Below are 56916 nucleotides of genomic sequence, written 5' to 3'. Positions count from 1 at the left end.
AGTCGAGAAGGTCGGCGCCCTCTCCTTCTGAGGCCCACCTTCGACGCAGTGCAGTACAGGGCGTCCGCCATGCGGGCGCCCTTTTGCTTGTCCGGGCCTCGCCGGACCGGGGCGGCATCCCCCTGAAGCCGATCCAGACGAAACATCCATTGTTCGTTGACGAGTTGTCGAGATGACTTAACATCCCTGCGCGGGCGACCCGCCGCCTGCATCGAGGCCGCTCCTGAAGGCGCCGCCGCCGGGGATGAGGAGAACCATGGGCACTCTCTCGGGCTCTGCGTGCGCCGCCGCCCTCGCCCGAACACCCTTGGGCCTGACGCCATGACCGACGCCACGAGCGAAAAGGGCCGCCCCTGCCCCGCCATCGTCTCCTCGGCCCATCTCGCGGACGGCGCGCTCCCGGCCCTGTCCGAGTTCGAGTTCGGCCTCAACATGCTCATCCATGCCTATGGCCGCTGGATGGTGCGCTGCATGGCGGCGGCGGGCGTGCCGGACCTGTCGCCCCTCGACGTGCAGGTGCTGCACCACGTGGTGCATCGCGACCGGCCGAAGACCATCGCCGACCTGTGCCTCGTGCTGGACGTGGAGGATACCCACCTCGTCACCTATGCGGCCAAGAAGCTCCAGGCCCTGGGCCTTGTCGTCTCCGGGCGGCGCGGCAAGGAGAAGACCCTCGTCGCCTCGCAGCAGGGCCGCGCCACCTGCGCGCGCTACCGCGAGGTGCGCGAGGCCCTGCTCACCAGCGCCGTGGTGGCCACCGGCATCGCCCCCGAGAAGTTCTCGGAGATCGCCGCCCTCATGCGCGCCCTCTCCGGCCACTATGACCAGTCCGCCCGCGCCGCCGCCTCGCTCTGAACGATTGAATTGACCCCTCGTCCCGCGCACCGGGGTAGGGAGTTTTCGCCTGTCCCGTCAGGGGCATGGCGCGGTGGGGACAACTGGCTCTATGATGCCCACTGACCATGCGGGAGGATCAACCGGCGCCATGTGGCTTGACGATCTGCGCCCCCTTCAATTCGGGGCAGCCACCGAAAGCGAGCGCCTGAACGAAGCGGCCTACCAGGCCTTCGGCATCGCGCAGCCCGGCGCGGGCATGGTGGATGTGGTGGGGGCCCGCCTGCCGTTCGGCCAGATGCGGATGTTCTCGCGCAGCCCGCAGCCGCGCCGCCGGGTGCTGGTGGTGGCGCCCATGGCCGGGGCCTATCCCTTCCTCATGCGCGATCTGGTGATGGCGCTGCTCGGCGTCGCCGACGCGGTGGCGGTCACCGAATGGCCCAATGCCCGCTATGTGCCGGTCTCGGCCGGGCGCTTCGGCTTTGCCGAGAATTGCATGGAGACCGCCCAGATGGCGCGCGCGCTGGCCGGCGACGCTCGGGCTGGCGAGGAAGGCGGCATCCACATCGTCGGGGTGTGCCAGGGGGCGCTGCCGGCCTTCGCCGCCGCCTGCCTCCTCGCCGAGGCCGGCGCAGCGCCGGCAAGCCTCAGCCTGATCGGCGGCCCCATCGATCCCTCGCGCAACCCCACCCGCCTGTGGCGCGTGCTGCAGGAGCGCTCGCTGGAAGCGCTGGAGCGGCAGGTGATCGAGACCGTCTCCTCCGCCTTTCCCGGCGCCGGGCGACGCATCTTCCCCGCCTGGCGGCAGATCGACGCCTTCGCCCTCTATCTGTGGCGCCAGAGCCTTTCGGGGGGCGACCTGCCGTTCCGCCTCGCCTTCGACGACGGCGAAGACCCCGTGCGCTTTCCCCTCGCCCGGCTGTGCTGGAGCATGATGGACGTGGCGGGGGAGTTCTTCATGGAGAATGTGGAAACCGTGTTCCGTGAGAACGCCCTGGCCCGCGACCGCCTCACCGTCGCCGGGCATGCGGTGCGGGCGCAGGCCCTCTCCACCACCGCCCTCCTCACCGTGGAAGGGGAAGTGGACGACATCTCGGCCCGGACCCAGACCGAAGCCGCCCACGACCTGTGCGTGAACGTTCCAGCCCACCTGAAGCGGCAGGTCGTGGTGCCCAATGCGGGACATTTCGCGCTGTTCTACGGCCGCCGCATGCGCGAAACGGTGCTGCCCGCCCTCGCCGAGGTGATGCAGGCCGCTGAGAGTGCCGTCCGGCCCGCGGCCTGACGGGCTGAGGTCTCAATGCCCGCCGCGGGAGCCGCGGCTGGCGAGATGGCGATGCAGGGTGCTGCGGTGGATGCCGAGCCGGCGCGCCGCCTGCGAGACATTCCCGCCGCTGGCGGCCAGCGCCGCATCCATGGCCGCGCGCGTTACCGCCCCAAGATCACAGGCGCCAAGATCGCGGGCGCCAACATCACCGGCTCCAAAATCACGAGTACCAAGATCGCGAGCTCCAAGATCGCGAGCACCGAAATCGCGGGCACCGAACTCCTGCGACGGGGCAGTGTCCGCCTGCGCACCGGGGGGCATGATCTCCGCGGGCCGGCCTGCGCCGCGCCATTCCAGCGGCGCGCTGCGCACGTCCGCCGGCAGGGCCTCGACCCCCACGCTCTCGCCCGGCTCGGCCAGGGCCTGGAGCACCCGCAGGACGCCCACCAGCTGGCGGAAATTGCCCGGCCAGCCATAACCCGCGAGGGCGGCCCGGCATTCGACCGAAAGGGTCGGCGCGCCGGGGCTGGCACCGGCCATCTCCGCCCACAGGCGATCCACCAGCGCCTCGCGATCGGCGAGGGTGCGCAGCGCCGGAAGCGTCACCGTATATTGGGCGATGCGGAAATAAAGATCGGCGCGGAAGCTGCCCTCCTCCACCCGCTGCTTCAGGTCGCGATGGGAGGCGCAGACCAGAGCGAAATCCACCGCCACCGGCCGCCCGCCACCGAGCGGCGTCACCTCCCGCTCCTGCAGCACGCGCAAGAGGCGGCTCTGGAGCGAAAGCGGCATGTCGCCGATCTCGTCAAGGAACAGCACCCCGCCGTCCGCCTCGCGGAACAGGCCCTTGAAGCCGGCGCGGCGGGCGCCGGTGAAGGCGCCTTCCTCATAGCCGAACAGCTCGGATTCGATGAGGCCCTCGGGCAAGGCCGCGCAATTGACCGCCGCGAACGCCCTGGCGCTCCGGTTGCCGCGCCGGTGGATCTGGCGGGCGAACACTTCCTTGCCGACGCCGGTCTCGCCCTGGATCAGCACCGGCACGCCGGCCTCCATGAGGCGCACGGCGCGGCCGAGGTCACGCTCCGTAGCGGCATCGAAGCGCGGGCCCGTCTGGGCGGGAGCCTGGGCAGGCACGGGCGCGGGCTGGCGCTCCGCTGACGGGGTGGCGCGCGGCGCAACGGTCCGCACCGGCATGCCCTGCCGTTCGAGGCGCATGGCCACGTCGCCGCGACGGGTGCGGACCCGCCGCTCCTCCCCCGCCTTGCCGAGGCTGCCCTCGAACAGGTCGCCGAAACGCTTGGCGCCCAGCGCATCCCAGCCAAGGCCAAGCAGGGCGAGGCCCGGCCGGTTGGCGGCGATGAGGCGATAATCCTCGAAGACAAGGATGCCCTCCCGCGCCGTGCCGAGAAAGCTCGGGTCGGCGTGGAAGCGCACGAGGCTGTGGTCGGGGAAGGCGCCCTCGAACATGCGGTGCTCCACCTGGCCGGCGGCCAGCTCAACCAGAGCCAGCGCGTGCAGGTGCGGCACCGAGGCCGGCCCCGACAGGTCGAGCAGGCCCACCAGTTCCCCGAACGGGTCGTGGATGGGGGCGGCGGCACAGCTGAGGATGCCGTTGGCCTCGGCATAATGCTCCGCGCCGCGCACCTCCACCGGACGGCGCTCCACCAGGGCGGTGCCGATGGCGTTGGTGCCGGTCTCGGCCTCGCTCCAGCTCACGCCGGGGCGCAGCGCCACCTTGGCGGCGCGATCGGCGAAATCGGCGCTGCCCACGGTGTCGAGCACCAGCCCCGACGGGTCGGTGAGGATGACGATGCTGTCCGCCGCGCGGGCGGCGGCGTGCAGCGCCTCCAACTCCGGGCGGCAGCGGCGGCGCAGGGTCTCGTGGCGCTCGCGCCGGGCGGTGAACTCGCCGTCGGTCAGCGGTTCCATCCGCGAACGGGACTGCGGCCCCAGTCCGCGCGCGGCGCAGCGGGTCCAGGAACGCAGGATGGGCTGCGCCAGCGCGTCCTCGGGCACCGGCGCGCCGGAGAAGAAGCGGCGACGGGCGGCGAGGACGGCATCGGTCGCGGCGCAGGACGACAGTGCAGAGGTCGACACGGCGGGCGTCGGCACAGCAGGCATCTTGGTCCCTCGCTTGGCATCTCTCCCTGAAACACCTGTCGCAAATCGCGACAGGTGTCGCAGCTCTTGTTCTTATGTGCGCCAGTCTGGCACGACTATTCCCGTCGCGTCCAGCGGACGTTCCGGCAAGGCTTGGCCGCCGTTGGCAAAATCAAGACAGGCCAGCATCTTCCCGCAGTGCAAATAAAGCCGTTGGCCGCCCTGCCGAGATCTGGCACGGCCGCTGCAAACCATCTGCTGCACCAACTCTCGGGAGGGAATAATGAACATACCCGCATTCCTCGCCAGCCAGCACGCCTCGCCCTTCAAGCCGCGCTACGGCAACTTCATCGGCGGCGCCTTCGTGGAGCCGGTGAACGGGCGCTATTTCGAGAACATCTCGCCCATCACCGGCAAGGTGGTCTGCGAAGTGCCGCGCTCGGATGAAGCCGACATCGAGCGGGCACTGGACGCCGCCCACGCCGCCAAGAAGGCCTGGGGCCGTACCCCTGCCGCCGACCGCGCCCTGGTGCTGCTCAAGATCGCCGACCGGCTGGAAGCCAACCTGGACCTGCTCGCCCGCGCCGAGACCTGGGACAACGGCAAGCCGATCCGCGAGACGACCGCCGCCGACATCCCGCTCGCCATCGATCATTTCCGCTACTTCGCCGCCTGCGTGCGGGCGCAGGAAGGCGCGCTCTCCGAGATCGACCACGACACCGTCGCCTACCACTATCACGAGCCCCTCGGCGTGGTCGGCCAGATCATTCCCTGGAACTTCCCCATCCTGATGGCGGCGTGGAAGCTCGCCCCGGCACTCGCCGCCGGCAATTGCGTGGTGCTGAAGCCCGCCGAGCAGACCCCCGCCTCGATCCTGGTGCTCGCCGAGCTGATCGCCGACATCCTGCCCCCCGGCACGCTCAACATCGTCAACGGCTTCGGCCTCGAGGCCGGCAAGCCGCTGGCTTCCTCCACCCGCATCTCCAAGATCGCCTTCACCGGCGAGACCGGCACCGGCCGCCTCATCATGGGCTATGCCAGCCAGAACCTGATCCCGGTGACGCTGGAGCTGGGCGGCAAGTCGCCGAACATCTTCTTCGACGACGTGGCGGCCAAGGACGACGACTTCCTCGACAAGGCGGTGGAAGGCTTCGTCATGTTCGCCCTCAACCAGGGCGAGGTCTGCACTTGCCCCAGCCGCGCGCTGGTTCAGGAAAGCATCTTCGAGAAGTTCATGGAGAAGGCGCTGGCCCGCGTCGCCGCCATCAAGCAGGGCTCGCCGCTTGATCCCGCGACCATGATCGGCGCGCAGGCCTCCTCGGAGCAGATGCACAAGATCCTCTCCTACATCGACATCGGCCGGGCGGAAGGTGCCCAGGTGCTGGCCGGTGGCGAGCGCAGCCTGCTCGACGGCGACCTCTCCGAAGGCTTCTACGTGAAGCCCACCGTGTTCTTCGGCACCAACAACATGCGGGTGTTCCAGGAAGAGATCTTCGGCCCGGTGGTGTCGGTGGCGACCTTCAAGGACGAGGAAGAAGCCCTCTCCATCGCCAATGACACGCTGTTCGGCCTCGGCGCCGGCGTGTGGACCCGCGACGGCTCGCGCGCCTATCGCATGGGCCGCGAGATCCAGGCCGGCCGGGTGTGGACCAATTGCTACCACGCCTATCCCGCCCATGCGGCGTTCGGCGGCTACAAGCAGTCCGGCATCGGTCGCGAGACCCACAAGATGATGCTCGACCATTACCAGCAGACCAAGAACCTGCTGGTGAGCTACAGCCCCAAGAAGCTCGGGTTCTTCTGAGCCTGGCTTCTTCTAAGCCCGGCTTCGTCTGAAGCCTGTTCCGGGTTCGGCGCGGTCCGAACCCGGTAGCTCCCAAGTTTGCCCCCCTCCCGGGGCATCTTGCCGGGGGTGGCCTGGAGCCGGACCCGTTCAGCTTGGACCAGCCCGAACGGTGAACGCGCCTCCAGCCCAGCAAAAGGGAGGCTTCTGTCGAAGCTTTCCTTGGTCTCGCGCTCAAATGTCCTGCGTTCAACTGCGCGCGACCTCGGCGCGGGGGCCGGTTGCGGCCACCCCCGGCTTTTTCTTCTCGCCTCTTGTACCACCTTCTAAATGGAGGGCCGACAGCCATGCGCCTGGACCGGAGACCCGATTCCCCCGGGTCTCCGGTGTCGGCGCGCGTCGATGCCCGATCACGCAATCGCCAAGGACGTGAACGGAACGCAAGCTCCGGCACCGGCGTTGATTCCGAGCTGCGGATGGGTTGTTTCCGCACCTTGGAGGATGTCGCCGTGAACAGCAGGCCATCTGTGTCGCCGGATCGCTCCGCCCAGACCGAAGCCCGGCTGGATGAGGCGCTGGAGGAGAGCTTCCCGGCCAGCGATCCCCCCGCCGTTTCGCGCCCCGACCCGGCGCCCGCTTCCCGTCCCTCGGCGCAGGAGGAAGCCGCCCGCATCGCAGGCTGCGAGCACAAGGCGCACGATTCCAGCACCCTCGACGAGGCCCTGGACGAGACCTTTCCGGCCAGCGATCCCCCGGCCATCGTCCAGCCCCACGGCTCGGACGAAAACGAAGAGGCGGCCACGAACTGCCCGATGCCGTGATTTTTGACCGCCCTCCTTGGGGCGTTACGTGCGCGGGGCTTGGGGCCTCGGGCGGCCGGAGCCGTCCTCAGGGGCCGGGATGAACTCGTCGTGATCCATGGGGATGAGGTCGAACCGCCCCTCCCGCCATGCGGCCTTCGCGGCGTCGAGCCGCTCCAGGTCGGACGAGACGAAATTCCACCAGATGTAGCGCGGGCCTTCCAGCGGCTCGCCGCCCATCAGCATCAGCCGGGCCGTCGTGATCGCCCGCGCGCTGGTGGCAAGGCCCCGGCGGATCACCAGCATGCGCCCCGGCTCGAAGCGGGTGCCATCCACCTCCACCTCGCCTTCCAGCGTGAACACGGCCCGGTCCTCATGGGTGGGATCGATGGGCAGGCGCGCGCCGGGCGCCAGGGTGATCTCGGCATAGGTGGCCGGCGAGGCCAGCGCCACGGGAGACGCGGCACCGAACGCACTGCCGAGGATGATGCGCGCCGTCAGCCCGCTGTCGGACACCACGGGCAGGTCCTCCGCGCCGGTGTGGAGGAAGTCCGGGGCGTCCTCCTCCCGCGCCTTGGGCAAGGCGATCCAGCTCTGGATGCCGAACAGCGGGCCGCCGCGCGCCTTCACCGTGGCGTCGTGCCGCTCGGAATGGACGATGCCGCGCCCAGCGGTCATCAAATTCACCGCGCCGGGGGCGATCACCCGCTCGTTGCCCAGGCTGTCGCGGTGAACCATGGTGCCGTCGAACAGATAGGTGACGGTGGCGAGGCCGATATGGGGATGCGGGCGCACATCCTGCGCCTGATGAGCGGTGAACCGCACCGGCCCCATGCGGTCGAAGAAGATGAACGGCCCGATCATCTGCCCCTGGGCCGAGGGCAGCACGCGGGCCACCTCCATGCCGCCGATGTCGTGGGCGCGGGGGATGATTACCGTCTCCACCGCGTCGCAGCTGCCGGCATCTCCGGGGGTGGGGTCGGGGCAAGGGGCAAAGCTCACGGCAGGCACTCCTCGGCGGGCAGGTCGTCCGCGCACCATCCTTGCCGGAGCTTGCCCCCATCGCGCGGCGCGGTCAAAAGCAGCCGGAGCCAGACCCTGCCCTTTCCCTCTCCCGCCCGCTGCTCCAAACCCTGTCGCGCGGCCCATCAAACGGCCTATCTTGCCGCCGATCATGAGGCTGACGCAGGGAGATGATGATGCGCGGCGGGACGCGGAGAGGAGTGCTGGCCGCTCTGATGGCAAGCCTGGCGGTGGGCGGAACCGGAACCGCCGGCGCTCAGGTCGGCACCCCCCTGCGCCCGGCACCGCTCACCCCGGCGGCGCCCGTAGTGCGGCCCGCCCCGAAGCCGGTGGCGCCTCTGGCGCGCCCTCCCTCTGTTGCCCCGCTGAAGCCGGTGGGCGCACCCACGGGCACCGGACGCCTGCCCCCACCCGCGCCCCCTGCCGCCCTCGGCCCGACGACTCGCCCGCCCCCGCTGGTGCCGCCCCAGCGCGGCCCGGTGATGAGCGCGCCCCTCGCCGCGCCGCTGGCCGCACCGCCCCAACCGACCCCGGCGCCGCTGGCCGCGCCTTTGACCAACCAGGTGCCGCCGGTGATCCTCCCCGCGCCCACGCAGAGCTGGGGTCCCGGCGGCCCGGTGGCGAACGGCGGAGCGCTGGGCATGCTCCAGCCGGGCATGGCGGCGGGGCTGGTGGGCCCGCCCCCCGCCAATGGCATGTGCTGGTACTACCGCACGCCCGACCGGCGCACCGGCTTCTGGGACCGGTGCCGGCAGGGTCCCCTCGGCGGTCCTTAACGGGTCCTTATGCCGCTGCCGTTAGGGTGCCTTCCGCTGCGCTGCGCTTCCGCCCCATTTTGGTGCTGCAAGGGGTATGGCTCCCGCAGTGCGGCGGACGGGGGCATAAGCGACGGGATCATTCATGACGGCACGCGGACGAGGCGAGGCAACGAGGCGGGAACCGGTGCTGGAGCGCCCCGAGAGCCTGTTCGACATCCGTCTCGATGCCCGCGACCGTTCCGCCCCGCCCCCAGTCGATGCACCGCGCCGGGCCGCGCGCGCCAAGACCGCCAAGCCGGCGCCCGACCCGAAGCCCGCCGAGCCGCGCCGTGGCCGGGCCGATCCGCCCCAGAAGTCCAGAGAGAGCAGCAGGCCAGCCCGCCGCCGGCGGCGCGGGTCGCTCGTGTTCGGGCTGATCAAATGGGGCCTCATCCTCGGCGTGTGGGCGGTGCTGGCACTGGCCGGCGTCATCGCTTGGGAAGCCTCCAAGCTGCCGCCCATGCAGACGCTGATGATCCCCAAGCGTCCGCCCACGGTGACGGTGCAGGCCGCAGACGGCAAGACGCTCGCCACCCGTGGCGACATGGGCGGGGTCGCCGTGCCCATCGGCGAGCTGCCGCCCTATCTGCCCAAGGCGTTCGTGGCCATCGAGGACCAGCGCTTCTTCAGCCATTTCGGCCTTGATCCGGAGGGCCTCGCCCGCGCGCTGGTCACCAACCTCACCTCGCGGCGGCTGCGGCAGGGCGGCTCGACCCTGACCCAGCAGCTCGCCAAGAACCTGTTCCTGACCCAGGAGCGCACCGCCTCCCGCAAGGTCCAGGAACTGGTGCTCGCCTTGTGGCTGGAGCACAAGTTCACCAAGGCGGAGATCCTCGACCTCTATCTCAACCGGGTCTATTTCGGCGCCGGCGCCTATGGGGTGGAGGCCGCCGCCCAGCGCTATTTCGGCAAGTCCGCCCGGCAGGTGACGCTTGCGGAAGCGGCCATGCTGGCCGGCCTCGTCAATTCCCCCTCCCGCCTTGCCCCCACCCGCAACCTGAAGGGCGCGCAGGCCCGCGCCGCCCTGGTGCTCGCCGCCATGCGCCAGCAGGGCCTCATCACCCCGGAGATGGCGAGCACGGCTCTCGCCCGTCCGGCCCAGCTCTCGCGCGCCGGCATGCCGGACAGTTCGGGCTATGTGGCCGACTGGGTCATGGACCAGCTCGACTCCTTCGTGGGCGAGGAGCTGCCCGGTGATGTCACCGTGCGCACCACGGTGGATGCCGGCCTCCAGCAGGCGGCGGAAAAGGCGCTGGACGACACGCTGGCGAAGTCCGGCGGCAAGTTCGGCGTCGGCCAGGGCGCGCTGGTGGTGCTCGATACCGACGGGGGGGTCAAAGCCCTCATCGGCGGGCGCAATTATGCCGACAGCCAGTACAACCGGGCAGTGACCGCGCGCCGGCAGCCCGGCTCCGCCTTCAAGCCCTTCATCTATCTCACCGCCATCGAGCACGGCCTGACACCCGAGACGGTGCGCGAGGACGGGCCGATCCAGCTCAAGGGCTGGCGGCCGGAAAACTCCACCCACGAATATCGCGGCCCGGTGACGCTGACGCAGGCGCTGGCCCTGTCGCTGAACACGGTCTCGGTGCGCCTCACGCTGGAGGTCGGCCCCAAGGCGGTGGTGGCGACGGCGAAGCGGCTGGGCATCACCTCCCCGCTGGATCCCAACCCGTCCATCGCGCTCGGCACCTCGGAAGTCTCAGTGCTGGAGCTGGCCGGTGCCTATGTGCCGTTCGCCACCGGCGGCATCGGCGTCATCCCCCACGTCATCGACGTGGTGAAGGGCGCCGATGGCAAAGTGCTGTACCAGCGCAACATTTCCGGTCCCGGCCGGGTCATGGACCCGGCCTATGCGGCCATGATGAACCACATGATGATGGAGACGCTGGCGAGCGGCACCGCCCGGCGCGCCGACCTTCCCGGCTGGGAGGCGGCGGGCAAGACCGGCACCTCGCAGGATTATCGCGACGCCTGGTTCGTGGGCTACACCGCCCGCTACGTCACCGCCGTATGGCTCGGCAACGACGACAGTTCCCCCACCAAGAAGGCGTCCGGCGCCAATCTGCCGGTGGAGATCTGGAGCCGGGTGATGAAGACCGCGCACCAGGGCGTGCCGGTGGCCGAGCTGCCAGGGGGCCTGCGCTCCTACGGCTTCGGCGGCGCCGGCTATGGCGCGCCGGGGGGCAGCCTGCTGCCGCCCGAAAGCCTGCCGGATGATCGCCCGCCCGCCGTGGTGGGCCAGATCCCGCCGCCGCCCCAGCAGCAACAGCCCATGACCATCGACCGCTGGTTCGCCGAAACCTTCCTGGGCGCCAAGCGGCAGTAATGCCAACGGCTCCGGTCTTCGACCGGTGCCGAGAGGGCGACGCTCAGCAACTCGGGTGTTCCCGAGTTGCTGATCTCAAGACCGGTTCCGGCAATAGCCAGAACCGGGCGCCGCGCGAGCTTCTTACCAACCGCTTGCGCCGGGCGCATTGCTCCCCGATAACGCCCTCATGACCGATACCGCTTCCGACGCGCCCGACCCTTTTCTCGAAACCGGCCGCCTGCTGTTCGCCGGCGACTGGCAGTTCGTGACGGCCGCCCCCACCGTGGAGGTGCTGCCGCCCATGGTCGGCATGGAGATCGCCCTGGCCGGCCGCTCCAACGTGGGCAAGTCCTCCCTCGTCAACGCGCTGACCGGCCGCAAGGCGCTGGCCCGCACCTCGGTGACGCCGGGGCGCACGCAGGAGCTGATCTTCTTCCGGGTGGGGCCTGAACTGTCGCTGGTGGACATGCCCGGCTACGGCTTCGCCAAGGCGCCGAAGGAGAAAGTGGAGGCCTGGACCCACACCATCAAGGCCTATCTGCGCGGCCGGGTGAACCTTGCGCGCGTGTTCGTGCTCATCGACAGCCGCCACGGCATCAAGCCGGTGGACGAGGAGATCCTCGACCTGCTGGACAAGGCGGCGGTGTCCTACGCCATCATCCTCACCAAGTCCGACCAGGTGAAGCCCAGCGCCCTGCCGCACGTCATCGCGGGCGTGCAGGAGAAGATCAAGCGGCGGCCGGCGGCCTATCCGGTGGTGTTCCCCACCTCCAGCCAGACCGGCGCCGGCTTCCCCGAGCTGCGCGCCGCCGTGGCCCGCCTGCTCCACGAGCAGGGGTAGGGTTCAGAACTGACAGGCGTGAAATAGAAATGGCCGGTGAGCAATGCTCACCGGCCATTTCGTTCTGCGTTTGCGTCACGCCACCAGGTCGCGCTTCTCCGCCACGGTGGAATCCGCCGCCAGCTTGTAGACGATGGGCGCGCCGGTGTTCAGCTCGCGCTTCATGATGCCCTCGGGGGAGAGCTTCTCCAGCGTCATGATGAGGGCGCGCAGCGAGTTGCCGTGGGCGGCCACCAGCGTCGTCTGGCCGCGCAGCACGCACGGCAGGATCTCCTGCACATAATAGGGCAGCGTGCGGGCCACCGTGTCGCGCAGGCTCTCGCCGCCGGGCGGGGCGATGTCGTAGGAGCGGCGCCAGATGTGCACCTGGTCGTCACCCCACTTGGCGCGGGCGTCGTCCTTGTTCAGGCCGGCGAGGTCGCCGTAGTCCCGCTCGTTCAGGGCCACGTTGCGGGTGGTGGGCACGCCCTCCTGGCCCATCTCGCCGAGGATGAGGCCCAGCGTCTTCTGGGCGCGGGTGAGATCGGAGGTGAAGGCCACGTCGAACTTCAGCCCCTCGGCCTTCAGCAGCGCGCCGGCGCGCTTGGCCTCGGAGACGCCCTGCTCGGTGAGGTCGGGGTCGCGCCACCCGGTGAACAGGTTCTTCAGGTTCCACTCGCTCTGCCCGTGACGGACGAGGACGAGGATGCGGTCGGACATGGAAAGCTCCTGGGTAGTCTCCGGGCGTGGCTCCCGGCTCGAAAATCTGCGGACAAGGAATCGGCGGTCAGAATTCGGCGCTCAGAAATCGCCGAGGCCGAGCACGTCGGCCATGGAATAAAGGCCCGGCTCGCGGCCCTTCAGCCAACGCGCCGCCGTCAACGCGCCGCGGGCGAAGATCATGCGGTCCTCGGCCTTGTGCACCAGCTCGATGCGCTCGGCCTGGCCGGCGAAGATCACCATATGCTCGCCCACCACCGAGCCGCCACGCAGGCTGGCAAAGCCGATGGCGCCAGGCTTGCGCGCGCCGGTGACCCCGTCGCGGCCGCGCTCGGAGCATTCGTCGAGATGGCGCCCGCGGCCCTGGGCGGCGGCCTCGCCCAAAAGCAGCGCCGTGCCGGAGGGCGCATCCACCTTCTTGTTGTGGTGCATCTCCACGATCTCGATGTCGAAGCTGTCGTCCAGCGTCGCCGCCACCCGGCGGGTGAGGGCGGCCAGCAGATTGACCCCGAGGCTCATGTTGCCGGACTTCATGATGGGCGTGCGACGGGCGGCGGCGGCAATGGCCGCGTTGTCCTCGTTGGAGAAGCCCGTGGTGCCGATGACATGGGCGATGCCCGCCCCCGCCAGGGTCTCCGCCAGCCGCACCGAGGCGGAGGGGGTGGAGAAATCCACCACCACGTCAGCGCCGTTGAGGGTCGGGGCCGCATCGCTTTCCACCGTGACGCCGTTGGGCTTCAGGCCGCTCATGGCCCCGGCATCCTCGCCGAGAAAGGACGAGCCGGAATATTCCAGCGCCCCCACCAGGACGAGGCCCTCGGTTTCCGAGATGGCCTTGATGAGGGCGCGGCCCATGCGGCCGCCGGCTCCGGAGATGACGATGCGCAGCTGAGACACGATTTTTCTGGTCCTTCGCGTGGCCGGGCGGCGCTTCACGGCGCCGCGGCAAAGACGGTGGCACTGCCCTGGCGAGAACGGCCCCAAGGGCCGGGGGCGGGGGTCCGTCAGGAGGGGGGCGCCTCGCGCCCCGTATAGCCGGAGATGAGGACAAGGTCTGCCACCGACGCCGACTGGCGGATGGCGCGTGCCCGCTGGTAGCCGGGCGAGAAGTAGCAAGCCCGCGCCGTCTCCACGTCGCGGAAGGCGATCACCACATAGCGCTGGCGCCCACGGCCATCCAGCAGCTGGTGCCGGCCGCCCCGCACCAGGAACCAGGCGCCGTATTCGGCGAACGGCTCGGCGTTGGCGGCGATATAATTCTTGTAGCGCTCCGGGTCGGTGACATCGACCTTGGCCATCCAGTAGCCGCGGGGCTTGTCCGGCGTGCCCTCGGGCGGCGGCGCCGCCGAGGGCTGGGGACCCTCATAGCCCTCGACCGCCGCAAGGTCGGCGATGGCGGTGGCCTGCCGCAGGGCCTTCACCGGCTGGTAGTCGGGGGCCTCGTAGGTGGCCACCGCCACGTCGAAGGAGGGCAGCTCCACCAGCACGTTGCGGTGGCGCTTGATGCCTTCCAGATGCTCGAAATCGCCGCCGCGCACGATGAAGCGCAGGTCGTGCTCCGCCGCATAGCGGGCGTTGGCTTCCCGGTAGGTGATGTAGTCCACCGGGTTGACCACATCGAGATTGAGGAACCAGTAGCCCTTCGCCATCGCCCCCTCCATTGCCCTGTTGCCGGCCGTCAGGCCCCCGCCAGTTCCGCCAGGATGGCCTCGGCCGCCGCCACCGGGTCCGCGGCCGCCGTCACCGGGCGGCCCACTACGATGCGGTCGGCGCCCGCGGCGATGGCTTCAGCCGGGGTGGCGATGCGCTTCTGGTCGCCCACGTCCGCCCCCTTCGGCCGCACCCCGGGCGTCACCACCCGGCGGTCCGGCCCCAGGATGGCGCGCACCATGGCCGCGTCCGTGGGCGCGCAGATGACCCCCGCGATCCCTGCCTCCAGAGCCTGCCCGGCGCGCAGGCGGACCGTGTCGGTCACCCCCATGCGATAGCCGGCGGTGGCGAGGTCCGCGTCGTCATAGGAGGTGAGCACGGTCACGCCCAGCACTTCGAGCGGGCTGCCCTTGGCCCCCCGCGCCGCCGCCGCCATGGTCTGCGGATAGGCATGGACGGTGAGGATGTGCACCCCGCGCGCCGCCGCCGCCTCGGTCGCCCGCTCCACCGTATTGCCGATGTCGTGCAGCTTGAGGTCGAGGAACACCTTCTTGCCGGCGCCGATGAGGTCGGCGGCAAGGTCGAGCCCCCCCGCGATGGAGAGCTCCAGGCCGATCTTGTAGAAGGTCACCACGTCGCCGAGCTGCCAGACCAGGGCCTCGGCCGCGCTCACGTTGGGATAGTCGAGCGCCACGATCATGCGGTCGCGGACTTTCGCATCGACAAGGCTCATGGGCCCTCCTCCGGGGCGCATGCCAGCGCTGCGCCCTGTTCCCGCGCGCCGGCTGGCGCTGTGCTGTCGTCACGGACGCCGGCCTGGGCCGCGCCCTCTTCCCCGGCGCAGGCTCGTCCTGCGGCGTCTTCCCGGGCGCAGGCCGTGCCTGCATCCTCTTCCATGGCGCGCCAGCGGTCCGGGCGCGCGTCCGCTCCGGCGCGGAACCAGCAGCCGCCGCCCACCGGCGGCTGGTCATGGATGCGGGAGATGGGGTAGCCCGCCAGATGGCACAGAAGCAAGGTGCCGACCCCGCCATGGCCCACAAACAGAACTGGAACCTGCCGATGGTCTTGAAGTTCGGCGAGGGTTCGGGTGACGGCGGCGACGATTCGCGCCTGCGCGTCCTGCGCCCGCTCCCAGCCGGCGACGCTCTCCTGCGGGCGGGCAAAGAAGGCATCGGCCATCTGCTGGAATTGGGCTTCCGGCAGGTAACCTGTTGCGGAACGGTCGTTTTCCTCCATCCCCTCCGCCACCTCGACGGCAAGGCCAAGGGCCTCGGCGAGGAGCGCGGCCGTCTCCATCGCCTTCACCTCGGTGGAGGACACGATGCGCCGGTAGGGAGAGAGATCCGCGCGTGCGGCAAAGGCGCGCGTGCGCGCCCGCCCCACCTCGGACAGGCCCCAGCGGGGCACCGGCACGACCGGGTCCACCGCGACCTGAGGGTGGGTTAGATAAAGGAAATCCGTCACTTAAGGGCCCCGGCGGTGTGGCCGTCCGGGCGCCGGGCGGCGCCGGCGGCACGGAAACCTCAGGGCCGGCGATAGGCCCAGACACGGGCGGGGGGAATATTTCTCCACACCCGCGGCGAACGCTCGCCCTCGATGGCACCCGGCACCAGCGGCACCGGCGTCACCACCGCATAAGTGAACTGCACGAACGGCGAGCCGGGGATGGACATGTCGAACGCCTCGTTCACCATACGGTGCCGCTCGCTCTCCGGCATGGTGAAGAGCGGCAGCGACGAGATGGTGCCCACCGCCTTGCCCGGCAGGCGGCCCGTCAGCGTCTTGGCGAGGGTATAGGCGTCGCCGTTGATCACCGTGGCGCCGGGATAGCGCAAGCGCAGCAGGGCGCAGAATTCCGGGTTGTACTCGATGAGGAACAGGCGCTCCGGCGCGAAGCCGCGCTGGATCAGGGCCTTGGTCACCGGACCCGTGCCCGGTCCCAGCTCGATGACAGGACCGTCCTGCTTCGGGTCGAGGTAGCTCGCCATCATCTTGGCCAGAGCCGGGCTGGACGGCGCCACGGCGCCGGTCTTGAGCGGATTCTGGAACCACGACTGCAGAAAGCGGACCTCGTCCTTGAGATTCGGCTTCGGAAGCAAGGGCTTGTGAACCGGCCGGCGCTGGTCGTGGGAGTGAAGCATCAACGGCACCTCGGGCGCCCGAGAGGATCGGATATCAGGCGCTTAGACGGGAAAGCAGGCGGGGTCAAGGTTCGTGCCACTCGGCCAGGGGAGGCGTCGTCCGATCAGCTTGCGATGCCAACCGATGGGACAGGGCGCTCCCCGCCCCAGGGGTTTCAGCGACGGATTGACCGCCCAGGCGGGTTCTGCCCGGTCGGATCCGGCTCCAGCACCCCGTTGAGAAGGGCGTCGAGGGCGGCGGCGAGAAGGTCCTCTTCCGATGGCGAAAGAAAGGCAGAGCAGGTGAGTTTCAGGCTCGCCGTACCGTGGACCAGGATCCAGAAGGTGAGCGCGAGCGCGGCCGGATCCTGCCCCGGCCTGAGCCGGCCGGCCCTGTGGAGGTCCTCGAAGCCGCCGGCGAGAAGTTGAAATGCCGCAGCCCCCGCCTCGTCCTTGCCGCCAAGGGCGCTGGCGGCGAAGCCGGGCTCCATGAAGATCAGGCGGTAGGTTTCCGGATCACTCCGGGCAAAAGCGACATAGGCCAAAGCCAGCGCCCCGAGGCGCGCCACCGGATCGGGATCCGCGGCAGCCTGGGTCAAGGCGACAAGCAGGCTGCGCATGCCGCTCTCCCCGAGCTCGCGGGCGATGGCGTCCCGATTCGCGAAATGGAGATAGAGGGCGGCGGGTGAATAGCCTGCCGCTTCGGCGATGCGGCGCATCGTGAGGGCCTCGAAGCCGTGCTCCAGCACGATGCGCCGTGCCTCGTCGAGGATGCGGGCGCGGGCGTCTTCCTTGCGGCGGGCACGGGGCGCGGACGGCAAACCATCGTCTCCGGAGTTGACATGAACGTCGTTCAGTTTATGAACAATGTTCAGTGAACATTGTTCAGGAGCACTCTAATGCCCGTCCCCTTCGCCTCGCAAGCCTCGCCCCGCATCGGTCTCGTCGGCGCGACAGGATCCATCGGCGCCAGCATCGCCGCAGCGCTCGGTGACGCCGGCACGCCCTTTGCCGCCATCGGCCGCTCGCTTGCCGGCCTCACCCGCGCCTTCGCCGCCCAGCCCGAAGCCACGCTGCGCACCTGCGATCCCGAGCTGCGCTCCTGCTCCGAGCTGCGGACCTGGAACCCGGACGATCCCGCCACCATCCGGGGCGCGTTCCGGGGCCTTGATACCCTCGTCTACATGGTGGGCGTGCCCTATGACGCCTTCCACCTCCACCCCCAGCTCATGGCGCGCACGGTCGAGGCCGCGGCGGCGGAGGGGGTGTCGCGCCTGCTGCTCATCGGCACCGCCTACCCCTTCGGACGGCCGCAGGCCGCGCTGGTGGACGAGAGCCACCCGCGCACACCGCATACGTTCAAGGGCCAGATGCGCAAGGCGCAGGAAGACGTGCTGATGGAAGCGGACGCGGCGGGCGTCATCCGCGCCACCATCCTGCGCCTGCCGGATTTCTATGGGCCGGGCGTGGAACGCAGCTTTCTCGCCGACATCTTCGCCGCCGCGGCGGAGGGCCGGCGGGCGAAGGTGGTTGGCCCCATCGACCGGCCGCACCAGTTCGTCTTCGTGCCGGACGTGGGGCCGGTGGTGCGCACCCTGCTTGCGACCGACGCCGCCTTCGGCAGCACCTTCAACCTGGGCGGCGCCGGCACCATCAGCGTGCGGGAGGTGGCAGAGCGCGCCTTTGCCCTGGCGAACGCCAAGTCAAATGCCAAGCCGCGCCTTATGGTGGCGAACAAGACGATGCTGCGCCTCGTCGGCCTGTTCGACCCGGTGATGCGCGAGCTGGTGGAGATGAATTATCTGATGACCACGCCGCTCATCATGGACGACACCGCCCTCGAAGGCCTCATCGGCCCCATGGCGAAGACCTCCTATGCCGACGGCATCGCCCGAACCATGGCGGCCGCGACGGCGGCAGCGCTTGCGGCGCGGTCCCGACACGCCGCGTGAAGGCAGTCCCGCCGATCAGATGGGAGGAGGCCCCTCAGGCCCCCTCGCCGGCGGCACCCTGGAAGAACTCCTTCACCTTGGCGAAGAAGCCGGTGGATTCGGGATGGGTCTCGCCGGAGCTGTCCTTTTCGAATTCGGCGAGCAATTCCTTCTGCCGCTTGGTCAGCTTCTGCGGCGTTTCCACCACCACCTGCACATACATGTCGCCGTGGTTGCGCGCCCGCATGATGGGCATGCCCTTGCCGGAGAGGCGGAAACGCTTCTGCGACTGGGTGCCCTCGGGGATCTTCACCTTGCTCTTGTCACCATCGATGGTCGGCACTTCCACGGTGCCCCCCAGCGCCGCCGTCACCATGGAGATGGGCACCCGGCAGTAGAGGTCCGCGCCTTCGCGCTGGAAGAAGGTGTGGGGCTCGATGGAAAGGAAGATGTAGAGGTCGCCTGCCGCCCCGCCGCGCACACCCGCCTCGCCCTCGCCGCCGAGGCGGATGCGGGTGCCGTCCTCGACCCCGGCGGGGATCTGCACCGAGAGGGTGCGTTCGCGCGTCACCCGTCCGGCACCGCCGCAGTCGCTGCAGGGGTCCTCGATGACGCTGCCACGGCCCTGGCAGTTCGGGCAGGTGCGCTCCAGGGTGAAGAAGCCCTGGGCGTGGCGGATCTTGCCGGCGCCGCCGCACATGCGGCACGCCTTGGGCTGGGTGCCGGGCTTGGCGCCGGTGCCCGAGCAGGTCTCGCACGACACCGAGGTGGGGATCTTGATCTGGGCGGTCTTGCCGGAGAAGGCCTCCTCCAGCGTGATTTCCATGTTGTAGCGCAGGTCCGCCCCGCGCCCGCGCTGCTGGCCACCGCCGCGGCCGCGGTTCATGGCGCCGCCGAACAGATCGTCGAAGATGTCGGCGAAGGAGGAGGCGAAATCATTGCCGAAGCCGGGACCGCCGCCGCCACCATTCTCGAAGGCGGCATGGCCGAAGCGGTCGTAGGCGGCGCGCTTCTGCGGGTCCTTCAAGACCTCGTAGGCCTCGTTGACCTCCTTGAACATCACCTCCGCTTCGCCATTGCCCTGGTTGCGGTCGGGATGCCACTTCATGGCGAGCTTGCGATAGGAAGCCTTGAGCACCGTGTCATCGGCGCCGCGGTCGCAGCCGAGGGTTTCGTAATAATCGCGCTTGGCCATGCTCAATCTTCACCTGCCGCAATCGGCCTGCCCTGCCGTCCGGCCCGAAGGCTTGGCGGGCAGTCTTCGCATTCTGAACAGATCGTCACTGCCGGCCTTGGCCGACAATCCACGCATCGTGGCCAGGAACGCGCTTTTGCACGTCGCTCCGACGGATCTGCGTGGATGCCCGGGACAAGCCCGGGCATGACATTGAAAACCTGATGCCCGAGCCCTCTTTCAACAGAGGGCTGACGGCGGGCGCGAACGCCCGCCGTATTGGATCACGCCGACTTCTTCTTGTCGTCGTCGACCTCGGTGAACTCGGCGTCCACCACGTCGTCCGCCGGCTTGGCGGCGCCCTCGGCACCCGGCTGCTGGGCCGCATACATGGCCTCGCCGAGCTTGAGGGAGGCCTGGGCCAGGGTGTTGGTCTTGGCCGTGATGGCCTCCACGTCATCGCCTTCCAGCGTCGACTTGAGGTCCGCCAGGGCCGCTTCGATGGCGCCCTTCTCCACCGCGCCGACCTTGTCGCCATGCTCGGCGACGGCCTTCTCGGTGGAGTGGACGAGGGCTTCCGCGTGGTTCTTGGCTTCCACCAGGGCCCGGCGCTTCTTGTCCTCGGCCGCGTGGGCCTCGGCGTCCTTCACCATCTTCTCGATGTCGGCGTCATTCAGGCCGCCCGAGGCCTGGATGCGGATCTGCTGCTCCTTGCCGGTGCCCTTGTCCTTGGCAGAGACCTGCACGATGCCGTTGGCGTCGATGTCGAAGGTCACCTCCACCTGCGGCACGCCGCGGGGCGCGGGCGGGATGCCCATGAGGTCGAACTGGCCGAGCATCTTGTTGTCCGCCGCCATCTCGCGCTCGCCCTGGAACACGCGGATGGTCACCGCGGTCTGGCCATCCTCGGCGGTGGAGAAGGTCTGGCTCTTCTTCGTCGGGATGGTGGTGTTGCGGTCGATGAGGCGGGTGAACACACCGCCCAGGGTCTCGATGCCCAGGGACAGCGGGGTCACGTCGAGTAGCAGCACGTCCTTCACGTCGCCCTGGAGCACGCCGGCCTGGACCGCGGCGCCGATGGCGACCACTTCGTCCGGGTTGACGCCCTTGTGGGGCTCCTTGCCGAAGAACTGCTTCACCACTTCCTGCACCTTGGGCATGCGGGTCATGCCGCCGACGAGGACCACCTCGTCGATCTGCCCGGCGGTGAGGCCGGCATCCTTGAGCGCGAGCCGGCAGGGTTCCACCGTGCGCTGGATGAGGTCATCCACCAGCGCCTCGAACTTGGCGCGGGTGAGCTTCAGCGTGAGATGCTTCGGGCCCGTGGCATCGGCGGTGATGAAGGGCAGGTTGATCTCGGTCTGGGTCGCGCTCGACAGCTCGATCTTCGCCTTCTCGGCGGCCTCCTTGAGGCGCTGGAGGGCGAGCTTGTCGTTGCGCAGGTCGATGCCCTGCTCCTTCTTGAACTCGTCCGCCAGATACGTGACGAGCCGCATGTCGAAGTCTTCACCGCCGAGGAAGGTGTCGCCGTTGGTGGACTTCACTTCGAACACGCCGTCGCCGATCTCCAGCACCGACACGTCGAAGGTGCCGCCGCCGAGGTCGTACACCGCGATGGTGCCGGCCGACTTCTTGTCGAGGCCATAGGCCAGCGCCGCCGCCGTGGGCTCGTTGATGATGCGCAGCACCTCAAGGCCGGCGATGCGGCCGGCGTCCTTGGTGGCCTGGCGCTGGGCGTCGTTGAAGTAGGCCGGGACGGTGATGACCGCCTTCTCGACCTTCTCACCCAGGAACGACTCGGCCGTCTCCTTCATCTTCTGCAGGACGAAGGCGGAGATCTGCGAGGGGGAATACTTCTTGCCGTCCGCTTCCACCCAGGCATCGCCATTGTCGGCGCGCACGATGGAGTAGGGGACGAGATGCTTGTCCTTCTCGACGGTCGGGTCGTCGTAGCGACGGCCGATAAGGCGCTTCACCGCGAAGAAGGTGCGCTCGGGATTGGTGACGCTCTGGCGCTTGGCAGGCTGGCCGACGAGACGCTCGCCGTCCTCCGTGAAGGCGACGATGGACGGCGTGGTGCGCGCGCCCTCAGCGTTCTCGATGACTTTCGGGGTAGACCCCTCCATCACCGCGACGCAGGAATTGGTGGTGCCGAGGTCGATACCGATGATCTTGGCCATATGGTTCTCTCCTTGTCGGCAGGCCGACCGGGCCCTTTCGGCACCCGCGGGAGATGGCCGCAGGCCCCTCCCGCAACCGATCCGCCGGCCCCCTGAACTTTCGAATTGGGGTTCGTCGCGACAACGACGATCGAGGCGGATATAGGGGGGGTGTTTTGGCGCCGCAAGGCGTGCCGGCTCGCGGTCTGTTCCTTTTTCACGTCCGCGCGAGCCTGCGCGTCATCGCAAAGGACTATCCGATGCCCGCCCCCTCCCCGGCCCCGCTCGCAACCGCCGGCAACAGGACCCGCTCCGCGCTCGTCGCGGTGGACCTGCAGGTGGACTTCCTGCCCGGCGGCCGCCTGGCGGTACCGGGCGGGCATGAGGTGGTGCCGCTGGCAAACCTCGCGGCGCGCCATTTCCCCCATGTGGTGCTGACACAGGACTGGCACCCGCCGGGCCACGTCTCGTTCGCCTCGAGCCACCCGGGCAAGGCGCCCTTCGACGAGATCGACCTGCCCTATGGGCGACAGATCCTGTGGCCGGACCATTGCGTGCAGGACAGCGAGGGCGCCCGCCTGTCCGCCGAACTCGACATTCCCCACGCCCAAGTGGTCATCCGCAAGGGGCACCACCGCACCATCGACAGCTATTCCACCTTCTACGAGGCGGACCGCACCACTCCCACCGGCCTCTCCGGATACCTGCGGGACCGGGGTATCGATACGGTGTATCTGCTCGGGCTGGCGACGGACTTCTGCGTGTCCTGGTCGGCGGTGGACGCCGCCCGGCACGGGTTCGTCACCCATGTGATCGAGGATGCCTGCCGGGCGCTGGACGTGGACGGATCCTTGGCCAAGGCCTACGCCGACATGGCCGCCGCCGGGGTGCAACGGGTGCGGCTGGCCGATGTGATCGCCTGACGCACGGTGACCTGAGCCTCCCCCGGCTCATGCCAATGTCCGACGAGCCTGGCTCATCGTCCATCGGCGAGCCTGCGCGGCTCTTGAGCGAACGCGCCTCGCAGGCCGGAGCCGATCGAATTATTCGTCGAAGGCAGTCATGAGGCCCAGCGGCGCGCCGGTCGCGTCGGCGACGATGGCGATACGGCCGACACCCTCGATGTCGAACGGCGGTCGCACCACCTGACCGCCCTTGGCCTCAAGCAGCGCCACGCGGGCATCCACATCATCCACGCTGATGTAGCCGAACCAATGGGGCGGCACGTAGGGCGGCACGATGTCGGTCTTGTCCATCAGCCCGGCCACCGGCTCGTCGCCCAGCATGGCGACATAATAGGACCGGCCGCCCTCCATGGGCATCTCGCTGAAGGTCCAGCCGAGCACGGCGCTGTAGAAGGCCTTGGCCTTTTCCACATCGTCGGTCATCAGCTCGTTCCAGTAGAACTTCGCGTGCGGTGCCATGGCCTCTCCTGCCTGATGGGCGAGCGCCGGCACCATGCCCCAACAGGCCCGCCACGGCCAGCGATCCGGATAAAATGCTGACCTGGGTCACCGGGCGCCCAGCCACCAGACCTGCGGCCCCCTCTTCCCCCCGCCGCGGGAAAAGGGAGCCGGGGTCATGCGACCATCGCGCTCATTCGATGATCAGGATGATGCGACGGGTCCGGGGCTCCACCAGCGCCGCCTCGGCACCCGGCAGCACCACGTAACGGTAGCCCGAGAGGTCAGCCCCGCCGCCATAGCCACCGCCATAAAGCTCACCCGGATAGACCGGCGTGTTGTAGTCGGCCACGTCGTAGCCGCCCCGGTCGGGATAGCCGACCCCCGGATCGCCCTGGCCGTAATAGACCTGGCCATAATAGCCCGGCCCGTAATAGCCCTGCTGGTAGGTGGCGTAGCGCTGGTAGGTCGGCGCCACGCCGAAGCTCTGGAGCGGGATGCCGGCTGGCAACACCGCCCCCACGGAGGCAACGAAGCCCCCCGGGATCACAGCCGGGGGAACCGGGTGACGCACCACATAACCCTGGATGTACCCGCGTTGGGCCGGCGAGATATACCCTCCGGGTCCCACCACGACGGCCTGTGCCGACGCGGCGCAGACCCCGGCGATCAGCACCGCTATGCCGAGGCCAACCGAACGACCGGCGCTAGCGCAGAGACTCTTTAGGCGGGGATTCATGACGACTCTCCTCTCGATCCCAGCGACCCGAAGACATCCTGCCGCGCCTTTTTGTTCCGACTTAGCTTAATTGTGATATGTAACATATGGTTACTTCCCCATTAAAGCCATGGTCACGCCAAGGGAAAGCTGCCATCCAGTACCTCTGTTTTCTTTGAAACGCTGGTTTCGGAGCGCCTGAAAACATGCCGGTAACGCCCGCTTCCGCGCCGGCCCAAATACCAGCCCATCTGGAGCTGGCCCCCGGCGCCCTGTGGTTTCGCGAGGCGCTGGACCGGGACGCGCAGGCCGCCCTGCTTGCGGACATCCGCGCGGTTCTGGACGAAGCCCCGCTGTTCACGCCGGCCATGCCGCGGACCGGCAAGCCGTTTTCCGTCCGCATGAGCAATTGCGGCCCCCTCGGCTGGGTCTCGGACGCTGCGGGATATCGCTACCAGCCGTTCCATCCCGAGACCCGCGCGCCCTGGCCCGCCATGCCGCCGGCGCTGGCCGCCCTGTGGACCACCTATGCGGCCTTCAAGGCCCCGGCCGAGGCCTGCCTCATCAATTATTACGGGCCGGATGCGCGCATGAGCCTGCATCAGGACCGCGACGAAGCCGACTTCACCGCGCCTGTCCTCTCCCTCTCACTGGGGGACACCGCCCTGTTCCGCATCGGCGGCGAGACGCGGGGCGGCGCCACCCGCTCGATCCGCCTCGCCTCCGGCGATATCTTCCTCTTGTCCGGACCGAGCCGGCTCGCGTTCCACGGCATCGACCGCATCCTGCCCGGCACCTCCACGCTGCTGCCCGAGGGCGGGCGCTTCAACCTCACGCTGCGGCGCGTCAATCCAGCTACCTGAAGCATCGCACCTGTGGCAACGCCCCACAGAAAAGCCCGAATGTCGCCCGAAACAGGTCCTTCGATCCGGTACCAGGGAGCGGAGGCCCTGCCGCCGGGTCCCTCCTCCCCCGCCGGAGCCCTCCATGCGCCTGCTCTTGTCCGCCGTCGTCCTCGCGTTCTCACTGATTACGGCGCCCCTGTCCTCGGCCTTCGCCGCCGATCCGACCTTCCCCCGCGGCTCGGCCATCGGCCTCGTCCCGCCGCCGGGCATGGTGGAAGGGCAGGCTTTCGCCGGGTTCGAGGATCGCGCCCACAACGCCTCCCTGCTCATCGTGGACATGCCTCCGGACGCCTACGAGCAGATCGACGCCGGCTTCACCGACACGGCGCTGGCCGGCAAGGGCATCACCCTCGACAAGCGCGAGGCCTTCCCCCTCAAGGGCGCCAAGGCGGTGCTGTTCACCGGCACGCAGACGGCGGGACCGGTCTCCCTGCGCAAATGGGTGCTGCTGGTGGGCAGCGACCAGCTGACCGGCCTCATCACCCTGCAGGTGCCCGAGAGCGAGGCCGCCGCCTATCCCGATGCCGCCGTTCGGGCCGCCCTCGCTACGCTTGCGATCCGCTCCGTGCCGGACCAGGTGGCGGCCCTGCCCTTCGCCGTCACCAACCTCGCCGGCTTCCGCCCGGTGCGGGCGCTGGCCGGCACCACCCTCATCCTGACCGACGGGCCGAAGGACGTGCAGGAGGGCGTGGACCAGCCCCTGTTCGTGGTCACCGTGGGCGGCGGCGCGCCGCGCGAGGACGAACGCAGCCAGTTCGCGCTCCGGCTCCTGTCCACCCTGCCCGGCGTGAAGGACCTGAAGCTGGAGCGCGCGGAGCCGCAGCGCATCTCCGGCCAGACCGGCTTCGAGGTGATGGCCACCGGCACCGACGTGAAGACCGGCGCGCCGGTGAAGCTGGTGCAGTGGATCCGCTTCGGACCCTCCGCCTATATCCGCATGGTGGGACTGACCCGGCTCGACGCCTTTCCCGACACCTACGACCGCCTGCGGGCCCTGCGCGACGGCGTGGAGCCGCGCTGAGGGCGGCGTTGCGCTTTTCCCCGGCGCGGGATTAACTCGCGGGTCTTAGCTCCCGCGTCCCAACTCCTGCGTCAGGACCACGCCCGATGCCCATGTCCGAGGGCAAGGACTTTCTCGCCGACAGCCCGCTGGCCCTCGCCAGCGGCGCGCCTGATTTCGGCGCCGTCGATGCGGAGGAGGCGTGGATCGCCGTCATCCGCAAGATGGACGAGACCTATGCGGAGCTGGTCCGCCAGCAGGTGGAGCTGGAGGAGAAGAACGCCGCGCTGGAGGAAGCCCAGGGCTTCATCGCCGGCCTGCTCGGCTCCATGACCGACGTGCTCATCGCCTGCGACCTCGCCGGGCGGGTGGAACAGGTGAACCTCGCCGCCGAACGCGTGTTCGGCCAGTTGGCGGACGCCCTCACCGGCCGCCCCCTCGCCGCGCTGCTCGACCCCTCCTCCCCCACCTCGGCCAGCGATGTGCTCGCCACGGCGGCGCGGCGCCAGCGCATCGCCGACCGGGAATTCACCCTCGCCACGCCGGAAGGCCCGCAGGCGGTCTCGGTGAACGGCGCCCTGCGCTTCGACCCGCGCGGACGGCCGGTGGGCGTAGTGCTGGTGGGCCGGCCCATCGGCGAGCTGCGCGCCGCCTACCACGCCCTCGCCAGCGCCCATGAACATCTCAAGCGCACCCAGCAGCAACTGGTGCATGCGGAGAAGATGGCCTCCCTCGGCCGCCTCGTGGCCGGCGTCGCCCACGAGCTGAACAATCCCATCTCCTTCGTCTATGGCAATGCCCACGCCCTGAAGCGCTATGCAGAGCGCCTCATCACCTATCTCGACGCGGTGCATGGGGGCGCCGATGCCGCCGCCCTCGCCCGCACCCGGGGGGAACTGCGCATCGACCGGGCGCTGGCCGACATTCCCGCCACCCTCGCCGGCATGCTGGAAGGCGCCGAGCGGGTGCGCGACATCGTGGCGGACCTGCGCCGCTTCTCCTCCGACAATCGCGAGGCGCGGGAGGTGTTCGACCTCGCCAGCGTGGTGCGCTCGGCGGTGGACTGGGTGGCGAAATCCCAGATGCCGGACCTCGCCATCCGCGTCGCGATCCCGGAGGGGCTGGAGGCGGTGGGCCATCCCGGCCACATCCATCAGGTGCTGATGAATCTCGTCCAGAACGCCGTGGACGCGCTGGAGGGCCGGCCCGACCCGCGCCTCCACATCACCGGCGAGCGGCTCGGCGGCCCGGACGGCGAGCGGGTGGCGGTGCGGGTGCACGACAGCGGGCCCGGCATCCCCGAGGACATCCTCGGCCGCATCTTCGATCCCTTCTTCACCACCAAGGCGGTGGGCAAGGGCACGGGGCTCGGCCTTTCCATCTGCTACCGTATCGCCGAGGAGCATGACGGCCGGCTGGAAGCCGCCAACCACCCGGAGGGCGGCGCCGTCATCTCCCTTATCCTCCCGTCAGGGGCCCGGCCATGAGCCCCCTTGCGCACGAGCCCTTCACCGTGCTGTGGCTGCAATCGGGCGGCTGCGGCGGCTGCACCATGTCGCTCTTGTGCGCTGAGGCCCCGGACCTTGCCGCGACGCTGGCGAGCGCGGACATCCGCTTCCTGTGGCACCCGACCCTGTCGGAGGAGACCGGGGACGAGGCCATCGCCCTGTTCGAGGCTGTGCTCGCGGGCGAGGTCCGGCTCGATGCCCTGTGCATCGAAGGGGCGCTGTTGCGCGGGCCGAACGGCACCGGGCGCTTCCACACCCTCGCCGGCACCGATACGGCCACCATCGACTGGGCGCGGCGGCTGGCGGCGGTTGCCGAACATGTGGTGGCGGTGGGCACCTGTGCCGCTTATGGCGGCGTGACGGCGGCCGGCGTCAATCCGGCCGATGCCTGCGGCCTGCAATATGACGGGCGCCGTCCCGGCGGGGCGCTGGGCGCGGCCTTCCGCTCCCGCTCCGGCCTGCCGGTGGTGAATGTCGCCGGCTGCCCCACCCATCCCAACTGGGTGACTGAGACTGTGATGCTGCTCGCATCCGACCTCATGCGGGCGGAGGACCTCGACAGCTATGGCCGCCCGCGCTTCTACGCCGACCACCTCGTGCACCACGGCTGCCCGCGCAACGAATATTACGAGTACAAGGCCAGCGCCGAGAAGATGAGCGACCTCGGCTGCATGATGGAGCATCTTGGCTGCCTCGGCACCCAGGCCCATGCCGACTGCAACACAAGGCTTTGGAACGGCGAGGGCTCCTGCACCCGCGGCGGCCACGCCTGCATCAACTGCACCGCCCCCGAGTTCGAGGAGCCGGGCCATGCCTTCCTCGAAACCCCGAAGATCGGCGGCATCCCCGTGGGCCTGCCCACCGACATGCCCAAGGCGTGGTTCATCGCCCTGTCGTCCCTCGCCAAGGCGGCGACCCCGGACCGGCTGAGGCGCAACGCCACCGCCGACCACGTGCTGACGCCACCTGCCGTGCGGGATATCCGCAAGCGATGAGCACAGAGACCAAACGGCTCGTGGTGGGGCCGTTCAACCGGGTGGAAGGCGACCTCGAAGTCCGGCTCGACGTGGCCGACGGGGAGGTGCGGCAGGCCTTCGTCAATTCGCCCCTGTTCCGCGGTTTCGAGCGCATCCTGGAGGGGCGCGACCCGCGGGACGCCCTTGTCATCGCGCCGCGCATCTGCGGCATCTGCTCGGTGTCACAGTCCCATGCGGCGGCGCTGGCGCTCGCCGGCCTTGAGGGCATCGCGCCCACGGACAATGGCCGGGTCGCCACCAACCTCATCCTCGCCACCGAGAACGTGGCGGACCACCTCACCCATTTCCACGTCTTCTTCATGCCGGACTTCGCCCGGGCCATCTATGAGGACCGCCCGTGGTTCGCCACCGCCGCCCGACGCTTCAAGGCGGCGCAGGGCGAGAGCGTGCGCCGGGCACTCGCCACGCGGGCGACGCTGCTTCACGTTATGGGCCTGCTCGCCGGACGCTGGCCGCACACGCTGGCGATCCAGCCGGGGGGCGTCGCCAAGGGCGCCGACGCGCGGGACCAGATGCGCCTCATCGCCACCCTCGGCGCCGTGCGCGCGGACCTGGAGGAGCGCCTTTATGGCGCCCCGCTGGAACGGGTGGCCGAGATCGCCGACGTGGCGGAACTGGAAGCATGGCGGCAGGCGGGGCCGGACGGCGACTTCCGCCTGTTCCTCGAAATCGCCGCCGACCTGGATCTGGCCCGCCTCGGCCGCGCCCACGACCGCTTCCTCTCCTACGGCGCCTATGCGCTGGACGAGGGCCGGCTCTACACCGGCGGCACCTTTGCCAACGGGCGGGCCAAAGGCCTCGACCCAGCCGCCATCACCGAGGACCACAGCTTCGCCCGCATGGAAGGCCGGGAGGCGCCCCACCAGCCCTTCGAAGGCTCGACCTTCCCCGATGGGGCGGACGAGACCGGCTACACCTGGTGCAAGGCCCCGCGCCTCTCCGGCCTGCCGTTCGAGACCGGTGCCTTCGCCCGTCAGGTGGTGGCCGGCCATCCCCTCGCCCGCGACCTTGCGGCGAAGGAGGGCGCCAACGTGCGCGCCCGCGTCGTCGGCCGGCTGGTGGAGACGGCGCGCACCCTCATCGCCATGGAAGGCTGGGTGCGCCAGCTTCATCCCGGCGCGCCCTGGTGCGCGCAAGGCGCGATGCCGCAGGCTGGCCGCGCCTTCGGCCTCACGGAAGCCGCGCGCGGGGCGCTGGGCCACTGGATGGTGGTGGAGAAGGGGCGCATCGCCCGCTACCAGATCATCGCCCCCACCACCTGGAACTTCTCGCCCCGCGATGCGGTTGGCCAGCCGGGGCCACTGGAAACGGCGCTGGTGGGCGCCCCCATCCGGCAGGGTGAGACCACGCCGGTGAGCGTGCAGCACATCGTGCGCTCGTTCGACCCCTGCATGGTCTGCACGGTGCATTGAATCTCATGGGAACCGAGGTCGCTGGCGAGGAGATCGAGGTTTCCGGCATCGTGCAGGGGGTGGGGTTCCGCCCCTTCGTCTATCGCCTCGCCCGCCGGCTGGGGCTGGGCGGCGACGTGCGCAACGCCGGCGACCGCGTCATCATCCGCATCGCCGGCCCGGCTTCCGCGCGCGATGCCTTCGCGGCGGCGTTGGCGGACGAGGCGCCCGTGCTGGCGCGCGTGGAACAGGTGACGCGGCGCCCGGCTCAAGTCCCGGACGGTCCCTTCCGCATCATGGAGAGTGCGGCGGGCACGGTTTCGGTGGGGGTGGTGCCGGATGTGGCCACCTGCCCTGCCTGCCGAGCCGAGATCGCCGATCCCAAGGCCCGGCGCTTCCGCTACGCCTTCACCAACTGCACCGATTGCGGTCCGCGCTTCTCCATCGTCACCGGCCTGCCCTACGACCGCCCGGCCACAACCATGGCCGGCTTTCCCATGTGCCCCGCCTGCCGCGCCGAATATGAGGACCCTACCGACCGCCGCTTCCACGCCCAGCCCATCGCCTGCCCGGACTGCGGCCCGAAGCTGTGGCTGGAGGGCGACGACGCTGCCGGGGCCGACCCCATCGAGCGTGCCGCCGCCCTGCTGCGCTCCGGGCAGATCCTCGCGATCAAGGGTATCGGCGGCTTCCACATCGCCTGCGACGCCATCAACGCGGACGCCGTCGCCCTGCTGCGCGCCCGCAAGCAGCGCCCCACCAAGCCGCTGGCCGTGATGGCGGACATGGCCACCGCCCACGGCCTCTGCCTCATCACGCCGGAGGAGGAGGCGGCGCTCGCCCACCCTTCCGCCCCCATCCTGCTGCTATCCCTGAAGCCCGGTGCGCCACTCGCGCCAGGCATCGCCCCGGGCCAGCGCCATCTCGGCGTGATGCTTCCCTATACGCCCCTGCACCACCTGCTGCTGGCCGCCGTGGGCCGCCCGCTGGTGATGACCTCCGGCAACCGCTCCAGCGAACCGCAGATCTTCCACGACGACGAGGCCCGTGACCGCCTCGCCGGCATCGTTGATGCGTTCCTCATGCACGACCGGCCCATCGCCCGCCGCCTCGACGACAGCGTGGCGCGCCATTTGGCGGGCCGGCTGCGGATCATGCGGCGCGGCCGCGGGCTCGCCCCCATGCCGCTCACCCTGCCTGCCGATTTCGCCGATGCCCCGCCCGTGCTCGCCCTGGGCGGGGAGCTGAAAAGCGCTCTCTGCCTGACCCATGGCGCCAAAGCACTGCTCTCCCACCATCTCGGCGACCTGGACGAGCCGGCCACGGGCGACGCCTTTGAGACCGCGCTTGCCGATTACGCCGCCCTCTTCGCTCACAAGCCGGCGGCGGTAGCTGTGGACCTGCACCCGGACTACCGCGCCACCCGCCTCGGCGAGGATATGGCCGCCACCCGTGGCCTGCCGCTTGAGCGGGTGCAGCACCACCATGCCCATCTGGCCGCCGCCATGGCCGAGGCCGGCTGGCGGCGGGCGGACGGGTCGGTGGTGGGCATCGCGCTGGACGGCCTCGGCCTGGGCGAGGACGGCACCGCCTGGGGCGCCGAAATCCTTGTGTGCGATTACCGCACCAGCCGCCGGGTAGCCCGGCTCGCGCCCATCCCGCTGGCCGGAGGAGACGCGGCGAGCCGGGAACCGTGGCGGGTGCTCCTGGCCCATCTCGACCGCGCGCTGGGGCGTTCGGCTGTGGATGGCGACCCGCTCCTCGCGGCGCTGTTCGCCGGCAAGCCGCTCCTGACCCTGCGCGCCATGATGGACAAGGGGCTGAACGCGCCCCCGGCCTCCTCCGCCGGCCGGCTGTTCGATGCGGTGGCGGCGGTGCTGGGCCTTGCGCCCGACCGCCTCAGCCACGAGGGTGAGGCGGCCATGGCGCTGGAGGCGGCGGCACAGGAAGACGCCCCGCCCTACCCCTTCGCCTTTCATGCTGAGGCTGTCCCGATCGAGATCGACCCCGCCCCGCTCTTCAAGGCACTGGTGGACGACCTCCACGCCGGACGGCACGCCCCCGCCATGGCCGCCGCCTTCCACGCCGGCCTCGCCGAAGCCTTCACCGGGGCGGCGGCGCGGGTGGCGAAATCAGAAGGCCTCACCGCCGTCGCCCTGTCCGGCGGCGTGTTCCAGAATGCCCGGCTGCTGGAAGAAACGGTGCGGCGGCTTGAATCCTTCGGCCTCACCCCGCTGGTGCCCGGCGACGTACCGGCCAACGATGGCGGCCTAGCCTTCGGCCAGGCGGTGGTGGCCGCCGCCCGTCTCATGGGATGAGGGCTGGCGCCCGGTCTCTTCAGTCACACCCGCCCCGCGTCCCGGTTTTCGTCCCGCGCGAGCGGGGCTATGGTGGCGCCATGACCAGCCCGCACCGCTCGCCTGCCCCCGCCCGCCCGGAGCCCTCCGCCGCAGGGGCGGACGCGAACACCTTTCTCCTCGCCGGCACCCGCGTCTCGGCCCCGGCGCTAGCCCCAGGCCTGCACGTGGTGGCGACCCCCATCGGCAACCTCGGCGACGTAACCGTTCGCGCGCTGGAAACCTTGGCGGGCGCGGACGTCATCGCCTGCGAGGATACCCGCATGTCCCGCCGGCTCACAGAACGCTACGGCATCACCACGCCGCTCGTGCCCTATCACGACCACAACGGCGCCAGTGCCCGGCCCAAGCTGCTGGCGCGGCTTGCCGCCGGCCACCGCGTCGCGCTCATCTCGGATGCCGGCACGCCGCTGGTCTCGGACCCCGGCTTCAAGCTGGTGGTGGAAGCGGCCGAGGCCGGCCACACGGTGCATCCCGTGCCCGGCGCCTCGGCCCTGCTCGCCGCCCTGGTGGCGGCCGGCCTGCCCACGGACTGCTTTCTGTTCGATGGCTTCCTGCCGCCGAAATCCGGCCAGCGCCGCAACCGCATTACAGCCCTTGCGAGCGTACCGGCCACGCTGGTGTTCTACGAGACCGGCCCGCGCCTCGCCGAAAGCCTCGCCGACCTCGCCGACCGCCTCGGCCCGCGCAAGGCCGCGGTCTGCCGCGAGCTCACCAAGGCCTTCGAGGAAGTGCGCCGCGGCGACCTCGCCACCCTCGCCGCACATTATGGGGCGGCGGAGGCGCCGAGGGGCGAGATCGTGCTGGTGATAGGACCTCCGCTGGAGGAAGCCGCCGGCGACGCCGACGTGGATGAGGCCCTCGCCCGCGCCCTCAAGGACGCCACCTTGAAGGACGCCGTCGCCGCCGTCGCCGCCATGACCGGGCGACCGAAGCGGGAGGTCTATGCCCGCGCCCTTGCCTTGGCCGAAGGACGGGCCGGGGACAAGGCAGCCGATGACTGACGTTCCCGCCGCGACGCGCCGCCGCCGTGCCGCCCACGACCGGGGTCTCGCCGCCGAGGAGCGCGCGGCGACCCTGCTTGGAGCCCATGGCTTCGAGATCCTGGCCCGCCGGGTGCGCACCAAGGCCGGCGAGATCGACCTGATCGCCCGCCAGGGCGACCTGCTGGTCTTCTGCGAAGTGAAGCTGCGGAGCACCCTTTCGGATGCGGCCTTCTCGCTGCTGCCGCGCCAGCGGCGGCGCATCGCCGCGGCGGCCGAGGCGTTCCTCGCGGGCCATCCGGAGCTGGCGCGCCTCAACATGCGCTTCGATGCCGTGCTCCTCGCCCGCTCGGGCGCCGCCGAGCATTTGCCCGGAGCATTCGAGGCCGAATTCTGAACGGGGCGCGGGTGGCAGGTTGCCGTTCGCGCCTATAGATAAGGCGAAGCCCCAGCCGGGCGTCCGGAGATTGCCATGGCCCTCAAGGTCGCGGTCCAGATGGACCATATTGCCAACATCAACGTTGCGGGCGACTCCACCTTCGCCCTGCTGCTCGAAGCCCAGGCGCGCGGGCACGACCTGTTCCACTACACACCCGACCGCATGGCCATGCGCGACGGCGCCGTCTTCGCCACCGTCGAGCCGCTCCAGGTGAAGGACGAGGCCGGCGCCCATTTCAGCCTCGGCGAGAAGCGGCGCATCGCGCTCACCGAGATGGACGTGGTGCTGATGCGCCAGGATCCGCCCTTCGACATGGCCTATGTGACCGCCACCCACCTGCTGGAGCGCATCCACCCCAAGACGCTGGTGGTGAACGATCCGGCCCATGTGCGCAACGCGCCGGAAAAGATCTTCGTCACCGAGTTTCCCGAGCTGATGCCGCCCACGCTGATTTCCCGCGACCTTAGCGAGATCAAGGCGTTCCGCGCCGAATTCGGCGACGTTGTGATGAAGCCGCTTTACGGCAACGGCGGCGCGGCCGTGTTCCGCCTGACCGCCGACGACCTCAATTTCGGTTCGCTCTACGATCTGTTCGCCACCACCTTCCGTGAGCCCTGGGTCATCCAGCAGTTTCTGCCGGCCGTGAAGCACGGCGACAAGCGCATCATCCTGGTGGACGGCGAGGCGGCAGGCGCGGTAAACCGGGTGCCGAGCGAGGGCGACCTTCGCTCCAACATGGTGCGCGGCGGCGCCGCCCGACCCACCGACCTCACGGATCGGGAACTGGAGATCTGCGCCCGCATTGGTCCTTCACTGAAGAAGATGGGGCTCATCTTCGTGGGCATCGACGTGATCGACGGCAACCTCACCGAGATCAACGTCACCTCCCCCACGGGCCTGCGCGCCATCAAGCGCCTGGGCGGCCCCGACATCGCCGCCCAGATCTGGGACAGGATCGAGGAGAAGCGCGCACTTGTCTGACATGCGGAACCGAACTCCCCGCTCCAATCGCGATGCGAGCGATGCGGGTCGCGTTCCGGGAAACGTTCAGCTCTGATCGCAGAAGCCGATCCGATCGAGACGCGCCGGGGACGGTTTCATCGACGACGCCAAAAAAACACCTGGCCGGAGGATGTCACCCCCGGCCCCCTCCAGCCGGGAGACAGGCACAGGAGACGGGTACATGGGCCAGCCATTCACCGCTTCCATTCCGCACCGCCTCGGCAAGGCGGAGGCGACACGGCGCCTCCAGGTGGGGCTCACCACCGTGCGCTCGCGCTTCGGCCGACACATCACCATCCTCCAGGAAGTCTGGACCGGGGAGCATCTGGACTTCCATATCGCGGCCCTCGGCCAGACCGCGAGCGGCACTCTCGACGTGACGGACGAGGCCGTCCAATTGTCCGTCGAACTGCCCTTCCTCCTCGACCTTCTGGCCCGCAAGGCACAGGACCTCATCAAGAAGCAGGGCCGGCTTATGCTGGAGAAGAAATAGGCCGTCGTCCGAAAAACGGTCCCGTCCACCCCTCGGCAAGGCGACATGCATTGGCGAAGAGAACGCCGGCACCCGCTCAGGCCGGCTCCAGTTCCAGCGTCAGCGTGTCCAGGGTGAAGGAGCCATCCGCCTCGATCTCGAAATGCTCGGCCACATCCCGGCTCGCTCCGGCGACCAGGGACCTTATGGCCGCCACATGTAGCTCGGGCGTGCGGATCCGCTCGACCCAGGCGCTGAATTCGAGGCGCAGGCGTCGCCGCGCGGTTCGCATGACCCGGAAACCGGCGCCCTCCGCATGCTCCACCCATTCCGCCTCGCGGTAGTCGCGGCCATGGGAGGGATCGCGCAGCACCTCGATGGTTTGAAGGAAACTGTCCGCCACCGGCCAGTCGGGGGCGATCACATCCATCACCATGGCACGCCCGTCCACCGTTAACACCCGCCGCGCCTCCCCCATCGCGGCGGGGACATCCCGCCAGTGGTGGGCGCTGAAGCGCGTGGCGATGAAATCGAAGCTGGCATCGGCGAATGGCAGGCGCTCGGCCACGCCCTGCTGCGTCGTGATATTGTCAAAGGCGCGCCGCTCCGCCTCGGCGGCGACGGCGCCCAGCATGTCATCGGAAAGATCGTAGGCGACGACCTCCGCCACGAACGGCGCCGCAGCAAAACTCACATGCCCGCCGCCGCACCCGAGATCAAGCAGCCGCGCCGGCCGCAGCTCCGCGACTATCGCCGACAGGGCTTCAAGGTCGGCGCCGCGCGCATGGACTGCGCTCGCCACATAGGCCGCCGCCTGAGGCCCGAACATGTCGGCCACATGCGCCTCATGGCTACGCATTCCGCCCCCTGAAGCGTCCGTCATCTTGCGCCCCTGTTCGCTCAAGCCGAGCCAGAATAGCCGCGACTACGGACGTGGCAAGCAAAATTGTTCCGCTTTCGTTCTTGTCGCTACGGCAATCCTCCGCTACCTTGGGATGCAGGCAGTCGAGCGGGGTGGGCGCGGTGATCCAGCGGGTAGCGACAGTCGCATTCGAGGGGGTAGACGCGCGCCCCGTAGACGTGCAGGTGCATGTCGCGGCGGGCCTACCGGCCTTCACCATCGTCGGCTTGCCCGACAAGGCGGTTTCGGAGGCGCGCGAACGCGTGCGCGCGGCGCTCATCGCCTCGGGCCTCGCCCTTCCCGCGCGGCGCATCACCGTCAACCTCGCGCCGGCGGACCTGCCGAAAGAAGGCTCCCACTACGATCTGCCCATCGCGCTCGGCCTCATGGCTGCCATTGGCGCCATTCCGTCCGATGCGCTCGGCGGCTTTACCGTGGTGGGCGAGCTGGCCCTCGACGGGGCCATCGCCGCGGTGGCCGGTGTGCTTCCGGCAGCCATCGGCGCAAACGCGCGCGGTCACGGGCTGATCTGCCCCGCCGCGTGCGGCGCGGAAGCGGCCTGGGCCAGCCCCGACATGGAGATCCTGGCGCCACAGTCCCTCATCCAGCTCGCCAACCACATGACCGGCCGGCAGGTGATGGGCCGGCCCGAACCCAGGATGAAGGCGCAGGTGGAAGCCATGCTCGACCTGAAGGATGTAAAAGGACAGGAGACCGCCAAGCGCGCCCTGGAGGTCGCCGCCGCCGGCGGGCACAACCTTCTGTTCATTGGGCCGCCGGGCGCAGGAAAATCCATGCTGGCCCAGCGGCTCCCCTCCATCCTGCCGTCCCTGTCCCCCGCCGAGATGCTCGATGTTTCCATGATCGCATCGGTGGCCGGTTCCATTGAGGACGGCGCGCTGATGGACCGCCGCCCGTTCCGCGCGCCGCACCATTCCGCCAGCATGGCGGCCATGGTGGGCGGCGGCGCGAAGGCGAAGCCAGGCGAGGTCTCCCTGGCGCACAATGGCGTCCTCTTCCTGGACGAGTTGCCCGAATTCTCTCCGCAGGTGCTCGATTCCCTGCGACAGCCCCTGGAAACGGGAGAGGTCCTGATCGCGCGGGCGAACCATCGCGTGACCTATCCCTCCCGCTTCCAGCTGATCGCGGCCATGAATCCATGCCGGTGCGGGCGCGCGGGCGAGCCCGGTTTCACCTGCAAGCGCGGCGCGCGCTGCGCCGACGAATATCAGGCCCGGCTGTCCGGCCCCTTCCTCGACCGCATCGACATCCACCTGGAAGTGCCGGCTGTGTCTGCCTCCGATCTCGTGCTGCCCGCTCCGACGGAGGGCTCCCGGGAAGTAGCGGCGCGGGTGGCCATGGCACGGGATATCCAGATGGAACGCTACGCCGCCCTCGGGCGGCGGGACGTACGCACCAATGCCGAGGCCTCGGGTCCCCTGCTGGACCAGGTGGCGACACCGGACGCCGGCGGCGCGGCCCTGCTGCGCGACGCTGCCGATGCCATGCGCCTCAGCGCCCGTGGCTATCACCGGGTCCTGAAGGTGGCGCGCACCCTTGCCGACCTTGACGGCGCCGACGGTGTCGGGCGCCGGCACCTCGCGGAGGCACTGGCCTATCGCGCCGCCGCTGAACGCCCGAAGGCGGCAGCATGATCGCGACGGAGAACCGAAGCGACGCCTTGAGGCGCCGCTTCGCAGCTTGGGCCGGGTCAGCGAACGGCGTTGACGGCAAGGCCTTCAAGATAGGTGATCTGCGCAAGGTCGCCGGGCTCGACCTGCTGCAGGTCGGCGAGCACCTTGTCGTTGGCTGCGCGCACGGTGCGCACCCCGCCGTCAGGCCCTTCGAAGGTGACCGTTCCAGCAGCCTTGTTCACATCCACGAAGGTTGTCGTCAGCGTAACCTCGCGGACGCCGAAGCCTTCCGGCCAGCCAGGCAGGCCGGCATCCAGCGCCACCTCGTTCATCACCTCTCCGGGCTTGCCCTGACGCGCCTTGCCGAGGGCGGTGACCACGCCGGGCGCCACGCGGATGATCAAGGTCTCGCCATTGCGAAAGAAGGTGAGGTCACCCAGCAGCGGCGGCGCGATCACCGCCCAGCGGCGACCGGAGGGATCTTCCAGCACCACGCGTCGCGTCACGGGGTCGGCAGACACGAACTTCGCCTTGTAGGTGAGAACCGTGATCTGGCCGGCGCCCTGGACCATCACCGTGTCGACCTCGGCCGGCGTCGGCCGAGGCTGCGCGACAGCAGCACCGGGCGCGATCTGCACCAGACCTGCGGCCAGCGCCGCAGCCGCGAACATTCCACGAACAGCAGACATCTTGCCCCCTTGGTATCATCGGCGCCTTCGTGCCGGCGCCTCGCGCTGGCGCTAGCATCACCCCTGACCCCTCGCAAGCTGGGGAATGCCCAGGCTTACCTCGACACGCCACAACCTGTGCTCGCTCCGGCCGACAAAATCGGACCCTCGAAACGGCCTTCCTGGCGGGCTGTCGCCGGACTTCGATCCCGCGGTAGGCGGCGAGGCTCCATTGTCACATGGGCGTTGAAAAACTATGGTGTTGGTGACGTTCATAACCTGGTAGCCGAGGGTAGCGGTTCCCGAGGATGATGGGGGCGACGCCTCGCGTTTCGGATCACGCCCTTGCCGGCGCTGTTCCAGGACCGGATGTTCAGGGATGGCGCGCGCGCCGCAGGCGGCGGCCCGGGGAGGGGGTCGTTGCAATGAAACGGACAGGACAGACCGATCCGAGCTTCAGCCTGCCGGCCCTGTTTGGGCGCGGCATCGACGTTGCCCGTGATCTGGCACGCGATTTTGCGCGCGATCTCTCCAGGGATTTCTCCTGGGACGTGTCACGGGACGACGCGCGGCCAGGCTTCGGGCGGGCCGGCGCTGGCCTTGGCGCCATCGGGCCCATCAGCCGCGAGAGCGCATTCCACGCCCCGTTCGAAAAGTCCATCGGGCCGGCTGGCAAGACCGCCATGCCCGTACCCCAGAAGCTGGTGACCGATTTCCGCGCCTATTCGGGCATCCGCTACAAGGACGCGCTGCCGCCGGATCCGGACGGCCTCGTTCTCGGGCGCCTCGGCGCGCTGGAGGTGCGGCTCGCCCGCACCGCGCGCGACGTACGCCGCGCCCAGCGCCTGCGCTACAAGGTGTTCTACGAGGAAATGTCGGCGGTGCCGGATGGACCAGCCCGCCTCGCTCGCCGCGACATGGACAGCTTCGACGCCATCTGCGAGCATCTGCTCGTGCTCGACCACGACGCGGGCAAGATGGTCCTCGGCCGGCGCAAGCCGAAGGTGGTCGGCACCTACCGACTGCTGCGGCAGGACGTGGCCCAGCGCCACGGCGGCTTCTACACCCAGGGCGAGTTCGACGTGAACGGCATCATTGCCGCCCACCCGAACCTCCGCTTCCTGGAACTCGGCCGCTCGTGCGTGCTGAAGCCCTACCGCAACAAGCGCACGGTGGAGTTGCTCTGGCACGGGGTGTGGACCTACATCCTGCGCAACAAGATCGACGCCATGTTCGGCTGCGCCAGCCTTGAGGGCACCGACCCTGCGGCGCTGGCCCTGCCGCTCTCCTTCCTCCATCACAATGCGCTGGCGCCGGACGAATGGCGCGCCCGGGCCGTGGACGGCCGCCATGTGAGCATGGATCGCATGGCGAAGGCAGAGATCAACCCGAAGGCCGCATTGCAGGCCCTGCCCCCACTCATCAAGGGCTATTTGCGCCTCGGCGGCTTTGTCGGGGACGGCGCCGTGGTGGACTACCAGTTCGGCACCACCGACGTGCTCATCATCCTGCCGGTTTCGGTGATCAGCCCGCGCTACGTCGAGCATTTCGGCCCCACCGCCAACCGCCACGCCATTTGACCGGAGCGGCCCCGGCACGCTCGCTCGTTCGCCACCGTTTGCCGGACCACGCAGGGGGCGGGAGCTGCTTCCGCACGGCAAGGCGAGCCATCGAAGCCGTTGGTCGGCAGCCACATTTGGTCTAAGAGCATGGCGCCTGCGCTGGCGGGCTGAGCACCGTTGGCGGACGGAAGGCCGAATGCGGCCCAGCGAGCCCTCGCGGTCGCGCCCGACGCCGAAGGTTCTGCCATGATCGAAATCACGCCCCGCATCGCCATCTCGGAGGACGAGATCGAGCTCGCCTTCGTGCGCGCCTCGGGGCCGGGTGGGCAGAATGTGAACAAGGTGTCGAGCGCGGTGCAGTTGCGCTTCGACGCCGCCCACTCGCCCAACCTACCCGAGGGAGTGAAGCACCGCCTGGTCCGGCTGGCCGGAAAGCGGATGACCCAGGGCGGCGTCATCATCATTCAGGCGCAGCGCTTCCGCACCCAGGAACGCAACCGCGAGGATGCCGTTGCGCGGCTGGTCGAGCTCATCCGCAGCGCGACCATCGTGGCACCGATCCGCCGGCCCACCCGGCCCACTCTCGGCTCCAAGGAACGACGCCTCGCGGCCAAGGAGCGGCGCGGCGAAGTCAAATCCCTGCGCCGCGACAAGCCGCAGGCGGACTGATTCGGGACGTCCCGGCGGTCGCGAAGGGGCCACACCACGCGATCCGCTCCCAGAAATTCAAAGCACGGGTCCGGCGCCCGAGCGCCGTCTACCGTGCGGCCTTCAGCAGGCGGTCGGCGGCGGCACGGGCTTCGGCGGTCACGGTGGCGCCGGCCAGCATGCGCGCGATTTCCTCGCGCCGGGTGGTGGCATTGAGCGGCGCGACGCGCGTGGTGACCGGCGCGTCCTCGGCCAGACCGTCCTGTCCCGGCGCGCCGTCCGCGGAGGCCTTGGCGATGAGCAGATGGTGACGCGCCCGCGCCGCCACCTGCGGCGCATGGGTCACGCACAACACCTGCACCTTCTGAGCGAGCCGTCCCAGGCGCTGGCCGATGGCATCCGCCACCGCACCGCCGACGCCGGTGTCGATCTCGTCGAAAATGAGGGTGGGGGCCGAGCCGCGATCCGCCAGCACCACCTTGAGCGCCAGCAGGAAGCGGGACAGTTCGCCGCCGGACGCCACCTTCATGAGGGGCCCGGGCCGCGTTCCGGGATTGGTGCGCACCCAGAATTCCACCTGGTCGTAACCGTCGGGCCCGGCCGAGGCCGGATCGCTGGTGACCTTGGTGATGAAGGCGGCGCGCTCCAGCTTCAAAGGCGGCAGTTCCGCCACCACCGCCGCGTCGAGCACGCCGGCCGTGGCCTGGCGCTCCGACGACAAAGCGGCGGCCGCCGCGCGATAGGCGGTTTCCGCCTCGGCAACCGTCTTCTCCAGGCGGGCGAGGGTGGCCGCGCTCTGGTCGAGACGTTCGAGTTCGGCGGAGAACCGCGCGGTAACCGCCGGCAGGTCGTCCACGCTCGCCGCATATTTGCGGGCCGCCGCGCGCAACGCGAACAGGCGCTCCTCGATTCGCTCCAGTTCCGCCGGCTCGAAAGCTGCATCCGCCAGCGCCGCCTCGAGATGCGCACGGGCGGTCTCCAGCGCGTCGAGAGCCTGGTCGATGGCCTCCACGGCGGGTCGTACCAGATCCTGCGCCTCACCGGCGCGGCGCTCCAACCTGCGGACGGCGGCGGCCAGCGAAGGCACCGGCGAGCTGCCACCGGCCACCGCGTCCAGCGCCTCGTCGAGGTCGGCGGCAATCTTTTCCGAGCGCATCATGCCCGTGCGCCGTTCGGATAGCGCCGCCTCTTCCCCGACCTCAGGGGCGAGGGCCGTGAGTTCCTCCACCGCATGACGGGTGAAATCGGCCTCGCGGGCGGCGATCTCCAGCCGCTCCCGCTCGGCACGGGCGTCCGACAGGGCGGCACGCCATGCTTTCCACAGGGCGCCGACGGCCTCCGCCTGGGGGGCGAGGCCACCGAAGGCGTCGATCACGGCGCGATGGCTGGCTGGATCGACCAGGGCACGGTCATCGTGCTGGCCGTGCAGCTCGATGAGGCTTCCGCCGATGAGCCGGAGCGTCTGCACGCTGACCGATTCTTCGTTCACGCTTGCCCGCGTGCGGCCGTCCGCCATCTGGATGCGGCGCACCACAAGGGGGCCTTCATCCGGCAGCTCGGCGGCAGCGAGGATAGCGTGGGCGGGATGATCGGGGGCGAGGTCGAAGGTAAGCGTCACCTGCCCCTTGGGCAGGCCGTGCCGCACCAAGGCGCCGTCGCCACGCCCGCCGAGGGCGAGGGAAACGGCATCGAGCAGGATCGACTTGCCAGCACCCGTCTCACCCGTGAGGACCGTAAGGCCTTCCGAGAGGGTGAGATCGAGCTTCTCGATGAGGACGATGTCCCGGATCGAGAGCGCTGCCAGCATGGATGATCAGCCAAGCCCCATCTTCTTGAACGCCTGGCTGATCCAGGACGCCTTGTTTTCCTGCGGCTCGACCCCTCCGGCCTGAACCAGCTTGTAGGCGTCCTTGTACCACGAACTGTCGGGGAAGTTATAGCCGAGTACGGCGGCGGCGGTCTGCGCTTCGCTCACCACGCCGAGGGCCATGTAGGCCTCGGTGAGGCGATACAGGGCTTCCTCCACCTGACGCGTCGTCTGGTATTGCGTCACCACGACCTTGAAGCGGTTGATGGCGCCCGTGTAGTTGCGCTGCTCCAGATAGTAGCGGCCGATCAGCATTTCCTTGCCGGCGAGCTGGTCGCGGGCAACCTCGATCTTCTTCTTCGCCGTGGCTGCGTATTCGGTGTTGGGATACTTGCGCGCCACATCTTCAAGCGCATCAAGCGCCTGGCGGGTCTTGCGCTGGTCGCGGGTGATGTCGGGAATGTTTTCGTAAAGTGCGGAGGCGACCAGATAATGCGCATAGGCCGCATCCTGCGATCCGGGATAAAGCGCGATGTAGCGCTTCCCGGTTGCGATGGCCTCGTCGTATTTGCCGGCCTCGAAATAGGCATAGGTGGTCATGAGCAGCGATTTGCGCGCCCATTCCGAATAGGGATGGGTTTTGTCCACATCCTCGAAGCGCTTGGCGGCCTTCTCCGGCTCCTGCCGGCGCAGCAGGGTCAGACCCTCGTTGTAGATCTTCTCCGCCGGCTCGTCGGGGGGCAGCACATCGTCCTTGTCGCTGGCGCAGCCGGTGACAAGCAGGCCCATCGCCAGAGCGAGTGCCAGCGCTCCGCCGCGGACGACGGCGCGCACCTTCAGGACCTCGTAAAAGAATCGCATCACGGTTCAGCTTCCGTCCCGCGCCCCAGGGCGCTGCTTGTAAAGGAGGATTGCCGGCCGGAACATGGCGCCACGATGGCACCGCCCGGCCCTGGTCCTCACCCCGTCGTTGGCGCCTGTTCCCATATCCGGCTCAAGGCGCCGGCAATGGAACACGCACCTGCCACAGCTTCGTCCCCGCCGCGTCTTCCCCACCCGGCCCCGCCCGCCGGGCCGGAGGAAAAAATTTCCGTCTCCGCGCTATCGGGGCTTTCCGTCGGCAATGTGGCGGCGCGGCGGCATGGCCGTGCCCATGGTCGGCCAATGCCGTACTGTGGCGTCCCCGCAACGCCGGCTCACGACCTGCCCGGCCCCGGCCGGATGACCCCGTCAGAGCCGAGTTTTCGCTGGGCTTCGGGTCCACTTGCGCAGATCCGTCCACAATGAACGGGAATCCAGGTTAAAAAACCGCAAGCGCCGGTCCGAGCCGCCCGCGAAGGCCGCCTCAAACGCAAACGGCGCCCGCGTGGGGCGCCGCTTCAATGCGATCAAAGAGCCGATCAGACTTCCGGAGCGAACACCGGCACCGGGGCCGAGACACCCATGTCGGCACCCACCGTGTCGCGCACGGGACGGGCCGGGGCCTCCACCACCGCATAGGCGGAGCGGTCGGAGAAGAGGGCGTCCACCACCTGGTAGTTCAGCTTGTGGCCGCCGCGGAAGGAGCGATAGCGGGCGAGCAGAGGCAGGCCGGAAAGGGCCAAGTCACCCACCGCGTCGAGGGCCTTGTGCCGCACGAATTCGTCGGTGAAGCGCAGCCCGCCCTCGTTCATCACGCCGGCCTCGTCGAGGCACACGGTGTTCTCCAGCGCCGCGCCGCGGGCATAGCCGGCAGCGCGCAGGCGCTCCACATCCTTCAGGAAGCCGAAGGTGCGGGCACCGGCCAGTTCGCGGCGGAACACGGCGGGGGACATGGTGGCGGCAAAGCGCTGACGGCCGATGGCGTCGTGGGCGAACTCGATTTCCACTTCCAGGCGGAAGCCCGCGTCATAGGGCAGAAGCTCGCCGAAGGAGGCGCCGTTCTCCACCCGAACCGGCTTCAGCACCTTGAGATACTTGCGGCGGCCACGCACCTCGGTGACGCCGGCGGCATCGATGGCGGCCACGAACTGGGCGGCGCTGCCGTCGAGGATCGGAACTTCCGGCCCGTCGATCTCCACCAGGGCATTGTCGATCGCCAGGCCGTGGAAGGCCGCGAGAAGATGCTCGACAGTGGAGACAAGGGCGCCGGAGCGATCGCCGAGGACGGTGGCAAGGTCGGTGGCCTGAACCGAAGTGCGGCTCACGGTGGCCTTGCGGGGCGCCTGATCGGCGAAGGAGCGGACGAAGACGATACCAGTGTTCGCGAGGGCAGGCTTCAAAGTGACGGTGGCGTCGACAGCCGCATGGACACCCGCACCTTTGAGCGTGATCTCGCGAGCCAGTGTCGTCTGCATGTCGATGCGTCCCGTATCGGAGATGGGGTCCGGTGCCTCATGGCCGCCGCAACCCGTCCCTCAAACCTTCACCTTGCGTTCCCACTTTCGCCTCGGTTGTACCAACAAACTGTCAACGCGAGACGTGTGGAACCTTTGGAATGGGTGCACCCTAGTCGCCGGAACAGGCGACGCCAAATCACGCTTGCCTACCAACTGTTACCAAGCTTTCGCTTCAATTTTTCATTAACTATCAGATCGTTAGCGGATCCGGCGCCAAGCGCCTCGCGGCGACTGTTACAGGCTGCGCAATACCGTTGCAGGCCGGCCGCGCCCGAATCACGATGGCGCCACGCCCCCGCCGATGTGAAAACGGCACCGGTCTTTCGACCGATGCCGGCATCACAACAAAGCCTCAGGTTGCATCCGGACGGAGGATGGGGGGGACACCTCCCGACCGGTCGCCTCATCCGCGATCCCGCAGATGCGAGGGCATCCGGGATCGCGTCTGGTCAGGGCTCGGTCCCGACTTCTTATCCCGTCGGCCTCGGTCTTCGACCGATGCCAAGGGGGTCCGCTCAAGCGCCGCGCGGGCTTGAGCCATGACCCCTGAGCGAAACTCAGGGGCCATGGGGTCTCAGTTGGCCTGGCGGCGCAGGAAGGCGGGGATCTCCAGCTGGTCGTCCTCGTGGTGCGGACCCGGACGGGATGGCACTTCGGCGGCCGGACGGGCCGGCGGACGCTTGGCGAATTCCGACACCGGCGGCTCGCCGGCCCGGCCCGGAAGGGTCGGACGCACGTCGCGAGTCTCCTGCCGGGGCTCAGGCCGGGCTTCTTGCCGCGGCTCCACCGGACGGCGCTCGGGGGCGCGCATGCTCGGCTGGTCGCGACGCTGGGGCTCCGGCTCCTCCTCGCGGCGTCCCACATGGGCGAGACGCTGCAGCAGGGTCATGCGCTTCTTGTCGGGCTGCGGCTGCTCCACCGGCGGCTCGCCACGCTGGGCGCGGATCTGGTTCTGGCCGGGCAGCGGCAGCTCGTCCACGCGCGGCATGCGCTGGCTGCGCGGGCGCTGGCCCTGCGGCGGGATGTAGGGCGCGAACTCGTCCTCCACCATGGGCGCGGGGGGAGCTGCAGGCTCCGGCTCGGCGAAGTAGGAGGGCTTGGGCGCGGCGGCACGGATGGTCACGTCGTCAATGGCGACGGCCTGCTGGGGCGCCGGGGCAGCGGGGGCGAAGGACTGAGGGGCATAGGCCGCATGAGCCTGCGCCGCCTGGGCCTGGGCGTCCTCCATGCCGATGAGGTCCTCGGCCGAGATGGAGGCGACGGCGGTGCGGATCTGCGCCTCGCGGGTCGCCTCGACGGCGGCGCGGCCGGCGTTGGAGATCTTGCGGCCGGCAAGATCGGGGAAGCGCTCGGCGCCGGGGCTGACCTGGTCGGGGATGACCGCCGGATCGATGCCGGTGGCCACCACGGAGACGCGGATGATGCCGTCCAGCACTTCGTCGAAGGTGGCGCCGAGGATGATGTTGGCGTCGGGGTCCACTTCCTCGCGGATGCGGGTCGCCGCCTCGTCCACCTCGAACAGGGTCATGTCCTTGCCGCCGGTGATGGAGATGAGCAGGCCACCGGCCCCGCGCATGGAGGTCTCGTCCAGCAGCGGATTGGCGATGGCGGCCTCGGCGGCCTGGATGGCGCGCTTGTCGCCGGAGGCTTCGCCGGTGCCCATCATGGCCTTGCCCATGTCGCGCATCACGGCGCGCACGTCGGCGAAGTCGAGGTTGATGAGGCCTTCCTTCACCATCAGGTCGGTGATGCAGGCGACGCCCGAGTAGAGCACCTGGTCCGCCATGGCGAAGGCGTCGGCGAAGGTGGTCTTCTCGTTGGCCACCCGGAACAGGTTCTGGTTCGGGATGACGATGAGGGTATCGACGCTCTTCTGCAGCTCGCTGATGCCGTGCTCGGCGACGCGCATGCGCCGGGCGCCCTCGAAGTGGAAGGGCTTGGTCACAACGCCCACGGTGAGGATGCCGAGCTCGCGGGCGGCCCGCGCCACCACGGGAGCGGCCCCGGTGCCGGTGCCACCGCCCATGCCGGCGGTGATGAACACCATGTGCGAGCCGGAGAGGTGATCCCGGATCTCGTCGATAACTTCCTCGGCCGCGGCGCGGCCCACTTCCGGCTGCGAGCCGGCGCCGAGACCCTCGGTCACCGCCACGCCCATCTGCACCACGCGCTCGGCCTTGGTGAGCGAGAGCGCCTGGGCGTCGGTGTTCGCCACCACGAATTCCACCCCGTGGAGGCCGGCGGTGATCATGTTGTTCACCGCGTTGCCACCAGCGCCGCCCACACCGAACACCGTGATTCGGGGACGAAGCTCACGAATGTCGGGCATCTGAAGATTGATCGTCATGCTTTTGCTCCGTCGAACCCGATCGGCCTGTCCGCCTCTCACGAATCCTGTCTGACCACTTTGTTAGCCCAGGCTTCGTTAACCATGTCTAAAAGCTGTCCTTCAGCCAGCGTCCCACGCGGCCGAAATAATTCGGGCTTTCGCCCACCACCGCCTGCCTCCGGCGGGGCTCGAAGTGTTCCAACCCTGCCACCTGAGGGTAAACAAGAAGGCCTGCCGTCACCGCGAATGCAGCGCCGCGTGCGGCCTCGGGAAGCCTGGAAACGCCTAGCGGGCGGCCGATGCGCACCTGAGGCCCGATGAGCCGCGCCACGAGGTCCGGCAGGCCCTGGAGCTGCGCCGCGCCCCCGGTGAGCACGATGCGTCGGCCGGCGTCGCCGGCGTGTCCGGAGGCCTTCAGGCGATCGCGCACCAGTTCGACAATTTCTTCCGCCCGAGGGCGGACGATGGTGACGAGGCGCGATTTCGGCACCATGTGCGGCTGATCGCGCGAATCACCCGACAAGGGCGGCACGGTGAGCATGTCGTGGTCGTCGGAGGAGACTGCCACCACGGCGCCGTGCAGGGCCTTCATGCGCTCGGCGTCGGCAAGGCGCGCCGGCAGGCCGCGGGCCACGTCGTTGGTGATGTGCTGGCCGCCCAGGGCCACGCCGTCCACATAGAGGCAGTGGCCGCCGGCGACGATGGAGAAGGTGGTGGTGCCGGCCCCCATGTCGATGAGGGTGACGCCCAGCTCCATCTCGTCGTCGGTGAGCGAGGACAGCGCCGCCGCATAGGGCGCCGCCACCATGGCCTCGATGGAGAGATGGCAGCGCTCCACGCACAGCACGAGGTTCTTCAGCGCCGTGAGATCGGCGGTGATGACGTGCATGTCGGCGCCGAGCTGGCGCCCCAGCATGCCGCACGGTTCGCCGATGCCGCGCCGCCCGTCCAGCGAATAGCCCACCGGCAGCGCGTGCATCACCGCCTGCCCGTCGCCCACGCCGTAGGTGGAGGCGGCCTCAAGCACGCGGCGGATGTCAAACTCCTCGACAGCTGGAGCGGTGAGGCGCACGGCGGCCTCATAATGCTGGGAAGCAAGGCGCCCGCCGGAGACGCCCACCACCACGGAGGCGATCTGCACCCCCGAGGCGCGCTCGGCCATGTCCACCGCCTGGCGGATGGCGAGTTCCGCCTTGGCCATGTCCACGATCGCGCCGCCCTTGATGCCATGGGCGCGGGTGTGGCCGATGCCGAGCACGTCGATGGCGTGGGTGCGCCGGGTGAGCACATCCGATGCGCCGCGCGGCTTCAGCCGTGCGATGGCGCACACCACCTTGCTGGTTCCGATGTCGAGCACACCGACGATGCCGCTCTTTTTCGGCGGCATCGGGCGCATCTTCGGCGCGAAGCCCTGGGCGAGCCGGTGCCTCATGCTGGGCCTCCCTTTTTAGCCTTGGCCCGCGCCTTCAACATCTGCGCACGGGCGTCGGCAGCGGCATCCGAAAGTCGGACCACGACGCGGTCCGGCAGGCGCAGGTCCACGATTGAAACATCGCGGCTGAGCAATTTTTTCTCGCGGTCGAGATCCATGAGCGCCACCAGCGCCTCATCCAGGCCCTCTTCCGGCAGGCGCACGTCGATGCCGTTGCGCATCTTCAGAGTCCAGCGGCGCTCGGCGACGCGGATGGCGGCACGCACCTGGTCGCGCAGGGCCGGCACCCGGGCCAGCGCGTCCACCACCTCGCCCACCTTCTTCTGCGCGCCCTCGCCCACCACGATGGGCAGCTGCACGTAGCGTGGATCGTCCGAATAGGGCGCGATGGGGATGCCGTCGCGGGCGATAACCTTCAGCTCGCCGTTGACCTGCCACAGGGCGAAGGCCTGCCGCTCGGCCACCGCGATGTCGATGCGGTCGGGATAGAATTTGCGCACGCTGGCAGACTGGATCCACGGCAGCGCCTCGAGGCGCGCCCGCATCTCGTCGGCGTTGAGGAACAGGATGGAGGTGGAGGACTTGATGCCCGCCGTCTCCAGGATTTCCGCCGGCGTCACGTGGTTATGGCCGGAAATGTTGACTTCCTTGACCTTGAAGCCGGCCACGTTGCCGGCCGCGTCCGCCACGTCGATGACGATGCCCTTGGCCGTCTCGGCATGGCCGCCGAGCATGATGCCGTAGGCCGAAAAGCCGCCAACCACCGCGATGGTGAGCAGGCTGGCGCTGCGCCGGCCGAGGCGGGAAGCGCCGAGGCGCACCGTCAGGCGGCGCAGCAGGAGGGAGAGGCGGCTGGTGGGGCGCGGTTCCACCGGCAGGCGCTTGTGCCGGCCCGGCGGCGGCAGGGGAACCGGACGCTGCGGCGGTTTCCGCCCCGCCTCGGGGCGGGGTCTTAGCGCTCCAGCGAAGCGTCCTCCACCATCCATGTCACAAGCTCACCGAATGAGATGCCCGCGTGGGCGGCCAGTTCCGGCACCAGAGACGTCTCAGTCATCCCGGGCTGGGTGTTCACCTCGAGGCAGATCAGGCCGGAGCCATCCCCTCTCGAAGGGTCGAACCTAAAGTCGCTCCGCGACACCCCCCGGCATCCGAGAGCTCGGTGCGCCGTGAGGCTTAACATCTGCACCCGTTGGTAAATTTCGGGTAAAATCCGGGCCGGAAGAATGTGCTGCGAGCCGCCCGGTGCATATTTGCTTTCGTAATCGTAAAACTTCTGTGTGGACTCGATCTCGATCACGTCGAGCACCTTGTCGCCCATCACCGCGCAGGTGAGTTCGAGGCCGGGAATAAATTCTTCGGCGAGAAGATTTTCTCCGTGCGGCCAATCCTCACGGGTCAATTCCTGCGGCGGATGGGCCTGGTCTTCGCGCACGATGAAGACGCCGACGCTGGACCCTCCCGCATTGGGCTTCAGCACGTAGGGCGTCGGCATGATGTGCGCCTTTGCCGCCTCGGCGCGGGAGACAAGGCCGCCTTTCGCCACCGGGACACCAGCGGCGGCGAGCATGATTCGCGCCTGCGCCTTGTCCATGGCGAGGGCCGAGGCCAGTACGCCGGAATGGGAATAGGGGATGCGCAGGATTTCGAGGATGCCCTGGATGGTGCCGTCCTCGCCGGGCTGGCCGTGCAGCACGTTGAACGCCACGTCCGGCTTCAGGTGCGTCAGCACCTCGGCCACGTCGCGGCCCACGTCCACGCGGGTGACCCGGTAGCCTGCCGCCTCCAGCGCACCGGCGCAGGCGGCGCCGGAGCGCAGGGAGACTTCGCGCTCCGACGACCAGCCGCCCATGAGCACCGCCACGTGTTTCGCCATGATCTGAATTCCCGGTCTCTGTCCACGGCTCGGCCGCGCGCCCGATGACGCTCCTGCCCAGTGCCCCAAATGGCGCCTCAAGATGGCGCCATTGCCTTGCGCCTTTGCTAATGGCCCGCTCAGGACGCCGCAGGCAGGCCGATGCGCTTGATTTCCCACTCCAGCTCGATGCCGCACTGGGCCTTCACCCGGCGGCGCACTTCCTCGCCCAGCCCCTCGATCTCGGCGGCGGTGGCGCCGCCCAGATTGATGAGGAAGTTGGTGTGCAGCTCGGACACCTGCGCCCGGCCGATGGTGAGGCCGCGGCAGCCGGCGGCGTCCACCAGCTTCCAGGCGCTGGTGCCGGGCGGGTTCTTGAAGGTGGAACCGCCGGTGCGGCTCTTGATGGGCTGGGTCGCCTCCCGGCTTTCGGTGATCTTCGCCATCTCGGCGGCGATCACCGCCGGATCGCCGGGCCGGCCCTCGAACACGGCGCGGGTGAAGACCAGGTCCGCCGGCACGCCGCAATGGCGGTAGGTGAAGCCCATCTCGGCATTGGTGAAGCGCACCTTCGCGCCGGCTCGGGTCACGGCGTCGGCGCTGACCAGAACATCCTTGGTCTCGCCGCCATAGGCGCCGCCATTCATGCGCAGGGCGCCGCCCACGGCACCGGGAATGCCGCGCAGGAAGGAGAAGCCGGCAAGCCCCGCATCGGCCGCCGCCCGCGCCACCTTCACGTCCGGCACGCCGGCGCCGGCGATGATGCGGTTGCCTTCCACCGCGATATCCGTGAAGCCGCGGGCAAGGCGGATCACCACCCCCGGCACCCCGCCATCGCGCACGATGAGGTTGGAGCCGAGACCGATGACGGTCACCGGCACCTCCGCCGGCAGGCCGGCGAGGAAAGTGGCGAGGTCATCCTCGTCCGCCGGCACGAACAGCACCTGTGCCGGACCGCCGGCCCGGAACCAGGTGAATTCGGCGAGTGGCGCGTTGGCCTTCAGGGAGCCGCGCAAGCCCGGAAGGCGCGCCTTGAGGCCGGGGACCAGGTCCTCGAAGCCCTGCCCCGCCGGGTGTGTCTGTGCCACGCTCATCCTGCCTGTCCGTCCATCATAGGGGTCGCTCTCCCATAACAGGGTCGCGAGGGCAAGCATCGCCGGCTTTTGCCGGGCCGCCATGACGTGGCATCATGGCAGTCCATTCGCCCTTCCCTTTCGCCTGGAGCTGCCCCCATGAGCGAAGACATTCACAGCGACATCGGCTCTGATCCGGCCCTGCCGCCCGATACCAAGCTCACCACCACCAAGCAGCGCTGGGCGCAGGAAGGGCGCTTCCTCACCGGCCGCGTTACCCGCCCGGAGACCGAGCGCCTGCCTGCCGGCCAGCATCTGGTGAAGGACTGGCCGGTGCTCGACCTCGGCATGACGCCGGTGGTGACGCGGGAGGCCTTCCGGCTCGATGTGACCGGGGCGGTGGAGACCGCCCTGTCGCTGGACTGGGACGCGTTCCGCGCCCTGCCGCAGACGCGCAATGTGAGCGACATCCACTGCGTCACCACCTGGTCGCGCTATGACAACGCCTTCGAGGGCGTCTCCACCCGCGAGCTGCTGGAGCGGGTGCGGCCGGCGCCCCACGCGGCGGCGGTGATGCTGCACTCCTACGATGGCTACACCACCAACCTGCTGCTGGAGGATTTTGCCGCCGAGGACGCGGTGATCGCCCATTCGTGGGAAGGCGCGCCGCTCACCCGCGAGCATGGCGGGCCGGTGCGGCTGGTGGTGCCGCACCTGTATTTCTGGAAGAGCGCCAAGTGGCTGAAGGGCATCGAGTTCATCGCCCGCGACAAGGCCGGCTTCTGGGAGGAGCGGGGCTACCACATGCGCGGCGACCCATGGGCCGAGGAGCGCTATTCGGACGATTGAGACGCGCGCGCCGGCCTCGCCGGGATCACGCCGCCCGGCGGGCGAGGTCGGAGCGGGCGAACAGCTCCGCCACCCAATCCACGAACACTCTCAGGCGGTTGGAGAGGTGGCGGCTCGGCGGGTAGACCACGTGGATGGGCATGGTGCCCGCAGTCCAGTCGGTGAGCACGCGCACCAGCGCGCCGGAAGCGAGGTGCTCCTCCACCTGGAACACGGGGGACTGGATCACGCCGAGGCCGGCAAGGCCGGCGGCGATGTAGGCGTTGCCATCGTTACAAGCCATGCGGTAGTCGCCCGTCACTTCCACCACCTCGGAGCCCCGGACGAACTCGAACGGGTGGTAACGCCCCGTGAGCGCGCTGAAATAGCGGACCACCACATGGCCGGCCTCGAACTCCTTCGGGTGTGAGGGCACGCCATATCGGGCGATGTAAGCCGGTGCTGCCACCGCCTCGAAGCTCAGCTCGCCGATGCGGCGGGCGACCAGATTAGGGTCGTGGATCTCGCCAACGCGGATCACGCAGTCCACGTTCTCGCCGAGCAGATCCACCGGCCGGTCGGTGCAGCCCACGTCGAGGGCGATGTCGGGGTAGCGGGCGAGGAAGTCCGGCAGCGCCGGGATCAGCAGGCGGGTGGCCAGCGACGGCGACAGGTCGATGCGCAGCCGGCCCTGCGGCAGGGCCTGCGCCGTGGACAGCGAGCCGTCCAGCTCGTCGAGATCGTTGAGGATCAGCAGCGCCCGCTCGTAATAGGCCGCACCATCGGGGGTGACCGTGACACGCCGCGTGGTGCGGTTGAACAGGCGCGTGCGCAGGTGCTGCTCCAGCGATTGCACATGCTTGGTCAGTGTCGCCTTGGGCATGTCCATGAGGTCGGCGGCGCGGGTGAAATTCCCGGTCTCCACCACCCGCACGAAGGCCCGCATCGCAGCAAGCTGGTCCATATTGCAACCTTCCGCCCCGAAAATATGCACAAATTATTCACATACATGAACAATGATACCATATTTCGCGGCTTTATCGGCATATTATAGATCAATATCGTTCTCGCACTGCACAAGGCGGACGGTCCCGCCGGCATCGAGGACAGTTCGCGATGGCGCCCCACTGGCAAGAGACATCCCTGCAGACGCAAGCCGGCCCCATGCCGGCGCGGCTGTATGGTGTCCGCCCCAGCAAGGGCGCAGTGCCACTCATTTTACACCTGCACGGCGGCGCTTTCACCGGCGGCACGCTGGAGTGCGGCGCGTATGTCGCCGCCCTGCTGGCGGAGGCCGGTGCTGTGGTGGTCTCGGCCGATTATCCGCTGGCCTGCGAGCGTCCGTTCCCCTTCGCCCTGACCGCCGCCTTCGGCGCCCTGGCGGCGCTCTACGGCCGCCGGGCCGAGTTCGCCGGCCGCAACGCCCCGCTCTACGTGGCCGGGGAGGAATCGGGTGGCAACCTTGCCGCCGGCCTCGCCATGATGGCCCGTGACCAGCAAGCGCCGCCCCTCGCCGGCCAGATCCTCATCTCGCCCATGCTCGACCCCAGCCTCGCCACCGCCTCGCTGCGCGCCGCCGAAGCCGGCACCTGCGGCTGCAAGTGGGCTGACGGCTGGCAGACCTATCTGGGCTCCCCCGAGAAGGCCGCCCACCCCTATGCCGCGCCCCTCGCCTCCTCCCGCCTGCAGGGCCTGCCGCCAGCCCTGGTGGTGAGCGCGCAGGACTGCCCCATGCGGGACGAGAGCGCGCGCTATGCCTGCGCGCTGGAGAAGGCAGGTGTCGCCACCGAGCTTCACATCCTTCCCGGCCCGACCCACTGGCCCGAGGGCATTTCGGCACCGCCGGAAAAGCCCGAATCCTGGGCCGGCACCATGCGCACCCTGTTCTCCCGCTTCTTCGAAACGTCACGACCGCGTCGGCGCAAGCCGGCCCCGGCCGTCCTCTGACCGCCGAACATCCAGAACTCCCCCAGGATCTGCCCCATGACCGCCCCGATCAGCACCGCACCCCGCACCGCCCGCCTGCGCAACCGCCTCCTCCTCGGCACCGTGGCCCTCGCCGCCGTCCTCGGCACGCTCTACGGCCTGCCACAGACCCGCGCCCATGCGGAGAAGCCGGCGGCGGCAGCGCCCACAGCCGTGCCGGTCTCCGTCGCCACCGTGGAGCCCCGCGATGCGCGGCTGTTCGAGACCTTCTCCGGCCGCCTCGAGGCGGTGGAGCGGGTGGAGGTGCGCTCCCGCGTCGCCGGCGCCATCAAGGCCATCCATTTCCGCGAGGGCGCTCTGGTGCGCGAAGGCGAATTGCTCGTCTCCATCGATCCCGAGCCGTTTGAAGCGGAAGTCGCCGAGGCGGAGGCCCAGGTTGCCGCCGCCCAGGCCCGCGTGGAACTTGCCCGCAACGAGCTGGAGCGCGGCCAGCGCCTGTGGACCTCCCGCACCGTCTCCCAGCGCGATCTCGACGAGCGCGTCAACGGCCAGCGCGCCGCCGAGGCGGCCCTGCGCGCGGTCGAGGCCAAGCTCACCTCGGCCAAGCTCAGCCTCTCCTACACCCGCGTCCGCGCCCCGGTGTCGGGACGGGTGGGCAAGTCGGAGATCACGGTGGGCAACCTGGTTGCCGCCGGCCCCGGCGCGCCGGTGCTCACCACTTTGGTGTCGGTGGACCCCATCTATGCCAGCTTCAATGCGGACGAAGCCACCGTCTCCCGCGCCCTCGCCGGGCTCGGCGCCAGCGCGGATGTCTCCGACCAGCTCGACCGCATCCCCGTGCTCATGACCACCTCCGCCGGTGGCACGCCGGTGGAAGGCCACATGCAGCTGGTGGACAACCAGGTGGACGTGCGCACCGGCACGGTGCGGGTGCGCGCCCGCTTCGCCAATGCCGACGGGCGGCTCCTGCCCGGCCAGTTCGCGCGCCTTGAGATGGGCCAGCCTGTCAGCGAGCCGGCCCTTCTCGTGAGCGAGCGGGCGGTGGGCACCGACCAGGACAAGAAGTTCGTCTTCGTGGTGGATGCCGCCAACACGGCGGTGTGGCGCGAGGTCACGCTCGGCGCCCCCGTGGACGGCCTGCGCGTGGTCACCAGCGGGCTGAAGGCGGGCGAGCGCATCGTCGTCAACGGCCTCCACCGCGTGCGCCCCGGCGCGCCGGTGGCACCCCAGAGCGTGCCCATGCGGGTGACGGAAGCGGCGTCCGCGACCATCGCCAACTGACGCCTCGCGCCGTTACCCCCCGGCCGGACCGGGGAATAACGCGCAGCGTCTGAACCGGATTTAGATCCCTCTCCCCCGCATGGGAGAGGGCGGGTGAGGGGCGGGCCGTGCGCTGCGCCCCCGGCAAGCGGCATCGCCCCTCACCCACCTTTTCGTCCGCCCCTCCCGCACGGGACCGAGCAAGGACCCGTGGCGTCCCGCGTTCCCTATCCCATTCAGCCACCCGCATCATCGGGAGGGTCCCATGAACCTGTCCAAGTTCTTCATCGACCGTCCCATCTTCGCGGGCGTGCTGTCGGTCCTCATCTTCCTCGCCGGCCTCATTTCCATGCGGGCCATGCCCATTTCCGAATATCCGGAAGTGGTGCCGCCGCAGGTGGTGGTGCGCGCCACCTATGCCGGCGCCAACCCCAAGGTGATCGCCGAGACCGTCTCGACGCCGCTGGAAGAAGCCATCAACGGGGTCGAGGACATGCTCTACATGTCCAGCCAGGCCACCACCGACGGCCTGATGACGCTGACCGTCACCTTCAAGCTCGGCACCGATCCGGACAAGGCGCAGCAACTGGTGCAGAACCGCATCTCCCAGGCGGAACCCCGCCTGCCGGAAGAAGTGCGGCGCCTCGGCGTGACCACAGTGAAGTCTTCGCCAGACCTCACCATGGTGGTTCACCTCATCTCCCCCAACAATCGCTACGACACCACCTATCTGCGCAATTACGCGGTGCTGAACGTGAAGGATCGCCTCGCCCGCATCGAGGGCGTGGGGCAGGTTCAGCTGTTCGGCGCCGGCGATTATTCCATGCGCATCTGGCTCGACCCGCAGAAGGTGGCCGAGCACGGGCTTTCCGCCGCCGACGTGGTGCGCGAGATCCGCGCCCAGAACGTGCAGGCGGCGGCCGGCGTGGTGGGCGCTTCCCCCGGCGCTCCGGGGCTCGACCTGCAACTGTCCATCAACGCCCAGGGCCGCCTCGCCAACGTGGAGGAGTTCGGCAACATCGTGGTGAAGAGCGGCACCAACGGCGAGATCGTGCTGTTGAAGGATGTGGCGCGGGTGGAACTGGGCGCCTCCGATTATGCCCTGCGCTCGCTGCTGAACAACACCCAGGCGGTGGCCGTTCCCATCTTCCAGGCCCCCGGCTCCAACGCCATCCGCATCGCCGACGAGGTGCGCCGGGTGATGGAGGAGATCAAGGCCAACATGCCGGAAGGCGTGGATTATTCCATCGTCTACGACACCACCCAGTTCGTCCGCGCCTCCATCGACGCGGTGGTGCACACGCTTCTGGAAGCGGTGCTGCTGGTGGTGCTGGTGGTGATCGTGTTCCTCCAGACCTGGCGGGCCTCCATCATCCCGCTGCTGGCGGTGCCGGTGTCGATCGTCGGCACGTTCGCGGTGATGCACCTGTTCGGCTTTTCCATCAATGCCTTGACCCTGTTCGGACTGGTGCTCGCCATCGGCATCGTGGTGGATGACGCCATCGTGGTGGTGGAGAATGTGGAGCGCAACATCGAGGGCGGCCTCTCCCCGCGTGAGGCCACCTACAAGGCCATGCAGGAGGTGTCCGGACCGATCATCGCCATCGCCCTGGTATTGATCGCCGTGTTCGTGCCGCTGGCCTTCATCACCGGGCTAACCGGCCAGTTCTACAAGCAATTCGCCCTCACCATCGCCATCTCGACAGTGATCTCGGCGATCAATTCCCTCACCCTCTCCCCCGCCCTCTCGGCGCTGCTGCTGAAGGGGCATGATGCGCCGAAGGACCGCCTCACGCGCCTCATGGATTTTGCTTTCGGCTGGTTTTTCAAAGGCTTCAACAAGGCCTTCGTGAAGGGCTCCAACGCCTATGGCGGCGTGGTGAAGCGCACCATCGCCCACAAGGTGATCATGCT

50 protein-coding genes and 1 pseudogene (2 of these 51 cut by a window edge) are annotated in these 56916 nt (G+C 69.2%); 27 read left to right on the top strand and 24 right to left on the bottom strand.

Annotated elements, in window-relative coordinates; all coding sequences use genetic code 11:
- From V5F66_RS15210 to V5F66_RS15200, 3 genes are all read left to right on the top strand, one after another.
- A protein-coding gene (locus V5F66_RS15210) for a hypothetical protein (RefSeq protein ID WP_011996028.1) crosses the window boundary here: on the top strand, nucleotides 1-31 show its 3' end. Its footprint begins 344 nt before the window's first position; only the last 31 of its 375 coding nucleotides appear in the window; its start codon lies beyond the left edge, outside the window; the stop codon is at nucleotides 29-31.
- Between the two features lie 290 nt (nucleotides 32-321).
- Nucleotides 322-855, top strand: coding sequence for a winged helix DNA-binding protein (locus V5F66_RS15205; RefSeq protein WP_011996027.1), 534 nt, complete (start codon nucleotides 322-324; stop codon nucleotides 853-855).
- Nucleotides 856-985: 130 nt separating this feature from the next.
- Nucleotides 986-2119, top strand: a complete 1134-nt coding sequence (locus V5F66_RS15200) for a hypothetical protein (RefSeq protein ID WP_394094166.1) — start codon at nucleotides 986-988, stop codon at nucleotides 2117-2119.
- Nucleotides 2120-2131: 12 nt separating this feature from the next.
- Here the strand turns inward: V5F66_RS15200 and V5F66_RS15195 are convergent, their stop codons facing one another.
- Nucleotides 2132-4222, bottom strand: coding sequence for a sigma-54-dependent Fis family transcriptional regulator (locus tag V5F66_RS15195; RefSeq protein WP_394094165.1), 2091 nt, complete (start codon nucleotides 4220-4222; stop codon nucleotides 2132-2134).
- 262 nt (nucleotides 4223-4484) lie between these two features.
- On the opposite strand from V5F66_RS15195, the gene adh reads away from it, so the two are divergent.
- Nucleotides 4485-6005, top strand: a complete 1521-nt coding sequence (adh, locus tag V5F66_RS15190) for an aldehyde dehydrogenase (RefSeq protein WP_011996024.1) — start codon at nucleotides 4485-4487, stop codon at nucleotides 6003-6005.
- A gap of 488 nt (nucleotides 6006-6493) precedes the next feature.
- Nucleotides 6494-6805, top strand: coding sequence for a hypothetical protein (locus V5F66_RS15185; RefSeq protein WP_198139180.1), 312 nt, complete (start codon nucleotides 6494-6496; stop codon nucleotides 6803-6805).
- Between the two features lie 24 nt (nucleotides 6806-6829).
- Here the strand turns inward: V5F66_RS15185 and V5F66_RS15180 are convergent, their stop codons facing one another.
- Complete coding sequence (locus V5F66_RS15180; protein ID WP_394094164.1) at nucleotides 6830-7786, bottom strand: pirin family protein; 957 nt, start codon at nucleotides 7784-7786, stop codon at nucleotides 6830-6832.
- A 221-nt stretch (nucleotides 7787-8007) separates the two neighbouring features.
- On the opposite strand from V5F66_RS15180, the gene V5F66_RS15175 reads away from it, so the two are divergent.
- From V5F66_RS15175 to yihA, 3 genes are all read left to right on the top strand, one after another.
- Nucleotides 8008-8583, top strand: a complete 576-nt coding sequence (locus tag V5F66_RS15175) for a hypothetical protein (RefSeq protein ID WP_394094163.1) — start codon at nucleotides 8008-8010, stop codon at nucleotides 8581-8583.
- Between the two features lie 124 nt (nucleotides 8584-8707).
- Nucleotides 8708-10933, top strand: a complete 2226-nt coding sequence (locus tag V5F66_RS15170; protein WP_394094162.1) for a transglycosylase domain-containing protein — start codon at nucleotides 8708-8710, stop codon at nucleotides 10931-10933.
- Nucleotides 10934-11102: 169 nt separating this feature from the next.
- Complete coding sequence (gene yihA, locus V5F66_RS15165; protein ID WP_393999686.1) at nucleotides 11103-11756, top strand: ribosome biogenesis GTP-binding protein YihA/YsxC; 654 nt, start codon at nucleotides 11103-11105, stop codon at nucleotides 11754-11756.
- 75 nt (nucleotides 11757-11831) lie between these two features.
- Here yihA and V5F66_RS15160 read toward each other — a convergent pair whose 3' ends face one another.
- From V5F66_RS15160 to V5F66_RS15130, 7 genes and pseudogenes are all read right to left on the bottom strand, one after another.
- Entirely contained in the window at nucleotides 11832-12455 is a 624-nt protein-coding gene (locus tag V5F66_RS15160) for a 2,3-bisphosphoglycerate-dependent phosphoglycerate mutase (RefSeq protein WP_011996018.1), read from the bottom strand.
- Between the two features lie 81 nt (nucleotides 12456-12536).
- The gene (gene dapB / locus V5F66_RS15155; protein WP_394008353.1) at nucleotides 12537-13352 is read right to left on the bottom strand and encodes a 4-hydroxy-tetrahydrodipicolinate reductase; all 816 of its coding nucleotides are present in this window, start codon (nucleotides 13350-13352) and stop codon (nucleotides 12537-12539) included.
- A gap of 107 nt (nucleotides 13353-13459) precedes the next feature.
- The gene (locus V5F66_RS15150; RefSeq protein WP_394094161.1) at nucleotides 13460-14104 is read right to left on the bottom strand and encodes a DUF1330 domain-containing protein; all 645 of its coding nucleotides are present in this window, start codon (nucleotides 14102-14104) and stop codon (nucleotides 13460-13462) included.
- Between the two features lie 29 nt (nucleotides 14105-14133).
- The gene (pyrF, locus tag V5F66_RS15145) at nucleotides 14134-14838 is read right to left on the bottom strand and encodes an orotidine-5'-phosphate decarboxylase (protein WP_011996015.1); all 705 of its coding nucleotides are present in this window, start codon (nucleotides 14836-14838) and stop codon (nucleotides 14134-14136) included.
- Nucleotides 14839-14984: 146 nt separating this feature from the next.
- A pseudogene (locus tag V5F66_RS15140) lies at nucleotides 14985-15569 on the bottom strand (histidine phosphatase family protein); the annotation flags it as partial.
- A 59-nt stretch (nucleotides 15570-15628) separates the two neighbouring features.
- Nucleotides 15629-16246 carry a class I SAM-dependent methyltransferase gene (locus V5F66_RS15135; RefSeq protein ID WP_011996013.1) on the bottom strand — a complete coding sequence of 206 codons (618 nt, stop codon included), beginning with the start codon at nucleotides 16244-16246 and terminating at the stop codon, nucleotides 15629-15631.
- A gap of 155 nt (nucleotides 16247-16401) precedes the next feature.
- On the bottom strand, nucleotides 16402-17046 hold the full coding sequence (locus V5F66_RS15130; RefSeq protein ID WP_394094160.1) for a TetR/AcrR family transcriptional regulator: 645 nt from the start codon (nucleotides 17044-17046) through the stop codon (nucleotides 16402-16404).
- A gap of 78 nt (nucleotides 17047-17124) precedes the next feature.
- On the opposite strand from V5F66_RS15130, the gene V5F66_RS15125 reads away from it, so the two are divergent.
- Nucleotides 17125-18177 carry an NAD-dependent epimerase/dehydratase family protein gene (locus tag V5F66_RS15125; RefSeq protein ID WP_394094159.1) on the top strand — a complete coding sequence of 351 codons (1053 nt, stop codon included), beginning with the start codon at nucleotides 17125-17127 and terminating at the stop codon, nucleotides 18175-18177.
- Between the two features lie 34 nt (nucleotides 18178-18211).
- On the opposite strand, the gene dnaJ is transcribed toward V5F66_RS15125, so the two are convergent.
- A complete protein-coding gene (gene dnaJ / locus V5F66_RS15120) occupies nucleotides 18212-19351 on the bottom strand; it encodes a molecular chaperone DnaJ (protein WP_394008541.1) in 1140 nt (379 codons plus the stop codon).
- 263 nt (nucleotides 19352-19614) lie between these two features.
- A complete protein-coding gene (dnaK, locus tag V5F66_RS15115) occupies nucleotides 19615-21510 on the bottom strand; it encodes a molecular chaperone DnaK (RefSeq protein ID WP_011996008.1) in 1896 nt (631 codons plus the stop codon).
- Between the two features lie 239 nt (nucleotides 21511-21749).
- Between dnaK and pncA the strand changes: the two genes are divergently transcribed.
- Entirely contained in the window at nucleotides 21750-22412 is a 663-nt protein-coding gene (gene pncA / locus V5F66_RS15110) for a bifunctional nicotinamidase/pyrazinamidase (RefSeq protein WP_394094158.1), read from the top strand.
- Nucleotides 22413-22532: 120 nt separating this feature from the next.
- On the opposite strand, the gene V5F66_RS15105 is transcribed toward pncA, so the two are convergent.
- Entirely contained in the window at nucleotides 22533-22913 is a 381-nt protein-coding gene (locus V5F66_RS15105; protein ID WP_011996006.1) for a VOC family protein, read from the bottom strand.
- A 172-nt stretch (nucleotides 22914-23085) separates the two neighbouring features.
- A complete protein-coding gene (locus V5F66_RS15100; protein WP_011996005.1) occupies nucleotides 23086-23631 on the bottom strand; it encodes a hypothetical protein in 546 nt (181 codons plus the stop codon).
- A 185-nt stretch (nucleotides 23632-23816) separates the two neighbouring features.
- Here V5F66_RS15100 and V5F66_RS15095 point away from each other — a divergent pair, with 185 nt between their 5' ends.
- The 10 genes from V5F66_RS15095 (at nucleotide 23817) to V5F66_RS15050 (ending at nucleotide 34725) form a co-directional block, all read left to right on the top strand.
- Nucleotides 23817-24473: an alpha-ketoglutarate-dependent dioxygenase AlkB family protein gene (locus tag V5F66_RS15095; protein ID WP_394094157.1), complete on the top strand. Its 657-nt coding sequence runs from the start codon at nucleotides 23817-23819 to the stop codon at nucleotides 24471-24473.
- A gap of 124 nt (nucleotides 24474-24597) precedes the next feature.
- On the top strand, nucleotides 24598-25536 hold the full coding sequence (locus V5F66_RS15090; protein ID WP_394094156.1) for a hypothetical protein: 939 nt from the start codon (nucleotides 24598-24600) through the stop codon (nucleotides 25534-25536).
- Nucleotides 25537-25622: 86 nt separating this feature from the next.
- Nucleotides 25623-27002: a sensor histidine kinase gene (locus V5F66_RS15085; protein ID WP_393999697.1), complete on the top strand. Its 1380-nt coding sequence runs from the start codon at nucleotides 25623-25625 to the stop codon at nucleotides 27000-27002.
- Nucleotides 26999-28018, top strand: coding sequence for an NADH-quinone oxidoreductase subunit B family protein (locus V5F66_RS15080; RefSeq protein ID WP_394094155.1), 1020 nt, complete (start codon nucleotides 26999-27001; stop codon nucleotides 28016-28018). Before V5F66_RS15085 ends, V5F66_RS15080 begins: the two co-directional genes overlap by 4 nt.
- Nucleotides 28015-29472: a nickel-dependent hydrogenase large subunit gene (locus tag V5F66_RS15075; RefSeq protein WP_394094154.1), complete on the top strand. Its 1458-nt coding sequence runs from the start codon at nucleotides 28015-28017 to the stop codon at nucleotides 29470-29472. The genes V5F66_RS15080 and V5F66_RS15075 overlap by 4 nt, the downstream gene beginning before the upstream one ends.
- Nucleotides 29473-29477: 5 nt before the next feature.
- Nucleotides 29478-31769 (top strand): carbamoyltransferase HypF, encoded by a 2292-nt coding sequence (hypF, locus tag V5F66_RS15070; RefSeq protein ID WP_394094153.1) that lies wholly within the window; start codon nucleotides 29478-29480, stop codon nucleotides 31767-31769.
- An 80-nt stretch (nucleotides 31770-31849) separates the two neighbouring features.
- Nucleotides 31850-32812 carry a 16S rRNA (cytidine(1402)-2'-O)-methyltransferase gene (gene rsmI / locus V5F66_RS15065; protein WP_394094152.1) on the top strand — a complete coding sequence of 321 codons (963 nt, stop codon included), beginning with the start codon at nucleotides 31850-31852 and terminating at the stop codon, nucleotides 32810-32812.
- Complete coding sequence (locus V5F66_RS15060) at nucleotides 32805-33188, top strand: YraN family protein (protein WP_011995997.1); 384 nt, start codon at nucleotides 32805-32807, stop codon at nucleotides 33186-33188. Before rsmI ends, V5F66_RS15060 begins: the two co-directional genes overlap by 8 nt.
- A 75-nt stretch (nucleotides 33189-33263) precedes the next feature.
- Nucleotides 33264-34211: a glutathione synthase gene (gshB, locus tag V5F66_RS15055; RefSeq protein ID WP_011995996.1), complete on the top strand. Its 948-nt coding sequence runs from the start codon at nucleotides 33264-33266 to the stop codon at nucleotides 34209-34211.
- Nucleotides 34212-34413: 202 nt separating this feature from the next.
- Nucleotides 34414-34725 carry a polyhydroxyalkanoic acid system family protein gene (locus tag V5F66_RS15050; protein WP_011995995.1) on the top strand — a complete coding sequence of 104 codons (312 nt, stop codon included), beginning with the start codon at nucleotides 34414-34416 and terminating at the stop codon, nucleotides 34723-34725.
- A gap of 76 nt (nucleotides 34726-34801) precedes the next feature.
- Here the strand turns inward: V5F66_RS15050 and V5F66_RS15045 are convergent, their stop codons facing one another.
- Nucleotides 34802-35563, bottom strand: a complete 762-nt coding sequence (locus V5F66_RS15045) for a class I SAM-dependent methyltransferase (protein ID WP_394052755.1) — start codon at nucleotides 35561-35563, stop codon at nucleotides 34802-34804.
- A 164-nt stretch (nucleotides 35564-35727) separates the two neighbouring features.
- Here V5F66_RS15045 and V5F66_RS15040 point away from each other — a divergent pair, with 164 nt between their 5' ends.
- Entirely contained in the window at nucleotides 35728-37260 is a 1533-nt protein-coding gene (locus tag V5F66_RS15040) for a YifB family Mg chelatase-like AAA ATPase (RefSeq protein ID WP_394052757.1), read from the top strand.
- A gap of 56 nt (nucleotides 37261-37316) precedes the next feature.
- Here the strand turns inward: V5F66_RS15040 and V5F66_RS15035 are convergent, their stop codons facing one another.
- On the bottom strand, nucleotides 37317-37928 hold the full coding sequence (locus V5F66_RS15035; protein WP_394052759.1) for a hypothetical protein: 612 nt from the start codon (nucleotides 37926-37928) through the stop codon (nucleotides 37317-37319).
- Between the two features lie 404 nt (nucleotides 37929-38332).
- Here V5F66_RS15035 and olsB point away from each other — a divergent pair, with 404 nt between their 5' ends.
- Nucleotides 38333-39487: a l-ornithine N(alpha)-acyltransferase gene (olsB, locus tag V5F66_RS15030; RefSeq protein WP_394052761.1), complete on the top strand. Its 1155-nt coding sequence runs from the start codon at nucleotides 38333-38335 to the stop codon at nucleotides 39485-39487.
- Nucleotides 39488-39715: 228 nt separating this feature from the next.
- Nucleotides 39716-40138: an alternative ribosome rescue aminoacyl-tRNA hydrolase ArfB gene (arfB, locus tag V5F66_RS15025; RefSeq protein ID WP_011995990.1), complete on the top strand. Its 423-nt coding sequence runs from the start codon at nucleotides 39716-39718 to the stop codon at nucleotides 40136-40138.
- An 88-nt stretch (nucleotides 40139-40226) separates the two neighbouring features.
- Here arfB and recN read toward each other — a convergent pair whose 3' ends face one another.
- The 8 genes from recN to murB form a co-directional block, all read right to left on the bottom strand.
- Nucleotides 40227-41924 (bottom strand): DNA repair protein RecN, encoded by a 1698-nt coding sequence (gene recN, locus V5F66_RS15020; protein ID WP_394094151.1) that lies wholly within the window; start codon nucleotides 41922-41924, stop codon nucleotides 40227-40229.
- 6 nt (nucleotides 41925-41930) lie between these two features.
- Complete coding sequence (locus tag V5F66_RS15015) at nucleotides 41931-42785, bottom strand: outer membrane protein assembly factor BamD (protein WP_011995988.1); 855 nt, start codon at nucleotides 42783-42785, stop codon at nucleotides 41931-41933.
- Nucleotides 42786-43324: 539 nt separating this feature from the next.
- Entirely contained in the window at nucleotides 43325-44260 is a 936-nt protein-coding gene (gene lpxC / locus V5F66_RS15010) for a UDP-3-O-acyl-N-acetylglucosamine deacetylase (protein ID WP_011995987.1), read from the bottom strand.
- A gap of 616 nt (nucleotides 44261-44876) precedes the next feature.
- The gene (ftsZ, locus tag V5F66_RS15005; RefSeq protein WP_011995986.1) at nucleotides 44877-46649 is read right to left on the bottom strand and encodes a cell division protein FtsZ; all 1773 of its coding nucleotides are present in this window, start codon (nucleotides 46647-46649) and stop codon (nucleotides 44877-44879) included.
- A gap of 88 nt (nucleotides 46650-46737) precedes the next feature.
- Nucleotides 46738-48063 (bottom strand): cell division protein FtsA, encoded by a 1326-nt coding sequence (gene ftsA / locus V5F66_RS15000; RefSeq protein WP_011995985.1) that lies wholly within the window; start codon nucleotides 48061-48063, stop codon nucleotides 46738-46740.
- Nucleotides 48060-48935 carry a cell division protein FtsQ/DivIB gene (locus V5F66_RS14995; protein WP_394094150.1) on the bottom strand — a complete coding sequence of 292 codons (876 nt, stop codon included), beginning with the start codon at nucleotides 48933-48935 and terminating at the stop codon, nucleotides 48060-48062. Before V5F66_RS14995 ends, ftsA begins: the two co-directional genes overlap by 4 nt.
- An 80-nt stretch (nucleotides 48936-49015) precedes the next feature.
- On the bottom strand, nucleotides 49016-49936 hold the full coding sequence (locus V5F66_RS14990; RefSeq protein ID WP_011995983.1) for a D-alanine--D-alanine ligase: 921 nt from the start codon (nucleotides 49934-49936) through the stop codon (nucleotides 49016-49018).
- Between the two features lie 119 nt (nucleotides 49937-50055).
- Nucleotides 50056-51009 carry a UDP-N-acetylmuramate dehydrogenase gene (murB, locus tag V5F66_RS14985; RefSeq protein ID WP_394052766.1) on the bottom strand — a complete coding sequence of 318 codons (954 nt, stop codon included), beginning with the start codon at nucleotides 51007-51009 and terminating at the stop codon, nucleotides 50056-50058.
- Between the two features lie 138 nt (nucleotides 51010-51147).
- Between murB and V5F66_RS14980 the strand changes: the two genes are divergently transcribed.
- Nucleotides 51148-51837 (top strand): sulfite oxidase-like oxidoreductase, encoded by a 690-nt coding sequence (locus V5F66_RS14980; RefSeq protein WP_011995981.1) that lies wholly within the window; start codon nucleotides 51148-51150, stop codon nucleotides 51835-51837.
- A gap of 25 nt (nucleotides 51838-51862) precedes the next feature.
- Here V5F66_RS14980 and V5F66_RS14975 read toward each other — a convergent pair whose 3' ends face one another.
- Nucleotides 51863-52780, bottom strand: a complete 918-nt coding sequence (locus V5F66_RS14975; protein WP_394032545.1) for a LysR family transcriptional regulator — start codon at nucleotides 52778-52780, stop codon at nucleotides 51863-51865.
- Between the two features lie 152 nt (nucleotides 52781-52932).
- On the opposite strand from V5F66_RS14975, the gene V5F66_RS14970 reads away from it, so the two are divergent.
- The 3 genes from V5F66_RS14970 to V5F66_RS14960 all read left to right on the top strand — a co-directional run.
- Nucleotides 52933-53763 (top strand): alpha/beta hydrolase, encoded by an 831-nt coding sequence (locus V5F66_RS14970; protein ID WP_394032543.1) that lies wholly within the window; start codon nucleotides 52933-52935, stop codon nucleotides 53761-53763.
- Between the two features lie 36 nt (nucleotides 53764-53799).
- Entirely contained in the window at nucleotides 53800-55023 is a 1224-nt protein-coding gene (locus V5F66_RS14965) for an efflux RND transporter periplasmic adaptor subunit (protein WP_394094149.1), read from the top strand.
- 244 nt (nucleotides 55024-55267) lie between these two features.
- A protein-coding gene (locus V5F66_RS14960) for an efflux RND transporter permease subunit (RefSeq protein ID WP_394094148.1) crosses the window boundary here: on the top strand, nucleotides 55268-56916 show its 5' portion. 1591 nt of this gene lie beyond the right edge of the window; only the first 1649 of its 3240 coding nucleotides appear in the window; its start codon is at nucleotides 55268-55270; its stop codon lies off the right edge, out of view.

Origin of the sequence: Xanthobacter versatilis (genome assembly GCF_043193975.1) — a bacterium.
GTDB classification, from domain to species: domain Bacteria; phylum Pseudomonadota; class Alphaproteobacteria; order Rhizobiales; family Xanthobacteraceae; genus Xanthobacter; species Xanthobacter autotrophicus_E.
This window is presented reverse-complemented; position numbering and strand designations above follow the sequence as displayed.

Bases quoted from the DNA above. Each gene is read 5' to 3' on its own strand.
- V5F66_RS15205 (WP_011996027.1), top strand. From the start codon at position 322: ATGACCGACGCCACGAGCGAAAAGGGCCGCCCCTGCCCCGCCATCGTC.
- V5F66_RS15200 (WP_394094166.1), top strand. From the start codon at position 986: ATGTGGCTTGACGATCTGCGCCCCCTTCAATTCGGGGCAGCCACCGAA.
- V5F66_RS15195 (WP_394094165.1), bottom strand. From the start codon at position 4,222: ATGCCTGCTGTGCCGACGCCCGCCGTGTCGACCTCTGCACTGTCGTCC.
- adh (WP_011996024.1), top strand. From the start codon at position 4,485: ATGAACATACCCGCATTCCTCGCCAGCCAGCACGCCTCGCCCTTCAAG.
- V5F66_RS15170 (WP_394094162.1), top strand. From the start codon at position 8,708: ATGACGGCACGCGGACGAGGCGAGGCAACGAGGCGGGAACCGGTGCTG.
- yihA (WP_393999686.1), top strand. From the start codon at position 11,103: ATGACCGATACCGCTTCCGACGCGCCCGACCCTTTTCTCGAAACCGGC.
- V5F66_RS15160 (WP_011996018.1), bottom strand. From the start codon at position 12,455: ATGTCCGACCGCATCCTCGTCCTCGTCCGTCACGGGCAGAGCGAGTGG.
- V5F66_RS15150 (WP_394094161.1), bottom strand. From the start codon at position 14,104: ATGGCGAAGGGCTACTGGTTCCTCAATCTCGATGTGGTCAACCCGGTG.
- pyrF (WP_011996015.1), bottom strand. From the start codon at position 14,838: ATGAGCCTTGTCGATGCGAAAGTCCGCGACCGCATGATCGTGGCGCTC.
- V5F66_RS15135 (WP_011996013.1), bottom strand. From the start codon at position 16,246: ATGCTTCACTCCCACGACCAGCGCCGGCCGGTTCACAAGCCCTTGCTT.
- V5F66_RS15125 (WP_394094159.1), top strand. From the start codon at position 17,125: ATGCCCGTCCCCTTCGCCTCGCAAGCCTCGCCCCGCATCGGTCTCGTC.
- dnaJ (WP_394008541.1), bottom strand. From the start codon at position 19,351: ATGGCCAAGCGCGATTATTACGAAACCCTCGGCTGCGACCGCGGCGCC.
- dnaK (WP_011996008.1), bottom strand. From the start codon at position 21,510: ATGGCCAAGATCATCGGTATCGACCTCGGCACCACCAATTCCTGCGTC.
- pncA (WP_394094158.1), top strand. From the start codon at position 21,750: ATGCCCGCCCCCTCCCCGGCCCCGCTCGCAACCGCCGGCAACAGGACC.
- V5F66_RS15105 (WP_011996006.1), bottom strand. From the start codon at position 22,913: ATGGCACCGCACGCGAAGTTCTACTGGAACGAGCTGATGACCGACGAT.
- V5F66_RS15100 (WP_011996005.1), bottom strand. From the start codon at position 23,631: ATGAATCCCCGCCTAAAGAGTCTCTGCGCTAGCGCCGGTCGTTCGGTT.
- V5F66_RS15095 (WP_394094157.1), top strand. From the start codon at position 23,817: ATGCCGGTAACGCCCGCTTCCGCGCCGGCCCAAATACCAGCCCATCTG.
- V5F66_RS15090 (WP_394094156.1), top strand. From the start codon at position 24,598: ATGCGCCTGCTCTTGTCCGCCGTCGTCCTCGCGTTCTCACTGATTACG.
- V5F66_RS15085 (WP_393999697.1), top strand. From the start codon at position 25,623: ATGCCCATGTCCGAGGGCAAGGACTTTCTCGCCGACAGCCCGCTGGCC.
- V5F66_RS15080 (WP_394094155.1), top strand. From the start codon at position 26,999: ATGAGCCCCCTTGCGCACGAGCCCTTCACCGTGCTGTGGCTGCAATCG.
- V5F66_RS15075 (WP_394094154.1), top strand. From the start codon at position 28,015: ATGAGCACAGAGACCAAACGGCTCGTGGTGGGGCCGTTCAACCGGGTG.
- hypF (WP_394094153.1), top strand. From the start codon at position 29,478: ATGGGAACCGAGGTCGCTGGCGAGGAGATCGAGGTTTCCGGCATCGTG.
- rsmI (WP_394094152.1), top strand. From the start codon at position 31,850: ATGACCAGCCCGCACCGCTCGCCTGCCCCCGCCCGCCCGGAGCCCTCC.
- V5F66_RS15060 (WP_011995997.1), top strand. From the start codon at position 32,805: ATGACTGACGTTCCCGCCGCGACGCGCCGCCGCCGTGCCGCCCACGAC.
- gshB (WP_011995996.1), top strand. From the start codon at position 33,264: ATGGCCCTCAAGGTCGCGGTCCAGATGGACCATATTGCCAACATCAAC.
- V5F66_RS15050 (WP_011995995.1), top strand. From the start codon at position 34,414: ATGGGCCAGCCATTCACCGCTTCCATTCCGCACCGCCTCGGCAAGGCG.
- V5F66_RS15045 (WP_394052755.1), bottom strand. From the start codon at position 35,563: ATGCGTAGCCATGAGGCGCATGTGGCCGACATGTTCGGGCCTCAGGCG.
- V5F66_RS15035 (WP_394052759.1), bottom strand. From the start codon at position 37,928: ATGTCTGCTGTTCGTGGAATGTTCGCGGCTGCGGCGCTGGCCGCAGGT.
- olsB (WP_394052761.1), top strand. From the start codon at position 38,333: ATGAAACGGACAGGACAGACCGATCCGAGCTTCAGCCTGCCGGCCCTG.
- arfB (WP_011995990.1), top strand. From the start codon at position 39,716: ATGATCGAAATCACGCCCCGCATCGCCATCTCGGAGGACGAGATCGAG.
- recN (WP_394094151.1), bottom strand. From the start codon at position 41,924: ATGCTGGCAGCGCTCTCGATCCGGGACATCGTCCTCATCGAGAAGCTC.
- V5F66_RS15015 (WP_011995988.1), bottom strand. From the start codon at position 42,785: ATGCGATTCTTTTACGAGGTCCTGAAGGTGCGCGCCGTCGTCCGCGGC.
- lpxC (WP_011995987.1), bottom strand. From the start codon at position 44,260: ATGCAGACGACACTGGCTCGCGAGATCACGCTCAAAGGTGCGGGTGTC.
- ftsZ (WP_011995986.1), bottom strand. From the start codon at position 46,649: ATGACGATCAATCTTCAGATGCCCGACATTCGTGAGCTTCGTCCCCGA.
- ftsA (WP_011995985.1), bottom strand. From the start codon at position 48,063: ATGAGGCACCGGCTCGCCCAGGGCTTCGCGCCGAAGATGCGCCCGATG.
- V5F66_RS14990 (WP_011995983.1), bottom strand. From the start codon at position 49,936: ATGGCGAAACACGTGGCGGTGCTCATGGGCGGCTGGTCGTCGGAGCGC.
- murB (WP_394052766.1), bottom strand. From the start codon at position 51,009: ATGAGCGTGGCACAGACACACCCGGCGGGGCAGGGCTTCGAGGACCTG.
- V5F66_RS14980 (WP_011995981.1), top strand. From the start codon at position 51,148: ATGAGCGAAGACATTCACAGCGACATCGGCTCTGATCCGGCCCTGCCG.
- V5F66_RS14975 (WP_394032545.1), bottom strand. From the start codon at position 52,780: ATGGACCAGCTTGCTGCGATGCGGGCCTTCGTGCGGGTGGTGGAGACC.
- V5F66_RS14970 (WP_394032543.1), top strand. From the start codon at position 52,933: ATGGCGCCCCACTGGCAAGAGACATCCCTGCAGACGCAAGCCGGCCCC.
- V5F66_RS14965 (WP_394094149.1), top strand. From the start codon at position 53,800: ATGACCGCCCCGATCAGCACCGCACCCCGCACCGCCCGCCTGCGCAAC.